Origin of the sequence: Niallia sp. XMNu-256 (assembly GCF_036670015.1) — a bacterium.
Taxonomy (GTDB): domain Bacteria; phylum Bacillota; class Bacilli; order Bacillales; family Cytobacillaceae; genus Bacillus_BD.
The window spans coordinates 2,172,506-2,230,176 of the sequence record NZ_CP137636.1; the positions used below are offsets into that span (position 1 = coordinate 2,172,506).

59 protein-coding genes, 1 tRNA gene, 1 pseudogene and 1 riboswitch (2 of these 62 running past the window's edge) are annotated in these 57,671 nt (G+C 35.5%); of the genes and pseudogenes, 29 read left to right on the plus strand and 32 right to left on the minus strand.

Annotated elements, in window-relative coordinates; translation table 11 throughout:
* The 4 genes from R4Z10_RS10965 to R4Z10_RS10980 all read left to right on the plus strand — a co-directional run.
* Positions 1-847: the 3' portion of a multidrug effflux MFS transporter gene (locus R4Z10_RS10965; RefSeq protein WP_338469348.1), read on the plus strand. It extends 368 nt beyond the left edge of the window; 847 of the gene's 1,215 nt are visible here — the last part of the coding sequence; its start codon lies beyond the left edge, outside the window; its stop codon occupies positions 845-847.
* A gap of 883 nt (positions 848-1,730) precedes the next feature.
* Positions 1,731-2,141 carry a hypothetical protein gene (locus tag R4Z10_RS10970; RefSeq protein ID WP_338469349.1) on the plus strand — a complete coding sequence of 137 codons (411 nt, stop codon included), beginning with the start codon at positions 1,731-1,733 and terminating at the stop codon, positions 2,139-2,141.
* A 985-nt stretch (positions 2,142-3,126) separates the two neighbouring features.
* Entirely contained in the window at positions 3,127-4,893 is a 1,767-nt protein-coding gene (locus R4Z10_RS10975) for an ABC transporter transmembrane domain-containing protein (RefSeq protein WP_338469350.1), read from the plus strand.
* Complete coding sequence (locus tag R4Z10_RS10980; RefSeq protein ID WP_338469351.1) at positions 4,877-6,652, plus strand: ABC transporter ATP-binding protein; 1,776 nt, start codon at positions 4,877-4,879, stop codon at positions 6,650-6,652. Before R4Z10_RS10975 ends, R4Z10_RS10980 begins: the two co-directional genes overlap by 17 nt.
* 467 nt (positions 6,653-7,119) lie before the next feature.
* Here R4Z10_RS10980 and R4Z10_RS10985 read toward each other — a convergent pair whose 3' ends face one another.
* The 5 genes from R4Z10_RS10985 to R4Z10_RS11005 all read right to left on the minus strand — a co-directional run bounded on the left by R4Z10_RS10985 (position 7,120) and on the right by R4Z10_RS11005 (position 11,125).
* On the minus strand, positions 7,120-7,629 hold the full coding sequence (locus R4Z10_RS10985) for a ferritin (RefSeq protein ID WP_338469352.1): 510 nt from the start codon (positions 7,627-7,629) through the stop codon (positions 7,120-7,122).
* 1,068 nt (positions 7,630-8,697) lie between these two features.
* Positions 8,698-8,771 (minus strand) — tRNA-Arg (locus tag R4Z10_RS10990).
* A gap of 94 nt (positions 8,772-8,865) precedes the next feature.
* Positions 8,866-9,924, minus strand: coding sequence for a selenide, water dikinase SelD (selD, locus tag R4Z10_RS10995; RefSeq protein WP_338469353.1), 1,059 nt, complete (start codon positions 9,922-9,924; stop codon positions 8,866-8,868).
* Positions 9,925-10,006: 82 nt separating this feature from the next.
* Positions 10,007-10,390, minus strand: a complete 384-nt coding sequence (locus tag R4Z10_RS11000; protein ID WP_338469354.1) for an Hsp20/alpha crystallin family protein — start codon at positions 10,388-10,390, stop codon at positions 10,007-10,009.
* A 594-nt stretch (positions 10,391-10,984) separates the two neighbouring features.
* Positions 10,985-11,125, minus strand: coding sequence for a small acid-soluble spore protein P (locus tag R4Z10_RS11005; protein ID WP_338469355.1), 141 nt, complete (start codon positions 11,123-11,125; stop codon positions 10,985-10,987).
* A 109-nt stretch (positions 11,126-11,234) separates the two neighbouring features.
* Between R4Z10_RS11005 and R4Z10_RS11010 the strand changes: the two genes are divergently transcribed.
* Positions 11,235-11,495 carry a hypothetical protein gene (locus tag R4Z10_RS11010; protein ID WP_338473222.1) on the plus strand — a complete coding sequence of 87 codons (261 nt, stop codon included), beginning with the start codon at positions 11,235-11,237 and terminating at the stop codon, positions 11,493-11,495.
* A gap of 36 nt (positions 11,496-11,531) precedes the next feature.
* On the opposite strand, the gene sspO is transcribed toward R4Z10_RS11010, so the two are convergent.
* Complete coding sequence (sspO, locus tag R4Z10_RS11015) at positions 11,532-11,681, minus strand: small acid-soluble spore protein O (protein ID WP_338469356.1); 150 nt, start codon at positions 11,679-11,681, stop codon at positions 11,532-11,534.
* A 267-nt stretch (positions 11,682-11,948) separates the two neighbouring features.
* On the opposite strand from sspO, the gene acnA reads away from it, so the two are divergent.
* From acnA to R4Z10_RS11060, 9 genes are all read left to right on the plus strand, one after another.
* On the plus strand, positions 11,949-14,654 hold the full coding sequence (gene acnA / locus R4Z10_RS11020) for an aconitate hydratase AcnA (RefSeq protein WP_338469357.1): 2,706 nt from the start codon (positions 11,949-11,951) through the stop codon (positions 14,652-14,654).
* A gap of 181 nt (positions 14,655-14,835) precedes the next feature.
* On the plus strand, positions 14,836-15,345 hold the full coding sequence (locus R4Z10_RS11025) for a TlpA disulfide reductase family protein (RefSeq protein WP_338469358.1): 510 nt from the start codon (positions 14,836-14,838) through the stop codon (positions 15,343-15,345).
* Positions 15,346-15,581: 236 nt separating this feature from the next.
* Positions 15,582-15,713 carry an FbpB family small basic protein gene (locus R4Z10_RS11030; RefSeq protein ID WP_338469359.1) on the plus strand — a complete coding sequence of 44 codons (132 nt, stop codon included), beginning with the start codon at positions 15,582-15,584 and terminating at the stop codon, positions 15,711-15,713.
* A 157-nt stretch (positions 15,714-15,870) separates the two neighbouring features.
* On the plus strand, positions 15,871-16,014 hold the full coding sequence (locus tag R4Z10_RS11035; protein ID WP_338469360.1) for an acid-soluble spore protein N: 144 nt from the start codon (positions 15,871-15,873) through the stop codon (positions 16,012-16,014).
* A 123-nt stretch (positions 16,015-16,137) separates the two neighbouring features.
* On the plus strand, positions 16,138-16,380 hold the full coding sequence (locus R4Z10_RS11040) for a YkuS family protein (RefSeq protein WP_338469361.1): 243 nt from the start codon (positions 16,138-16,140) through the stop codon (positions 16,378-16,380).
* 118 nt (positions 16,381-16,498) lie between these two features.
* Positions 16,499-16,720, plus strand: a complete 222-nt coding sequence (gene tlp / locus R4Z10_RS11045; RefSeq protein WP_338469362.1) for a small acid-soluble spore protein Tlp — start codon at positions 16,499-16,501, stop codon at positions 16,718-16,720.
* Positions 16,721-16,885: 165 nt separating this feature from the next.
* A complete protein-coding gene (locus R4Z10_RS11050) occupies positions 16,886-19,231 on the plus strand; it encodes an AAA family ATPase (protein WP_338469363.1) in 2,346 nt (781 codons plus the stop codon).
* Positions 19,232-19,263: 32 nt separating this feature from the next.
* On the plus strand, positions 19,264-19,680 hold the full coding sequence (locus R4Z10_RS11055; RefSeq protein ID WP_338469364.1) for a thioesterase family protein: 417 nt from the start codon (positions 19,264-19,266) through the stop codon (positions 19,678-19,680).
* A 63-nt stretch (positions 19,681-19,743) separates the two neighbouring features.
* The gene (locus tag R4Z10_RS11060; protein ID WP_338469365.1) at positions 19,744-20,037 is read left to right on the plus strand and encodes a hypothetical protein; all 294 of its coding nucleotides are present in this window, start codon (positions 19,744-19,746) and stop codon (positions 20,035-20,037) included.
* Between the two features lie 10 nt (positions 20,038-20,047).
* On the opposite strand, the gene R4Z10_RS11065 is transcribed toward R4Z10_RS11060, so the two are convergent.
* From R4Z10_RS11065 to plsY, 3 genes are all read right to left on the minus strand, one after another.
* A complete protein-coding gene (locus R4Z10_RS11065) occupies positions 20,048-20,275 on the minus strand; it encodes a hypothetical protein (protein ID WP_338469366.1) in 228 nt (75 codons plus the stop codon).
* Between the two features lie 156 nt (positions 20,276-20,431).
* Positions 20,432-21,154 carry a HAMP domain-containing sensor histidine kinase gene (locus R4Z10_RS11070; protein WP_338469367.1) on the minus strand — a complete coding sequence of 241 codons (723 nt, stop codon included), beginning with the start codon at positions 21,152-21,154 and terminating at the stop codon, positions 20,432-20,434.
* 197 nt (positions 21,155-21,351) lie between these two features.
* Positions 21,352-21,939: a glycerol-3-phosphate 1-O-acyltransferase PlsY gene (gene plsY, locus R4Z10_RS11075; protein ID WP_338469368.1), complete on the minus strand. Its 588-nt coding sequence runs from the start codon at positions 21,937-21,939 to the stop codon at positions 21,352-21,354.
* A 245-nt stretch (positions 21,940-22,184) separates the two neighbouring features.
* Here plsY and R4Z10_RS11080 point away from each other — a divergent pair, with 245 nt between their 5' ends.
* From R4Z10_RS11080 to R4Z10_RS11095, 4 genes are all read left to right on the plus strand, one after another.
* Positions 22,185-22,598 carry a CoA-binding protein gene (locus R4Z10_RS11080; RefSeq protein ID WP_338469369.1) on the plus strand — a complete coding sequence of 138 codons (414 nt, stop codon included), beginning with the start codon at positions 22,185-22,187 and terminating at the stop codon, positions 22,596-22,598.
* Between the two features lie 416 nt (positions 22,599-23,014).
* Complete coding sequence (gene parE, locus R4Z10_RS11085) at positions 23,015-24,991, plus strand: DNA topoisomerase IV subunit B (protein ID WP_338469370.1); 1,977 nt, start codon at positions 23,015-23,017, stop codon at positions 24,989-24,991.
* Positions 24,988-27,426, plus strand: a complete 2,439-nt coding sequence (gene parC / locus R4Z10_RS11090) for a DNA topoisomerase IV subunit A (protein ID WP_338469371.1) — start codon at positions 24,988-24,990, stop codon at positions 27,424-27,426. The genes parE and parC overlap by 4 nt, the downstream gene beginning before the upstream one ends.
* A gap of 130 nt (positions 27,427-27,556) precedes the next feature.
* Positions 27,557-28,369 (plus strand): hypothetical protein, encoded by an 813-nt coding sequence (locus tag R4Z10_RS11095; RefSeq protein ID WP_338469372.1) that lies wholly within the window; start codon positions 27,557-27,559, stop codon positions 28,367-28,369.
* A 147-nt stretch (positions 28,370-28,516) separates the two neighbouring features.
* Here R4Z10_RS11095 and xerS read toward each other — a convergent pair whose 3' ends face one another.
* Both xerS and R4Z10_RS11105 read right to left on the minus strand, forming a co-directional pair.
* On the minus strand, positions 28,517-29,611 hold the full coding sequence (gene xerS, locus R4Z10_RS11100) for a tyrosine recombinase XerS (protein WP_338473223.1): 1,095 nt from the start codon (positions 29,609-29,611) through the stop codon (positions 28,517-28,519).
* A gap of 162 nt (positions 29,612-29,773) precedes the next feature.
* A complete protein-coding gene (locus tag R4Z10_RS11105; RefSeq protein WP_338469373.1) occupies positions 29,774-30,580 on the minus strand; it encodes an enoyl-CoA hydratase-related protein in 807 nt (268 codons plus the stop codon).
* A gap of 218 nt (positions 30,581-30,798) precedes the next feature.
* Between R4Z10_RS11105 and R4Z10_RS11110 the strand changes: the two genes are divergently transcribed.
* Positions 30,799-31,014, plus strand: a complete 216-nt coding sequence (locus tag R4Z10_RS11110) for a hypothetical protein (RefSeq protein ID WP_338469374.1) — start codon at positions 30,799-30,801, stop codon at positions 31,012-31,014.
* A 40-nt stretch (positions 31,015-31,054) separates the two neighbouring features.
* Here R4Z10_RS11110 and R4Z10_RS11115 read toward each other — a convergent pair whose 3' ends face one another.
* Together R4Z10_RS11115 and R4Z10_RS11120 are read right to left on the minus strand one after the other, a co-directional pair.
* A complete protein-coding gene (locus R4Z10_RS11115; protein ID WP_338469375.1) occupies positions 31,055-31,231 on the minus strand; it encodes a hypothetical protein in 177 nt (58 codons plus the stop codon).
* 218 nt (positions 31,232-31,449) lie between these two features.
* A complete protein-coding gene (locus tag R4Z10_RS11120) occupies positions 31,450-31,704 on the minus strand; it encodes a DUF1292 domain-containing protein (protein WP_338469376.1) in 255 nt (84 codons plus the stop codon).
* A gap of 370 nt (positions 31,705-32,074) precedes the next feature.
* On the opposite strand from R4Z10_RS11120, the gene R4Z10_RS11125 reads away from it, so the two are divergent.
* Positions 32,075-32,197: a hypothetical protein gene (locus R4Z10_RS11125; RefSeq protein WP_338469377.1), complete on the plus strand. Its 123-nt coding sequence runs from the start codon at positions 32,075-32,077 to the stop codon at positions 32,195-32,197.
* Positions 32,198-32,244: 47 nt separating this feature from the next.
* On the opposite strand, the gene R4Z10_RS11130 is transcribed toward R4Z10_RS11125, so the two are convergent.
* From R4Z10_RS11130 to R4Z10_RS11145, 4 genes are all read right to left on the minus strand, one after another.
* Positions 32,245-32,481, minus strand: a complete 237-nt coding sequence (locus R4Z10_RS11130) for a hypothetical protein (RefSeq protein ID WP_338469378.1) — start codon at positions 32,479-32,481, stop codon at positions 32,245-32,247.
* 111 nt (positions 32,482-32,592) lie between these two features.
* Entirely contained in the window at positions 32,593-33,549 is a 957-nt protein-coding gene (locus tag R4Z10_RS11135) for a DMT family transporter (protein WP_338469379.1), read from the minus strand.
* Between the two features lie 130 nt (positions 33,550-33,679).
* Positions 33,680-34,855 carry a phosphoglycerate dehydrogenase gene (locus tag R4Z10_RS11140; RefSeq protein WP_338469380.1) on the minus strand — a complete coding sequence of 392 codons (1,176 nt, stop codon included), beginning with the start codon at positions 34,853-34,855 and terminating at the stop codon, positions 33,680-33,682.
* Positions 34,856-35,162: 307 nt separating this feature from the next.
* A complete protein-coding gene (locus R4Z10_RS11145; protein WP_338469381.1) occupies positions 35,163-35,312 on the minus strand; it encodes a hypothetical protein in 150 nt (49 codons plus the stop codon).
* A gap of 376 nt (positions 35,313-35,688) precedes the next feature.
* On the opposite strand from R4Z10_RS11145, the pseudogene R4Z10_RS11150 reads away from it, so the two are divergent.
* Positions 35,689-36,063, plus strand: a pseudogene (locus R4Z10_RS11150) (C40 family peptidase); the annotation flags it as partial.
* 36 nt (positions 36,064-36,099) lie between these two features.
* Here R4Z10_RS11150 and R4Z10_RS11155 read toward each other — a convergent pair.
* Positions 36,100-36,603 carry a flavin reductase family protein gene (locus R4Z10_RS11155; protein WP_338469382.1) on the minus strand — a complete coding sequence of 168 codons (504 nt, stop codon included), beginning with the start codon at positions 36,601-36,603 and terminating at the stop codon, positions 36,100-36,102.
* Positions 36,604-36,839: 236 nt separating this feature from the next.
* The gene (gene thiW, locus R4Z10_RS11160; protein ID WP_338469383.1) at positions 36,840-37,352 is read right to left on the minus strand and encodes an energy coupling factor transporter S component ThiW; all 513 of its coding nucleotides are present in this window, start codon (positions 37,350-37,352) and stop codon (positions 36,840-36,842) included.
* Between the two features lie 91 nt (positions 37,353-37,443).
* Positions 37,444-37,549: riboswitch (TPP riboswitch) on the minus strand.
* A 168-nt stretch (positions 37,550-37,717) separates the two neighbouring features.
* Between thiW and R4Z10_RS11165 the strand changes: the two genes are divergently transcribed.
* Positions 37,718-38,056, plus strand: coding sequence for a hypothetical protein (locus R4Z10_RS11165; RefSeq protein WP_338469384.1), 339 nt, complete (start codon positions 37,718-37,720; stop codon positions 38,054-38,056).
* A gap of 119 nt (positions 38,057-38,175) precedes the next feature.
* A complete protein-coding gene (locus tag R4Z10_RS11170) occupies positions 38,176-39,324 on the plus strand; it encodes an AbrB family transcriptional regulator (protein ID WP_338469385.1) in 1,149 nt (382 codons plus the stop codon).
* 89 nt (positions 39,325-39,413) lie between these two features.
* Here the strand turns inward: R4Z10_RS11170 and R4Z10_RS11175 are convergent, their stop codons facing one another.
* Positions 39,414-40,172 carry an NRDE family protein gene (locus tag R4Z10_RS11175; protein WP_338469386.1) on the minus strand — a complete coding sequence of 253 codons (759 nt, stop codon included), beginning with the start codon at positions 40,170-40,172 and terminating at the stop codon, positions 39,414-39,416.
* Between the two features lie 206 nt (positions 40,173-40,378).
* Here R4Z10_RS11175 and R4Z10_RS11180 point away from each other — a divergent pair, with 206 nt between their 5' ends.
* Positions 40,379-40,567, plus strand: a complete 189-nt coding sequence (locus R4Z10_RS11180; RefSeq protein WP_338469387.1) for a YozQ family protein — start codon at positions 40,379-40,381, stop codon at positions 40,565-40,567.
* A 45-nt stretch (positions 40,568-40,612) separates the two neighbouring features.
* Here the strand turns inward: R4Z10_RS11180 and R4Z10_RS11185 are convergent, their stop codons facing one another.
* The 4 genes from R4Z10_RS11185 to R4Z10_RS11200 form a co-directional block, all read right to left on the minus strand.
* Positions 40,613-40,984: a Replication termination protein gene (locus R4Z10_RS11185; protein WP_338469388.1), complete on the minus strand. Its 372-nt coding sequence runs from the start codon at positions 40,982-40,984 to the stop codon at positions 40,613-40,615.
* A 173-nt stretch (positions 40,985-41,157) separates the two neighbouring features.
* Positions 41,158-41,874: a YebC/PmpR family DNA-binding transcriptional regulator gene (locus tag R4Z10_RS11190; RefSeq protein WP_338469389.1), complete on the minus strand. Its 717-nt coding sequence runs from the start codon at positions 41,872-41,874 to the stop codon at positions 41,158-41,160.
* A gap of 198 nt (positions 41,875-42,072) precedes the next feature.
* Positions 42,073-42,552: an aromatic-ring-hydroxylating dioxygenase subunit beta gene (locus R4Z10_RS11195; RefSeq protein ID WP_338469390.1), complete on the minus strand. Its 480-nt coding sequence runs from the start codon at positions 42,550-42,552 to the stop codon at positions 42,073-42,075.
* 2 nt (positions 42,553-42,554) lie between these two features.
* On the minus strand, positions 42,555-43,853 hold the full coding sequence (locus R4Z10_RS11200) for an aromatic ring-hydroxylating dioxygenase subunit alpha (RefSeq protein ID WP_338469391.1): 1,299 nt from the start codon (positions 43,851-43,853) through the stop codon (positions 42,555-42,557).
* A 662-nt stretch (positions 43,854-44,515) separates the two neighbouring features.
* Between R4Z10_RS11200 and R4Z10_RS11205 the strand changes: the two genes are divergently transcribed.
* Positions 44,516-45,394, plus strand: a complete 879-nt coding sequence (locus tag R4Z10_RS11205) for a LysR family transcriptional regulator (protein ID WP_338469392.1) — start codon at positions 44,516-44,518, stop codon at positions 45,392-45,394.
* A 63-nt stretch (positions 45,395-45,457) separates the two neighbouring features.
* Here R4Z10_RS11205 and pepF read toward each other — a convergent pair whose 3' ends face one another.
* The gene (gene pepF / locus R4Z10_RS11210; RefSeq protein WP_338469393.1) at positions 45,458-47,248 is read right to left on the minus strand and encodes an oligoendopeptidase F; all 1,791 of its coding nucleotides are present in this window, start codon (positions 47,246-47,248) and stop codon (positions 45,458-45,460) included.
* A gap of 161 nt (positions 47,249-47,409) precedes the next feature.
* On the opposite strand from pepF, the gene R4Z10_RS11215 reads away from it, so the two are divergent.
* A complete protein-coding gene (locus R4Z10_RS11215) occupies positions 47,410-47,976 on the plus strand; it encodes a VTT domain-containing protein (RefSeq protein WP_338469394.1) in 567 nt (188 codons plus the stop codon).
* Positions 47,977-48,008: 32 nt separating this feature from the next.
* Positions 48,009-49,145 (plus strand): CAP domain-containing protein, encoded by a 1,137-nt coding sequence (locus tag R4Z10_RS11220; RefSeq protein WP_338469395.1) that lies wholly within the window; start codon positions 48,009-48,011, stop codon positions 49,143-49,145.
* Positions 49,146-49,187: 42 nt separating this feature from the next.
* Here R4Z10_RS11220 and R4Z10_RS11225 read toward each other — a convergent pair whose 3' ends face one another.
* Positions 49,188-49,859, minus strand: a complete 672-nt coding sequence (locus R4Z10_RS11225; protein WP_338469396.1) for a VTT domain-containing protein — start codon at positions 49,857-49,859, stop codon at positions 49,188-49,190.
* Positions 49,860-50,072: 213 nt separating this feature from the next.
* Between R4Z10_RS11225 and R4Z10_RS11230 the strand changes: the two genes are divergently transcribed.
* A complete protein-coding gene (locus R4Z10_RS11230; RefSeq protein WP_338469397.1) occupies positions 50,073-50,489 on the plus strand; it encodes a hypothetical protein in 417 nt (138 codons plus the stop codon).
* A 60-nt stretch (positions 50,490-50,549) separates the two neighbouring features.
* Here R4Z10_RS11230 and R4Z10_RS11235 read toward each other — a convergent pair whose 3' ends face one another.
* From R4Z10_RS11235 to R4Z10_RS11255, 5 genes are all read right to left on the minus strand, one after another.
* On the minus strand, positions 50,550-51,464 hold the full coding sequence (locus tag R4Z10_RS11235; RefSeq protein ID WP_338469398.1) for a ketopantoate reductase family protein: 915 nt from the start codon (positions 51,462-51,464) through the stop codon (positions 50,550-50,552).
* A 301-nt stretch (positions 51,465-51,765) separates the two neighbouring features.
* Positions 51,766-52,635 carry a dimethylarginine dimethylaminohydrolase family protein gene (locus tag R4Z10_RS11240; RefSeq protein ID WP_338469399.1) on the minus strand — a complete coding sequence of 290 codons (870 nt, stop codon included), beginning with the start codon at positions 52,633-52,635 and terminating at the stop codon, positions 51,766-51,768.
* A gap of 91 nt (positions 52,636-52,726) precedes the next feature.
* Positions 52,727-54,796, minus strand: a complete 2,070-nt coding sequence (locus R4Z10_RS11245) for a (Fe-S)-binding protein (RefSeq protein ID WP_338469400.1) — start codon at positions 54,794-54,796, stop codon at positions 52,727-52,729.
* Between the two features lie 38 nt (positions 54,797-54,834).
* Positions 54,835-55,806, minus strand: coding sequence for an electron transfer flavoprotein subunit alpha/FixB family protein (locus R4Z10_RS11250; protein ID WP_338469401.1), 972 nt, complete (start codon positions 55,804-55,806; stop codon positions 54,835-54,837).
* Positions 55,807-55,828: 22 nt separating this feature from the next.
* Positions 55,829-56,602 (minus strand): electron transfer flavoprotein subunit beta/FixA family protein, encoded by a 774-nt coding sequence (locus R4Z10_RS11255; RefSeq protein ID WP_338469402.1) that lies wholly within the window; start codon positions 56,600-56,602, stop codon positions 55,829-55,831.
* Positions 56,603-56,843: 241 nt separating this feature from the next.
* Here R4Z10_RS11255 and R4Z10_RS11260 point away from each other — a divergent pair, with 241 nt between their 5' ends.
* Complete coding sequence (locus R4Z10_RS11260; protein WP_338469403.1) at positions 56,844-57,140, plus strand: phasin family protein; 297 nt, start codon at positions 56,844-56,846, stop codon at positions 57,138-57,140.
* A 70-nt stretch (positions 57,141-57,210) separates the two neighbouring features.
* On the opposite strand, the gene R4Z10_RS11265 is transcribed toward R4Z10_RS11260, so the two are convergent.
* Positions 57,211-57,671 carry the 3' portion of an SIR2 family protein gene (locus R4Z10_RS11265; RefSeq protein ID WP_338469404.1) on the minus strand. It continues 352 nt past the right edge of the window, so 461 of the gene's 813 nt are visible here — the last part of the coding sequence; its start codon lies off the right edge, out of view; the stop codon is at positions 57,211-57,213.

The window sequence follows — 57,671 nt, forward strand, 5'->3', positions numbered from 1 at the left end:
TGGTGGAATGGTTATATCCCGTGCCATCGTTCGGGATTTATACAGTGGAACTGAGTTAACAAAGTTTTTCGCCTTGTTAATGTTGATCAATGGGGCAGCCCCTATTTTAGCTCCGGTCGTTGGGGGACAGCTTCTGCAGTATACCTCTTGGCGTGGGATTTTTGTTGTATTAGGGATTTTAGGGATGTTGATGGTAACAGCTGCTGTCTTTAGCATTCAGGAAACACTTTTACCAGAAAACCGTATTGCGAGCGGATTAAAGAATACACTTCTGACTTTAAGAGGCCTTCTTAGAGACCGGGTATTTGTGGGATACATGTTCACACAAGGTTTTGTCACTGCAGCAATGTTTGCCTATATTTCCGGATCGCCATTTGTGATTCAAAATATTTACGGCGCTTCCCCGCAGATGTTCAGTTTTATTTTTGCGATAAATGGCTTGGGCATTATTCTTGCCAGTCAAACTACAGGCAGGTTAGCTGGAAAGGTCAAAGAAACAACTCTTCTAAAGGTAGGGTTATGCATTGCATCATTTGGCGGATTGTTACTTGTTGCTATGCTCACATTAGGAATCGGGCTTATTGGAGTGTTGATCTCTTTATTCTTTGTTGTATCAAGTGTGGGGATTGTTGGGACTTCAGTCTTTTCATTAGCGATGGAAAGTCAAGGGAAATCAGCTGGTAGTGCTGCAGCCTTCCTAGGATTAATGCCTTTCTTTTTAGGGTCGATTATGGCTCCATTAGTAGGGATCGGTAACGGACAAACAGCCTGGCCAATGGCTATTGTAATCCTAATGTGTGAAATGATTGCTGTGATGTCATATTTATTTCTTGTCAATAAAAAATGAATAAACAGTGTAAATGGGACCTAGTTTCTGGGTCCTATTTACACTGTTTTTATAGATTAGAAGTTATTAAAATTGAATCGCCATATATTTCGATGCTGACACAGACTTGGATAAAAGCCAATAAAAAAACGGGGGGAGAGTTAACCATTTTTTCCTTGGCTTGCCTCTTGGGGTTGTAGGAAACTCAGCATGGAGTTACAGAGGAACTGGAGCAAAAATCATTAAGACGAACGTGTTTTTTTATGACGGATCTTTCGGAGAAAATGATTCTAAAAAACAAAGAAAAGCGAAAAAGATTATAAATTCATAGAAAGGAGCACCATTAAGTTACCTATTGTTTTTACTAATCTGGTTGCTCGTACTTTACAAAACCAATTGGGATCAAGTGCAACCCATCCGACTGTACGATGGTTATTTGTATATTACAGAATCCTCAAAGATGGGGTGTGGCGAATTAAGGTCGAGAAGAAAGGTTTAACTCTGTACGGGTTGCAATAATTTGTTAACATAATAAATGTTATGTAAATCGCTGTAAGTGGTGTCCTTAATAATGGATATCTCTTGTTTTTATATGAATAAAAATATTGATAAATACTCTTCTAAATACATTATGTGCTAAGTACACAGTTATAAATTATATCCCCTTGTACATAATTCAATGGAAACCGTTATCAACCCTCGTTAATGAACTAAAATATAAGAATTCTATATTTGGTGTCCGTCTTTCAGCTTAAAAGTTGGTTGAATTATACCGTGCTGTTTTCAGGAAGAAATTATTCTAAATAACTGCAAACTAATCTATTCATTTATCATTGTAATTTCAACACAAAAAACTGCAACATACATAATATAAAGCATAATTATGGTTCTGGGGTTGGTATTAATGGAACAACGACAAACTAAAGGGAATCAAAAACAAAATGAAAGTAAATTTAAAAATCAACAGTTTTTACAATATGAAAAAGTGGTAGAACTTGGACTATGGACCCAAGTTATCGGTCAGTTTATTGAAATTAAAGGCTTATCAGGGTTGTTATCCTTGGAGAAAGATGAGAGCGTAGCGGGTGAACAACAAATCCTTACTGGGGTTTGGATAAAAACTATTGGCCAAATTTTAGAGGCGATCTCTGTATCTAAACAAATACGAGAAACAGATATTATAAAACGTTTAGAGGAGCAGAAAGTTGCAATTACAGGAGATCTACTCGTAGCAATTGGAGCTGCTTTAGAAGTGGACGGAGGAATTCGTGTTCTTCGAGAGGAGAAGGCTGAGACACAACGCATTGTTCCATAAACCTAGTAAATTATCAAATTAATTTATCATTATAGTAGTTTCTTCAATTATTCTGCCCTCATATAATGTTAAATTTAAATTAAATAAAAAAATTTCTTGTAAAAAAGTTTATAGTCATTCTGCATTTAAAGTTACTGGATTATAATTAATAAAAGGGCAGAATGGAGAACTAAAAATGAAAAATATTTCACTACTCATTATTGTATTAATTGTTTTAGTTATAGCGGGATGTGGAAGGGACGTTTCAACATTTGAAAATGCAATTAAAGGACATTGACATCGACAGATAAAAACAATAACCAAACAGTCTTATACATTAGTTCAAACGAATTTATTTTAGTTAATATCGGAATTAAAGAAATATTTAATTATAAAGTGCTGAGAACTGTTGAGAAAGCGGGTATACTCAAATATATAGAAATCGACCAGGGATAGATGAAGTCAGTAAAGTGGATTTATAGTTTTTTAAAGATGATGCAAAAAGGATTGAAGTAGCAAAATCTCTGTCGACATTAAATGAACCTGATGTAGCATTAGGCGAAGAAGATGGAAACGAACAAATTTTTAAATATGTTGATAATAAGGAACAACCTTATAAATATTGGAATCGCATTAAAAAAATAATCACTTTTTCTGTTGGTCGCCAAGCAGAATGAGTGGTTTTTATATTTTGAAGGTGATTATAAAGCTCTTGTTTTATCCTGCTTTGAAGATATAAGAGTTGAATCTCTTGCTTAAACTAGACAATTAATAGACTATTATTAATAGAAGAGATATTTCTTTCTGTTTGAAAACTGCCTAGTTTTTCTGTAAACTTGTATCCGCTGATAGTTTTAGTTTTTAAGTGAATTGGGTTGATACGACAATTCACATCATTTAGTAGTTAAAATGTTAGATGACAAGCGCTCGCAAATGAGTGCTTTTTAGTTAGCAAAGAGAAGCTGAAAAAGTTTCATCTTCTTATGATTTTACAGGAGGTGGTTGAATGAAGGTTTTTATGGATTTGAAGTGGTTTTTTAAACAAGAAAAAAGACCATATATTGTAGGAATCCTTTTATTAATTGTGGTAGCGATGCTTGAGTTGCTTCCGCCAAAAATCATTGGGATTATTGTAGATGCGATCAAAGATAGGACTTTAACCGGAAGAGAGCTTCTGACATGGATGATCGTTTTAACGGTCACAGGCATTTCCATGTATGTCTTTCGCTATTTTTGGAGGGCCATGATTTTTGGCTCCGCTTATAAGCTTTCTAGACAGTTGCGGGATATGCTGTATACTCATTTTACGAAGATGTCGCAAACCTTCTATCAAAAGAAAAGAGTAGGGGACTTAATGGCTCATGCGACGAATGATTTACAGGCGATTCAGCAGACCGCAGGAGCCGGCGTATTAACAATGGTCGATTCATTGACGATTGGGATTGCCGTCGTTGTGGTCATGGCAACGACGATCAGCTGGGAATTAACGCTGATTTGCTTAATCCCAATGCCACTAATGGCAATTATGACGAACTGGTATGGGCGTTTGCTTCATAAACGATTTTACAAGGCGCAACAAGCCTTTTCGTCTTTGAACGACAAAACGCAGGAGAGTATTACAGGAATTAAAGTCATTAAAACATTTGGTCAAGAAAAGGAAGATATTGAAGATTTTTATAACCAATCAGCAGATGTTGTGAAAAAGAACTTAGCCGTTGCACGAGTGGATGCCTTATACGATCCAACCATTGCTAGTATTGTAGGAGTCTCTTTTTTCTTATCCATTGCTTTTGGCGCGAAGTTTGTCATCGACGGAATGATTACTATAGGAGAACTCGTCTCATTTAATGCCTATTTAGGGCTTTTAGTCTGGCCGATGCTAGCATTTGGCTGGCTGTTTAATATTTTGGAAAGAGGCAGAGCCTCTTATGACAGGATAAGATCGATCTTGGAGGAGCCAGTGGATGTAAAAGATACGCCAAATGCGCTCGATCAAGTTCCGACAGGGGACATTGAGTTTCATCTGGATGATTTTACTTACCCAGGAGAACAGAAGCCTGTATTAAAACAAATCCACTTTAGGTTAAGAAGGGGAGAAACCCTTGGCATTGTTGGAAAAACAGGGGCTGGAAAAACAACTTTATTAAAACTTCTCATTCGGGAGAGTGAAGGTTTTAATGGAGATATTTTGATAGGTGAAAGGCGTATCGATGAATATAAACTTGAGCGGCTTCGTGAAGCAATTGGTTATGTGCCGCAGGAGCATTTTCTATTTTCTGCGACTGTTGCAGAAAATATTTCATTTGCGAGGCCGGATGCTTCAATTGAAGAGGTTCATCTTGCTGCGAAATTAGCGAAAGTAGATCAAGACATACTTCAATTTACGGATGGATATGATACGATTGTTGGTGAGAGAGGCGTCTCACTTTCCGGTGGACAAAAGCAGAGGATTTCTATTGCAAGAGCATTATTAATGCAACCAGAAGTCTTAATTCTCGATGATTCCTTATCTGCCGTTGATGCAAAAACGGAAGAGGGGATACTCGCATCATTAAGGGAAACTCGTGCTGGAAAAACAACGATTATTACAGCGCATCGCTTAAGTGCGATTCAGCATGCAGATATAATTCTCGTTCTTGATGAAGGAGAGATTGCCCAAATGGGTACACATGATGAGCTAATGGAACAGGATGGTTGGTACAAGGAAATGTATCTCCATCAGCAGTTAGAAGCACTTGTAGAGAAAGGGGGATCACATGGGAAAACGAACTGAATTTACGAAACAGGAGCAGCGTACGATCCTTCTTCGACTGCTTTCCTATACGACCCCTCATTATAAAAAAATTATCCTTGCCTTTATCCTGCTTACGCTGGCTACATTGGGAGAAATTGTCGGACCGCTAATGATTGGATATTTTATTGATCAATATTTAGCACCGAGACATCTTCCACTTCAGCCATTGCTCGTTTTAGGAGGAGGCTACCTTGCGATTCAAGTGGCAAGGTCGTTTATTACGTATTTTCAACAATATAAATTTCAGGAGATCGCTTTAAAAATCATTCAAAAAATCCGTGTGGATGTTTTTACAAAGGTACAAGGGTTAGGTTTAAGATATTTTGATAAAACTCCAGCTGGCAGTACGGTTTCTAGAGTTACGAATGATACAGAGGCAATAAAGGAACTGTTTGTAACGGTTCTCGCTAGCTTTATCCAAAGTGGATTTATGCTTATCGGTATTTTTATTGCGATGTTCATTTTAAATGTTAAATTGGCAGCATTTTGTTTAATCATTCTTCCGCTTGTCTTTTTGATCATAAAGCTATATCGGAAATACAGTTCACGTTATTATGCGGAAATGCGTGAACGATTAGGTGAGCTGAATGCAAAACTGAATGAATCATTGCAGGGAATGGCCATGATCCAAATGTTCAGACAGCAGAAAAGACTAGAAAGAGAGTTTTCTGAAATCAACGAAAAGCATTTTCTTGCCGGTCGCAGAAATATTAAACTAGACAGCTTGCTCTTAAGACCTGCAGTCGAGCTCGTGTATATTGGTTCTTTAATTATGGCACTAAGCTATTTCGGGATTACCTCTTTGAATAGTCCTGTCGAAATTGGTGTGGTATATGCCTTTACAACGTATTTGCATCGTTTCTTTAGGCCAGTGAATGACGTGATGAGGCAGCTATCGTTGTATCAACAAGCCATTATTGCTGCTGGCAGGGTATTTCATCTGCTTGATGAATCAGAAATGGCACCGAAACAAAAGAATACGGTTGGAACAAAAATCAAAGACGGGGAAATTGAGTTTCGTGATGTCAGTTTCTCCTATGATGGGAAAAAGGATGTGCTCAATCAGATTTCCTTCACTGCAAAACCCGGTGAGACGGTCGCTTTGGTCGGTCATACGGGTAGCGGCAAAAGTTCAATCATTAATTTGCTAATGAGATTTTATGAATTTGAGCGAGGGGATATCTTCATCGATGGGATTTCAATTAAGGAATATTCACGTGAGGAGTTACGGGTAAAAATGGGACTTGTCCTTCAAGACCCTTTCCTATTTTATGGGACGGTAAAGGATAATATTCGTTTGCATAACGATTCAATGACAGGTGAAAAAGTAAAAGAGGCAGCGGAGTTTGTTCAGGCACATCGCTTTATCGAAAAGTTAGCGAATGGTTATGAGCATCGAGTCGTTGAGCGTGGCTCTGCTTTCTCTAGCGGACAGCGGCAGCTTATTGCATTCGCCAGAACCATTGCTACGAATCCAAAGATTCTCGTTCTCGATGAGGCGACGGCTAATATTGATACGGAAACAGAAGAAGAAATTCAAGCTGCTCTAGCAAAAATGCGTAAAGGAAGAACGACGATTGCCATCGCGCACAGGTTATCAACGATTCAAGATGCTGATTTAATTCTCGTCTTGCACCAAGGAAATATTGTTGAAAGAGGAACACACCAAGAACTATTAGCACAAAAAGGACTCTATTATCAGATGTTCCAGTTGCAAAATGGACTTGTCGTGTCGTAATGCTAGTCACAAATTATTTTCGTAACAGTAGCTCTTCGTTATATTTTCAACTAGTCGTCAAGAGGGGGTCCGAGATGAATTTCATCTCAGACCCCCTTTTTGATTTTCTCGCTTTGTATCGATTTTATCATAAGTATCCATTTCTAAAAACCAGCAACAAACCGTGTTCGTATTCACATCTTCGATTGTTTGGTGCATTGAAGGAATAGCGAATGTAATTGATAATTATAAGCTATACAATTAGGTTAACTAGGTTATACTTCGGCGATCTACTTCTTGAGTACAGAGCTATTACCAGTTCATAAATGAAAGAAAAATCAGGAACTGCCACTACTTTTCTAACTTAATGCTTTGCAAGTTGCCGATTGATCTAAAGCAGCCAATTCATTTGAGCTCGTTAGATAGAATTATTTATTTTATTTAAGCTTATTCTTATCAGGTGTACAGTGTGTTAGTCAATGGCAAAGTTATCCTGCTGCTGGAGCGGTTGTTGTAGCTTTTCTGGCTCCTAATTCCTGATCTAATAATAAAAGGGCAGAAGGGTTTCCTTCAGCAAGTTTAAGCCGATCAATAATGGTTTTTACTTGTGCTTCCTCGTCGATCTGTTCTCTTAAAAAGTCTTGTATAATGACAGCAGCTTGCGGGTCTGTTTGATTGGCGTAGTTATAGGCTTGACGATAAGAATTTGTAACAAATTGTTCATGAGTTAATACTTTTTGAAAAGTTTCTAGCGGTGTACCAAAATCGCTTGGTTGAGCGGGGAGACTGCTTAGTAGGACAGTACCATCCCGATTTACAACAAAATCAATTAAGGTGAGCATATGTGTTCTTTCCTCTTCTGATTGCAATCTTAACCAGTGAGCTATACCTGTTAAGTTTAATTTCCCGATATATGCAGACATAGCAAGATATAAAGTCGTTGATACATGTTCAGTTTGAATCAAATTATTAAATAACCTTTGAAGTTCCTCATTCATGTTCTTCACTCCCACTCCATGAAGTTTATTCCCATAGTATATAAACATCCAGGAAAATGGTTCCCATTAATATATCGGGTCCTCTATAGGATAATAAATAACATAATAAATAATCGGTCTTAGAGTATTCATTCATAATCATTAACATAGGACTTGTCATCCTTATGATAAAAAAAACATCTTAGATCATGTAAGGATGAAATTGGTAAGGTAAATATATACATACATTTATTTGCTATAATATACTAAAAACACAATGTGCTAAATACACAGTAATAAAGTATAATAGTCGCCCCACAAAAGTACAATAATCCAAAGTTACATCAACGTTGTTCAATTAATCTAACAGGTGAATAGGGAAAAATTATACGCAGGTTTTTATACAAACTAGCATATTTTGGCTTTTTACATGATTGACATTATAGATGAAAGGTTATTGTAATTAGCAATTTGCAACAAAGCTTTGAAGTCGTTAAATAAAGATGTAGTGGAGCAATTTTTTATTGAAAAAAATGTTTTAAAAATGATGAGGCGTAAACTATTTTCATTGGAATCCGCTCTAAAGGACTTTTAAGACACAAACCACACTATGTGCTAAATACACAGTAAAAAGAATAATCTTCGCACCATAATAACCTACAACTCCATATATTATAATCCCGTTACACACAACTAAAAAAATAAAAATTGGAAAGGGTGCTACCCATGCTAACAAAGTAGTTAAACATACAAAAAGAACTAAACTTAATAATAATTGTTTATACATTTTAATCACTTATCTAAAAGAATGTATTTATATACGATACAACGTATAAAACTATCAAAATAATCGAGAGAACACTCTTAAGTATGCATAATTATTCAATAACTCTTCTGACATTCAGTAAAATTCAGTTACGGTCGATCTAATCCTACGGTTGATTGCCTAACATACACAATTTCATGAGTCTTACAGTGTTGTTAAAAAATAATAAAAAAAACGTCAATTTAACGAAATGTCCTTAGCCACTTAAAATAGTGGATAAACATTATTAAATCAACGTTTTTCTAATCACAAGATTTCTTCTACGTCCCAGAGAGGATTCGAACCTCCGACCTACAGCTTAGGAGGCTGTTGCTCTATCCTACTGAGCTACTGGGACCTATGACAACTATATATTATAAACTTCAGGTATTTATTCGTCAATGGATTTTGGAAAAGAGGGAGTGGGTCCCCGTGGCTCCGGGGTCCGCTCCTTATCGATTTACATAAATCAGCTTTTCTTGTTTTTCAATCACTTTTCCAATAATCCAGGCGTCTTGCCCAGCTTCTTTCATCGCATTTACATAGCTATCTGCTTCTATTGGATCAAGAGCAGCTAATAAACCACCAGATGTAATCGCATCACACAAAACTAGTTGTTCTTCAGGGGCGATATCCTCATAATGAACATCTTTTTCTAACCAATTATGGTTCGCTTTTGAGCCACCTGGCACGATGCCATCTCTTGCTAATGAAAGGGCTCCGTCCAAGATTGGAACTTTAAGGAAATCAAACACTAGACTTACTTGGCTTCCACTAGCCATTTCACTGCCATGGCCTAAAAGTCCGAATCCAGTTACGTCTGTTACAGCACCCGGAGAGTAATTACTCAATACTTCTGCAGCAATTTTATTTAACGAGGCCATTGTTTCCGTAACCACTTTCTCTTGTTCAGGTGATACAGCACCACGTTTGATACCTGTAGTAAGGATGCCAACTCCAATTGGTTTTGTTATAACAAGAACTTGTCCAGGTTTTGCCCCGACATTACGCCAGAATTTTTCCGGATGAACGATTCCCGTAACAGATAAACCGTATTTTGGTTCTTGATCGTCAATCGAGTGGCCACCAATTAGGATAGCACCGGCTTCTTTTACTTTATCAGAGCCGCCACGAAGGATTTCTGCCAGCATTTCTCCCCCTAGCTTTTTAATTGGATAACCGACCATATTTAAAGCTGTTTTTGGGGAGCCACCCATAGCATACACATCACTTAAAGCATTTGCCGCAGCAATTTGTCCAAACATATATGGATCATCTACGACTGGAGTAAAATAATCGATTGTTTGAATTAATGCAATTGTATCTGTAAGCTGATATACACCCGCATCATCTGAAGTTTCACGTCCAACGAGCAGTTCAGGTGCATCATCTTGTTCGGGTAGTAAACGCAAAACTTGCGCTAAGTCCTCAGGACCAATTTTACACCCTCAACCAGCTTTTGTTGAAAAAGAAGTAAGGCGAATTTTTTCATTTTCGCTCACTTTCATCACCTCCAAATTTCAGTATACCGCTTTTTAAAAGGGGATGCATTTAAATTTCGTGACAAACTTGGTAAATATAAAAGTGGGGTTTTTATGAAATGGGGACAAACCGACTTTTCCCAGTATAAATTTGGGATTTAGATATAAAAACTTCTAAGATTCCACTATTAAAAGAAGCTTTTACTTCATGATGAGTAACATTAAAGGGAAAAGTAATCGTTCTTTGTTTCTTTTGTTGACGATCAGAGTTAGTTCCAGAACTAATAATGATATTTTCACCATCAATTTTAATACTGATATTACATTTATCCATTTTAGGCAATAGAGCCTCGATTATATATTCGTCAGCCGTTTCAAAAAGATCAATTCGAAAAATGGTTTCATCCAAATAGGAAGTTAATGGATCTAAAAAAAAGCTTTCAAGCCATTTTTCAACAACTTTGATGTCTAGTGGCTTATCCTGTTGATTCATCATCTCTAATCCTCCTTACTATGATTTACAATATGCAAGAGGTTATGAAAGGTGAAAAATGTTATAACCGTAAAGCAATATTTCATTTTGAGGATATCTTATTTGTATGCTTTTTTACTGATACTCCTCACTTATACACAAGGCAGTGCGGAAAATTTAGTAGGAGTCGAAATCACAATCTAATGGATGAAAAGGGGATCTTTATAAAAGTATCAAGTATTTTAAGGTAGTGAGCTTTACAGTTTTTGTGTAGGTTAAAAAACTCGCCCAACGCTATAGCTCGATCAAGTTAACTTATACGAGGATTCTGCTAGTAGTTTGGTTATACATTACTGAAGATTGGTAATGAATTAGTAGTGAAGGTAAGTAATGCTAAAAAGGGGAGTAGATCTTTCTTTAAAGTGGGTAGGTGACAGTAGGGAGTATAACTGGTAAAAAGTAATATCCTCAATCAGCAAAGTTTTTGTACAAAAGCTTGCGACAGGTGCAGATATCCTCCACTTACCGGTTATTAATGAGTAGAATATAGAATCTCTATAATAAATGTATTTAGAGAAGGTAAAGTTTATTACCTTCTCTAAATACTAATATTTTTACTTACATATCGTGATGGGATTTTCCTTTTTGTCTTGAATGGTTACGATTTTTTACTTTATGGGATCCACTTAAAGGTTCTTGTTGTCCCGATTGTTTAGGTTGATTTCTTCTCATATCTTTTCCATCGTTTTTATTGACCATGTTCATCCCTCCTCCTTTATAACATGTGAAATTCAACCGATTTTATGCTGAATATTTTCAATTCTGATTGGACAATTTAACGTTACAATTTGATAAAGGAGGTAGTGGGATGCCATATCATAAAAATAAACAGCAAGCATTCCAAGCAGCACAGCAAGGAGTAGAAGACGTTGAAGAACTATATCACGAAATTGTTCAGGACTCTGCAAGTTATGGCCATCAATTAAAACATTTAAAAAATGAGGTCAATGAAGCATACCAACAAATTGAAAACGCATTGGAAGTTGCATCTGAAAAACAACGTGCACAACTAAAACAATTTCAGTCAGATTTACGAACTATTGTCAATGATGTAAATAATACTTTATAATAAGAAGACCCCAATTTCTGGGGTCTTTTGTTATGGTTATTGGTTTTTCTTACGTTTTTTATTATTTAATTTTTGTGCTTCTGTTAAGGGCTCATTTGAAAATTCTTCGTTAAAGCCTGCCCCTTTTCCTTGTGCACTTGCTGCGTTAGCACCTGGAATTACGTGGTTAGCTCGTCTTTTTGCCATGGATGTCACCTCCGTTTAATAGTATTTCAATCGGTAGAAACATTATTCGATTACTTGATAACGGTTATTCATATATAATAAAATTGCATCATACATATATGACTGCAAGTTATTTTGTTTTCAAAAACAGTCTTTCTCTATATTTACTTATTTTTGACCTTATATTAAAATAAAATTGTTCAGAAAAGTTTGTCACAATTCAAACTTTTCGACAAATAGGGAAAAATTGTTTATGATATTAATAGAATAGAAATGGGGGTAATACATATGTCAACGAGTGATGTTTTTCAAGCCCGTAAATCATTTGATTTAAACGGCAAACGTTACAATTATTATCAGCTTGCTGCATTAGAAAAAGCTGGAGTAGGAAAGGTTTCAAAACTGCCTTATTCGATTAAAGTATTATTAGAGTCAGTTTTACGTCAGCTTGATGGACGGGTTATTACGAAAGAACATGTTGAAAACCTTGCTAAATGGGGAACAAATGAAGTTAAAGAAATTGATGTACCATTCAAACCTTCCCGTGTAATCTTGCAAGACTTTACAGGTGTACCAGCAGTTGTTGATCTTGCGTCATTAAGAAAAGCAATGGCTGATTTAGGTGGAGATCCAGACAAAATCAACCCATTAAAACCTGTTGATCTAGTTATCGACCACTCTGTTCAAGTAGATAAATACGGAAACCAAGAAGCTTTAGGTTTGAATATGAAGTTAGAATTTGAGCGTAATGCTGAACGTTACCAATTTTTAAGCTGGGCTCAAAAGGCATTTGATAATTATCGTGCTGTACCGCCTGCAACAGGAATCGTTCACCAAGTAAACTTAGAATACTTGGCAAACGTTGTGCATGCTGTACAAAATGAAGACGGTGAATTTGAAGCATTCCCTGATACATTAGTTGGTACTGACTCACATACTACTATGATCAATGGTATTGGTGTTCTAGGATGGGGTGTTGGAGGGATTGAGGCTGAAGCTGGAATGCTTGGACAACCATCTTACTTCCCAGTTCCAGAAGTAGTGGGGGTTAAGTTAACTGGTGAACTTCCAGATGGAGCTACGGCGACAGACCTTGCCCTTAAAGTTACACAAGTTCTTCGTAAACATGGTGTGGTAGGAAAATTTGTAGAGTTCTTTGGACCAGGAGTTCCTGCATTACCACTTGCTGACCGTGCGACTATTGCAAATATGGCGCCTGAATATGGGGCAACATGTGGATTCTTCCCAGTAGATGGTGAATCACTAGAGTATCTGCGTCTATCAGGACGTTCTGAAGAGCAAATCCAAATTGTTGAAACTTATTGTAAAGAAAATGGATTATTCTTTGATCCTTCCTTTGAGCCGGTATACACAGATGTAGTTGAAATTAATCTTGCTGAAATTGAAGCAAATCTATCAGGACCAAAACGTCCACAAGATTTAATTCCACTTTCAGCGATGAAAGAAGAATTTAACAAATCGATTACAGCTCCACAAGGAAATCAAGGATTTGGATTAAATGCTGACGAAATTAGCAAGAAAGTAACTGTACAATTTGAAGATGGTTCAAATACCGAAATGAAAACAGGTGCAATTGCAATTGCTGCAATTACAAGCTGTACAAATACATCAAACCCATACGTCTTAGTTGGGGCTGGGTTAGTGGCTAAGAAAGCTGTAGAATTAGGATTGGAAGTACCAAGCTTTGTGAAAACTTCATTAGCACCTGGTTCTAAAGTGGTGACAGGATACCTTCGTGATTCTGGCCTGTTACCATATTTAGAGCAATTAGGATTTAACCTTGTTGGTTATGGTTGTACAACTTGTATTGGTAACTCAGGACCATTAAGAGATGAAGTTGAAAAAGCGATCTCAGAAAATGACCTTCTTGTTACTTCTGTTTTATCAGGTAACCGTAACTTTGAAGGACGTATCCACCCACTTGTAAAAGCAAACTACTTAGCTTCACCACCATTAGTAGTTGCTTATGCTCTAGCTGGAACAGTTGATATCGATCTTCAAAATGAAGCAATCGGTAAAGATAAAGATGGTAAAGATGTATACTTTAAAGATATTTGGCCATCTACTGCAGAGATTAATAAAGTTGTTAAACAAACTGTAACACCAGAACTATTCCGTAAAGAATACGAGAATGTATTTGGGGATAATGAATTATGGAATCAAATCGAAACAAGTGATGAGCCATTGTATACATTTGACGAAAAGTCAACTTATATTCAAAATCCACCGTTCTTTGAAGGCTTAAATCCTGATCCAGATGAAGTTAAACCACTAACTGGATTGCGTGTTGTAGGTAGATTTGGTGACTCTGTTACAACTGACCATATTTCACCAGCAGGGGCGATTGGGATCAATACACCGGCGGGTAAATATTTACGTGCAAATGGCGTAGAGCCTCGTGATTTTAACTCATATGGTTCACGTCGTGGAAACCATGAGGTTATGATGCGTGGTACATTTGCAAATATTCGTATCCGTAACCAAATTGCACCTGGAACAGAAGGTGGTTTCACAACATACTGGCCAACAGGGGAAGTAACATCAATCTATGATGCTTGTATGAAGTATAAAGAAAACGGCACAGGTCTTGTGATTTTAGCAGGTAAAGACTATGGGATGGGATCCTCCCGTGACTGGGCTGCTAAAGGTACAAACCTTTTAGGAATTAAAACAGTAATTGCTGAAAGTTACGAGCGTATTCACCGTTCAAACCTTGTACTAATGGGCGTTCTTCCGCTACAGTTTAAAGAAGGAGAAAGCGCTGATACACTTGGTTTAACTGGCGAGGAAGTAATCAACGTTCAAATTGATGAAAAGGTTCGTCCACGTGACCTCGTTAAAGTAACAGCTACTGATAAAGATGGGAACATGAAAGAATTTGAAGCATTAGTTCGTTTCGATTCTGAAGTAGAAATTGATTACTATCGTCATGGCGGTATTTTACAAATGGTTCTTCGCGAAAAATTAAAATAAAATCTCTATTATCAAGGCACCGTACGGTCATTCGTAGGGTGCCTTTATCAGGCTAATGTGCTGCTGACAAACATGAAGCAGGATGAAGAAAAGTCTCATATATAATCGCAGGTAAATTTTTACATAGATTGATGACTTTAGGCTAAAATATACATAACAACTGATGGAACGGAGGTATTTTATGGTTAAAAAAGTGATCGCAACTTTTTTGTTTCTCGTTTTAATTGCGGTCGTTGTCGTACAAGCGATGGAACCAGGGAAACAAAAGGATACCCTTCCTGGTTTAGCCATAGGTGAAAAAGCTCCTGATTTTGAATTAAAGACGTTATCTGGTGAAACCGTAAAGCTCTCTGATTATCGAGGAAAAAAAGTTTTGATTAATTTTTGGGCAACATGGTGTCCACCATGTAAAGAAGAAATGCCAGACATGGAGAAGTTTTATCAAGAAAACCGAGAAGATGTAGTGATCTTAGCTGTTAATATTGATCCACAGTTTAATGTAAAACAATTTGTCTCTGATATGGGAGTTACTTTCCCAATCTTGCTGGATGAGAAAGATGAAGTCAATTTCCAATATCAAGTGTTAACCATTCCCACTACTTACTTTATAGATCAAGAGGGAATCATCCGATATAAATACTTAACAGCCATGACACAAGATCTTATGAAAGAATATACGGATAATATGTAGAGAAAAAACACTGATAAATCTAATCGGTGTTTTTTTATTTATAAAATAATAAAAATAAACTTAAAAAAGTGATTTTTCTCACAATCAAAATGATAAAACCTTGATATAATGTCAATGTAAGATGAAATATGTCGAATGAGGTCGCAAAGAAATTAATTTTCAAAAATTTATAATAATTAAATCAGATTTTGGTCATAATAACCATTATAATAGTATGTAAGGTAGGTGAAGTTATAATGAGAAAACCTAGAAAACGTTCTTTCACAGAATTAGTTAATGAGAATAAGCTTCAATTAATGCGTGATGAAAAAGCGATTGAAAAAATTGAAGAACGCTTAGAAAAGAAGCATTTAAGCAAAGCTGAATAACAATTATTGCGGTCTCACCGATGGGTGTCCCGTGTCATACATTACCATTAATGAAAGCCCTCTCAAGAGGTAATACTTTTATTTGAGGAGTAACGACAGCATCATTACGGCTGGTAATAACAGACTCGAGAGTATTTCATCTAGAGGAGGAATCATAATGGGAAACCCAAAAAAAGATAGCAAACACTTTGTGCCAAGTCATATTGGGACAAAGTCAAGAAGTTTTGGCGGGAATAAAGGAAAACAAATGCAAGATAATTCTGGACAACATGCCCAAGTTATGCAAACAAAGGGCGAATAACACATATCAAGAGAAATGTCTTTTATTTAGACATTTCTCTTTTTTTATTAAAGCCATTCAAACGTTAAATGGATACATATAAAACTTAATTAAGGAAAAATTAATGATTGAGGAGGTGTTATTATGCAAAAAATTGCTGTAGAAGGTTCTTTAACAAATGTTCAACAAGCTTTACGTGAAAAAGGATATGATGTGGTTGAACTTAATAGTGGAGCAAATCTTCAAAACTTTGATTGTTGTGTAGTTTCCGGCTTAGATACAGATGTTATGGGTATGCAAGATGCCTTAACGAACGGTTCGGTTATCGAGGCTAGTGGACTTTCAGCTGATGAAATCGTACAGCGAATTGAAAGTAAAAAGAAGTAGGATAACTTTAGATTAAAGTGTTTTCTGGTACACCAGACCTAAAATCAAATCCTACATGTGTAATAAAAATTTTTAGACAAACTAGACTCGTACCTTCAACATGATAAGGAGGATATGCATGGCTTATAATAACAGACCTAACCCAGATGATCGAAGTGATAATGTAGAGAAATTACAAGAGATGATTGTGAATACGGACGATAATATCCGTAAGGCTGAACAAACAATGCAAAATTTAAGTGGTGAAGATCGAGCTCGAGTGGAAGCAAAAAATGAGCGCCGTCGTGAAAGTATCGAAGCGATGCGTGCTGAAATTAAAGACGAAAATCGTGCACACTAATTAAGGTAAAGGTTATCATTATTTTTGCCCGCTGAATGAATATTCAGTGGGTTATTTCTTTCTTATATCTCTGCTATACAAACCCCAAAGAATATTCCCTATAAAAAATATGATAGAATAAGATTTGTTATATAAATAAATGTCGTAAAGAAGTGGTGTTAGTTAATGGGAAACAGACTTAAAAAGCACGTGAATCAAAATGATCTCATTAAAGAATGGGAACAACAACTGAAAGAATTAGGATATATCGATAATGAGGGTGAAATGATTAAATTACTCCAAAAAATAGATTTAAATGAAGAAGAAGGTAAAATGAACGCATCAAGGTTATTGACGCTTATAGCCTTATCTTCTTCTTCAAAAGGAAAAAAGGAATCATTGGTACTTTCTTGGTTAGAAAAAGCGATCGAACTTGATCCAAGTAATTTCAAGGCAAAAGAGTATGTGGCAACACATGAATGGAAAAGCAGCAGACACTTATTTGAAGATCTGCATTTTCCCCCGCTACGTGAAACGGATAACCGACAAGCTAAGAAACAAACTGCTCAGCTTTATATCACCATTTGTCAGCAATTTTTGAAAGATGCTGAAGAACAGTTGGATGCTATAAAGAATTCTAGAAAAAAATTACAAGATTCGCTTCATGATTCCCATGATTTCTCTGGTAAAATGATCGATTTGTTAGAAACAGTCATTGAAGTGACTGCCTTGTTGTTAAAAGCAGCGAATGATTATGAAGGATCTATGGTTGGTACGTTTTATACATCCGCTCATTATGATGAATTAAAACAACATTTATCCCATCTAGAAGAGTTAAAGGGTCAATGGCTATTACTATTTGAAGATGAAACGCAGGAAGAAGAACAATCAACGGAGCAGGCCCTTCAAGAGTTAAATGATATGATTGGACTTCATTCTGTGAAATCGAGAGTAAATGACTTTTATCAATTTTTCAAATACCAAAAAATTAGAAAAGAAAAAGGATTTCAAACAAAAGATGAAGTGAGTTTAAATATGATCCTTACCGGAAATCCCGGGACCGGAAAAACAACCATTGCCAGGTTATTCTCACAAATGTATTACGAACTTGGCGTTCTACCGAGAAAAGAAGTCGTTGAGGTCGACCGTTCTCAATTAGTAGGAGCGTTTGTTGGTCAAACCGAAGAAAATGTTCGCATGGCTGTTGAGAAGGCATTAGGTGGCGTGTTATTTATCGATGAAGCTTATAATTTAAAAAGAGAAGGTCAGTCAGGAAATGATTATGGACAAGTTGCGATTGATACTCTTGTTTCATTAATGACGAGCAGTGAATATGGTGGGAAGTTTGCAGTTATTCTTGCGGGCTATCCTGAGGAAATGAGACAATTTCTAGATTCAAATCCTGGACTGAGAAGCCGCTTCCCAATGTCAAATCACCTCACTCTTCCTGATTATACAAATGAAGAACTGATTATGATTGGTGAGAAGTTTGCTGCTGAAAATGATTACATCTTAACGGATGAAGGAAAATTGGCGCTTGAGGACCAAATTGAAAAGGAAAGAGTCGATAATTCATTTGGGAATGCGCGAACCGTGCAGAATTTGATACTAGAGGCTATTTTTAATAAAGGGGCCAATCATCAATCGTATGATGATTTATTGGTCTTTTCGGTACTAGATAAAGTCGATTTCAGTAAGGATGATCCTAAGGTTAAGAATGAGCCAGAACAGGAACTCCATCAATTAGTGGGCTTAGAAAATGTTAAAGAAGAGGTAAAGTCAATTATCTCATTTGTTAAAATGCAAACTTTTAGAAGGGATCATGGTTTGCCAATTGTCCCCATTCAACTCCATTCTGTCTTTACAGGAAATCCTGGAACGGGTAAAACAACCGTTGCTAAAATCTATGCTGAACTTCTAAAAGACTGTGGGTTATTAAAAAGAGGCCATCTAGTTATCACAAGTCGTGCAGACTTTGTCGCGGGTTATGTTGGACAAACCGCTTTAAAGACAAAGCGAAAAATTCGGGATGCGCTCGGTGGAGTTCTCTTTATTGATGAAGCTTATTCTTTATTGGGACAAACGGCTGGGGATTTTGGAAAAGAAGTAATTGATACACTCGTAGATGAAATGACTAAACATAATGAAAATCTAGTGGTGATTCTAGCTGGCTATTCAAATGAAATGAAAGGTCTACTAGAAAGTAATCCTGGATTAAAATCAAGGTTTAAAAAGTTTATTGAGTTTAAAGATTATAGCAGCATTGAACTTGTTCAGATTATTAAATTATACGGAGAGAAATTTAACTTTCATTTAACGGATGAGGCTGAAGAATGGTTGTTGACCTATCTAGAGGAAAATCCAGTTACTGGGAATGGACGGTTTGCTACTAACCTTATTAATGAAGCCATTCAGATTCAAGCTCAGAGACTTATGATGGAAAATAAGCCATTTTCTCCAAAGGATGCAACCATTATTGAAAAAGATGATATTGAGACTGCTGTTAATAAAGTAGGCAGCACCCTTGATTGATAGGATATGAAAAAGGATTGGAGAGGGAAAAAATGTTCATTTCTAAAACAGAAATACAATTATTGTATGCGGATACTGACATGATGGGGGTTATGTATCATGCTAATTATTTAAAATGGTTTGAACTAGGTCGAACACAATTAATCGAGGATCTTGGTTTCAGTTATATTGAAATGGAAGAAAGAGGATATTTTGCTCCAGTTTATGATGTTTATTGTGTTTATAAAAGACCTGTTCGGTATGGTGACAAAGCGTTTGTTAAGGCATGGGTTGACTCAAATGATGGTTTAAAAACCGTCTATGGCTATCAAATTGTAAATGATGAAGACGAGGTATACGCAGAGGGAACAACAACCCACATTGTCGTCAAAAAAGATAACTTCAGACCTGTACAATTTAAAAAGAGTTTTCCTGAATGGTTTCAAAAATATGAAGAAGTTAAAAAATAGAAGAAAGGGGCCCCTCATTATAGGAGCCCTTTCTTACCATTTATTTTAAAGGAGAGAGGGATCTTGGCATTTGGGATTTCAAGGAAACAGCTTTTAGAATGGAAATCAAAAATAGATCAGGGCGAGATTGCTTTTCTAACCCATTACTGGATAGATGATCGATTTCCAGATTGTAAGACGGTGACAAAGGTAGGGTGTAGAGATTTACAAAAGCTATTACTCTGGGGGAAACAGTATGGTCTAAAACCTGAATGGATCGATTATAGGAAAAATGGTTATTCTCATTTTGATCTATTAGGCAAGAAGCAAATAGAGATATTGAAAAAAGAGGGCTTAACAGACCATATTTGGACTTAGGTCATGATCGTTAGCCAAAAATAGATTCTAGTACTTTTTCTGTCTCGTTAAAGTCTGTATCATCTAATTCCTCAAAAAATGAAATGAGTTCATCAAAATTATGAATCACGATCTCTGGTGCGGATGGCTCATCACTATCTTCTGACAAGGAAAAAATTTCAATGTTAAATTCATTTTTATCTTCACTTTCGGTTAAGGATGCTACGAATTGGTAAGTTTTTTCCGCATTGTTAGACATTAGAGTTCCCCCTTGTTATTTTGTTACTTTTATTTTATATCAATAAGGTGCAGCTTTTTCATTTTGTTTATGGCCGTTTTATTACATCCTCATGTCAATATATTGAACAAGAAAAAACGCAAGTTAGTTGTTGCTTAACTTGCGTGCTTTAAGATCTTATTTAGATGATGGCCATTCAATGGTAAATTTAGTGCCTTTATTCGGTTCTGTTGAAACTCGTATCTGGCCATTACTGTCATGAATAATTTCTTGACAAATAGATAATCCAACTCCAGTACCGAATTTCTTCGTTGTAAAGAAAGGATTAAACAGATTATCCCTTACTTTTATTGGCATTCCAATCCCATTATCACAAATATGGATGAAGACAGACTGTCCACTTATCTCAGTTATCATGTCAATCGTTCCATCCTCTTTGCCGCTTTCTTCAATCGCCTCGATGGCATTTTTAAGTAGGTTGATCATTACTTGCTTAAGTTGCTGTTGATTAATCGAAATGAGTACATTATGATCCGTTAACGAGCATGTTAAATTAATCTTCTTCTCTTTTGTCTCAATTTCAAATAACTCAATAAGATTAATCACTAACTCATTAAGAGAAACGACTTCTTTTTGTTGAATGAATGTTGAGTTTTTATCGCTTAAGAATTGATTAAGAAGGATACTAACTCGATCGATTTCATCAACAGCAATATCAACATAATCATTTTTCTCTTGATCCGTTAAATCGGTTTTTAATAGCTGTAGAAACCCCTTTATCGTTGTTAAAGGGTTTCGAACTTCATGTGCTAAATGAATGGCAAATAGATTCTGATTGGATTGAGGATTAATAGACTGGTTTGAAGGTGAGCTTTCATTGGAAGTATTCGATGTTCTCATGATTATCGCATCCTTATAACAGTTTTAACCGTATGAAACGATTAATAAAATACTATGATGAAAATTGACAATTATGAGCAAATGCTGTAAAAATTAGTCAAAATAGGTCTAATTTACTAACATGTACTAAAAGTTGGTTAAGTTAGCAACGGCTATTTTTATTAAAAGGAAAAACAAGCCCACTCACGGGCTTGTTTTTAGCCTAACCATTTCACTTTTGGTTCTGTTTTATTTATAATTCGTTTAATATTTTCCCGATGACGATAAACCACAAATGAGAGTAATAAAAATACGACAATGATCAGAGGGACATCTCGCACAGCAATTGAATAAATAAGTGCTACCAGTCCAGCAACCATGGATGATAATGAAACATATTTTGTTAAATAAAGAGAAACAAAAAAACCGATAATCATGATGAGAAACATAATTGGTGCATAGAATAGCAATACTCCACCTGATGTAGCGACGGCTTTGCCCCCTCTAAAACCTGCGAAAATCGGATATGTATGGCCAACAACTGCAAAAATTCCGGCAAGTAACGGATGCATTTCAGATTGAAAGAAAAAAGGCAGCGAAGCAGCTAGAGTTCCTTTTAAGATATCAGCGACAGTGACTGTTAGTCCAGCTTTTACGCCTAAAACGCGAAATGTATTGGTCCCTCCCAGGTTACCACTGCCGTGTTGACGAATATCTATTCCATAGAATCTCTTTCCGATGATAAGTCCTGAAGGGATCGATCCAATTAGATAAGCTAGTAAAATAATAATTCCAATTTCAAGCATTCAAACTCTCCTTCTTCATTTACAAGTCTAATCATTCAATAGAATAAAATCTAATTTAAAGTTACCATCGATTAGCCTTGTTTTCAATCCTATTTTCTATTGTCAAATCAATAAAAACCTTTACGTTGTTTACTTTTAAAAAATAGACTTATAAAAGCAAAAGGTTACTTATCATTTCCACAATATGTTAGACTTAAGAAAGTATGGTAACAATAATTCTATATTAAACTAATGGAGGAATTGTAATGGCTATAGAAAATCCATCAAGAGATGAAATTCGTGATATTTTAAAAAAATCAAAAAGGGTTGCGGTAGTTGGATTAAGTGATAATCCTGAAAGAACCTCTCATATGGTTTCAAAAGCAATGCAAGATGCAGGGTATGAAATCATCCCAGTAAATCCAAAAGCAGACGAAATCCTTGGTGTAAAGGCTGTAGCTAGTCTAAAAGAAATTGAGGGACATGTGGACATCGTAAATGTGTTTCGCAGGTCAGAACATTTATTAGATGTGGCTAAAGAGTTTCTTGAAATCGATGCAGATATTTATTGGGCACAATCAGGACTTGAAAATGAAGAGGCATATAATTTGTTAAAAGAAAAAGGATATACCGTAATCATGGATCGTTGCATTAAAGTTGAGCATGCATTAACTCGGTAAACACTTTGAAGCATGTACCTTATTATAGATACATGCTTTTCATTTTCCTCTCAAAAATAATAAATCTTATCCACAAAACACTTTAGTTAAGAATTGTTTTTTTCTCCATTTCTTTAAAAACTCGTTTGCCAAATGAAAATAAATCGATACAATAAAACATGAACTCTTTTTATATGGTATGATAGTATTACAAGGAACGTTCGTTCTGTTATTAAAATTAAAGATAAGAAATCAAGGATCGGTTTAGTTTGTTTAGTTGGTTTTTAAATATTTTAATGTAATTTTTGTCATAAAAAAGGATTATTCATTTTAATGAAGAATAACATGAAAATTAATAGAGATGATTAACAGACCTACTAAGGGAACAATTCTCAACACATACTTGGTCTTTGTATTGAACTGAAAGGGGTATGTACGTGGCAAAAAATCAAACTGCATTTGATTATAACGATGATGCCATACAGGTACTAGAAGGTCTTGAGGCAGTCCGTAAACGACCTGGGATGTATATCGGGAGTACAGATTCAAGAGGATTACATCACTTAGTATATGAAATTGTAGATAATTCGGTGGACGAAGTATTAGCGGGTTATGGTGATCACATTATTGTACGATTACATAAAGATGATTCCGTTAGCGTTCAAGATAAAGGACGAGGAATGCCTACTGGAATGCATAAAATCGGAAAGCCTACACCAGAAGTCATTCTCACGATCCTCCATGCTGGTGGTAAGTTCGGACAAGGAGGCTATAAAACAAGTGGCGGACTACATGGTGTAGGTGCGTCTGTTGTAAATGCATTGTCAGAGTGGCTTGTCGTAACAATTAAACGGGATGGATTTATTTATGAGCAGCGTTTTGAAAATGGTGGAATACCTGTCACCACTTTAGAAAAAATCGCTAAAACGAAACAAACAGGTACCACCATTCATTTTAAGCCAGATCCAACCATTTTTTCGACAACTACATTTAACTATGAAACCCTTTGTGAGCGACTTCGTGAGTCTGCCTTTCTATTAAAGGGAATTAAAATTGAAATTATTGATGAACGCAATGCCCTTCAAGAAGTGTATCATTATGAAAATGGTCTAGAGGCTTTTGTCGAGTATTTAAACGAGGAAAAAGATTCTCTTCACCCAGTCATCGGTTTTACGGGGGAGCAAAATGGAATTGAAGTAGATTTTGCTTTTCAATTTAATGATGGGTATTCAGAAAATGTGCTTTCCTTTGTTAATAATGTTCGAACAAAAGACGGCGGTACACATGAAGTTGGACTTAAATCTGCCGTGACTAGAGCTTTTAATGAGTACGCAAGAAAAGTATCCTTACTTAAAGAAAAAGACAAAAACCTTGATGGATCAGATATTCGTGAAGGGTTTTCTGCGATTATTTCAATTCGGGTTCCGGAAGAAATCCTTCAATTTGAGGGTCAAACAAAAGGAAAGCTTGGAACGAGTGAGGCACGTTCTGCTGTGGATTCCGTTGTTTCAGAGAACTTAGCTTATTTTCTAGAAGAAAATCCAGATATCAGTACTTTGTTAGTCAAGAAATCAATTAAGGCCTTTCAAGCACGTGAAGCAGCCCGTAAAGCCCGTGAAGATGCTCGTACTGGGAAAAAACGCAGACGGGAAACATTGCTCTCAGGGAAACTAACTCCAGCTCAATCTCGTAATCCCAAAAAGAATGAGCTTTATTTAGTTGAGGGTGATTCAGCAGGTGGTTCTGCGAAGCAAGGACGAGATCGCCGCTTCCAAGCCGTTTTGCCATTACGAGGTAAAGTCATTAATACAGAAAAAGCTAAATTAAATGATATTTTTAAGAATGAAGAAATTAATACAATGATTTACACAATTGGTGCAGGCGTTGGGCCTGACTTTCAAATTGAAGATGTCAACTATGATAAAGTCATCATTATGACTGACGCAGATACGGATGGTGCTCATATTCAAGTATTGTTATTGACGTTCTTCTTCCGGTATATGAAGCCTCTTATAGAGGCAGGAAAAGTCTATCTTGCGTTACCACCACTTTATAAGGTAAGTAAAGGTGCAGGCAAAAAAGAGATTATTGAATATGCCTGGAGCGAGGATGATTTACAGGATGCGATAAAAAAAGTCGGCAAAGGCTATATTATTCAGCGTTACAAAGGTCTCGGTGAAATGAATGCCGACCAATTGTGGGATACGACAATGAATCCTGAAACTAGAACGTTAATTCGTGTTCGGATTGATGATATTGCACGTGCAGAACGTAGAGTAACAACATTAATGGGAGATAAAGTAGAACCACGACGTAAATGGATTGAAGCGAATGTGGCATTTGGTTTAGAGGAAGATGGAAGTATACTAGAAAATGAGAATATTTCAATGCAAGAGGAGGTTGATGGTGAATGAGTTCAGAAATCTTTCGAGACCTCCCTTTAGAAGAAGTCATTGGCGACCGTTTCGGTCGTTATAGTAAATATATTATTCAAGATCGTGCGATACCAGATGCACGTGATGGATTGAAGCCGGTTCAACGCAGGATTTTATATGCAATGCATGTGGAAGGGAACACCCATGAGAAAGGGTTTCGAAAATCAGCAAAAACGGTTGGGAATGTAATCGGTAATTACCATCCACACGGGGACACTTCTGTCTATGATGCAATGGTCCGAATGAGTCAAGATTGGAAAGTTCGATATGTTCTTATAGAAATGCACGGAAACAACGGAAGTATGGACGGAGACCCACCTGCTGCAATGCGTTATACGGAAGCAAGATTATCAGCTGTTGCTTCCGAACTTTTGCTTGATATTGATAAGCGCACGGTAGATTTTATACCTAACTTCGATGATACAGCCAATGAGCCAACAGTGTTACCTGCTACGTTTCCTAATTTATTAGTTAATGGTTCAACAGGAATATCAGCAGGTTACGCAACTGAAATACCTTCTCATAATTTAGGAGAAGTCATCGATGCTGCAGTTTATCGAATTGATCATCCAAATAGCTCTGTTGATGATTTAATGGAGTTCGTTAAAGGACCCGATTTTCCAACAGGCGGAATTATTCAAGGAATTGACGGCATTCGCAAAGCCTATGAAACAGGTAAAGGAAAAATCATCGTTCGCGGAAAAGCAGAGATTGAAACCGTTCGGGGTGGAAAGCAGCAAATCGTCATTACAGAGATTCCATATGATGTAAATAAAGCGAATATGGTTAAAAGGATTGACGAACTGCGCCTTGACCGTAAAGTAGAAGGGATTGCAGAGGTAAGGGATGAAACAGACCGTACCGGTTTACGAGTGGTTATAGAGCTAAGAAAAGAAGCAGATGCTGAAGGTGTATTAAATTATTTATACAAAAATAGTGACTTACAAATTACGTATCACTTTAATATGGTTGCTATTCATAATCGTAGACCACAATTAATGGGGCTTCGTGAATTGCTCGATGCCTATGTAGACCATCGGAAAGACGTGATCACGAAAAGATCCCAATTTGAGTTACAAAAGGCAAAGGATCGCGCACATATTATTGATGGTTTAATGAAAGCATTATCGATTTTAGACGAAGTGATTGCGACGATTCGTTCTTCAAAAGACAAACGAGATGCAAAAAATAATTTAATGGCCAAATACGAGTTTACAGAACCACAAGCAGAGGCAATTGTTTCCTTGCAATTGTACCGGTTAACAAACACCGATATTACTGCTTTAAAATTGGAAGCAGAAGAATTAGCGAAAAAAATTGAGGAATTAACCGCCATTTTAAGCAGTGAGAAAAAGCTATTATCGGTAATTAAAAAAGAGCTAAGAAATATCCAAAAAAGCATTGCCGATCCGAGAAGAACAAAAATTGAGGCAGAAATTGAGGAAATTAAGATTAACCTGGAAGTCTTAATTGCCAGTGAAGATGTAATTGTCACGGTAACAAAGGAAGGTTATGTTAAACGGACGAGCCTCAGGTCCTATGCGGCTTCAAACGGGCAAGATTTTGGGATGAAAGATTCAGACCGAATGCTCGTTAAGCTTGAAATGAATACAAAGGATGTCTTATTGCTCTTTACGAATAAAGGGAACTATTTATATTGCCCAATTCATGAATTACCAGACATTCGCTGGAAAGATATTGGCCAACATATCGCCAACATTATCCCGATTGATCGAGATGAGCATATCGTGTCAGCTATATCTGTCGAGGATTTTGAAAAAGAACACTACTTGTTATTTGTGACAAAGAATGGCATGGTCAAGAAAACGGAGTTAAAGCAGTATAAAGCTCAAAGACATTCTAAACCGCTAGTTGCGATCAATTTGAAGGAAAATGATGAGGTCATAGATGTACATGAAACAGATGGTCATAAAGAAATTTTCTTAACAACGTATAATGGCTATTCTCTTTGGTTTCATGAAGAGGAGGTTGGCCCAATTGGCACTCGTGCTGCTGGTGTTAAGGGGATTAATCTTAAAGATGGAGACTTTGTTACTGGTGGCAAAATCAAAGATGTGAATGAGTCTCCTTCGATTGTGATTGTTACACAAAGAGGATCGATCAAGAAAATGAAAATGACCGAGTTTGAACTAAGTACGAGAGCCAAACGAGGGCTCGTTATTTTAAGAGAATTAAAAGCAAATCCACATCAAGTAGTTGGATTCGTTTTTGCAGAGGATCACGATACCATTTTTATTGCCACAGAAAAAGGTTTAATCCATTCTGTTAACAGTGAAGATATCCGATTCAATGATCGCTATTCAAATGGTTCCTTCTTATTTGATGAAACAGAGAGTGGTAAAGCAACCACCATTTGGATTAATAAAAAAGAAGATATAACCGAGGAAGAGTAAGATTCCATGAACTCCTTTTGTCTTGTATTAAATACAGACAGAAGGAGTTTTTTGTTCCTACGGGTTACATGTTTTTTCCAATCTTGGACAAAATAGAGAGTAAGGTTCAAGAAGGAGGACTGTAATATAGATGAGAAAGGAATTCGGATTAGCCTTTATTGCACTTTTTTTCCTGTCATTGAATGCGATCACAGGAGCCTATGCAGTCGAAGATAAAGAATACAAAAATAAATTTAATCATGAAAAGGAAATACAAACCCTTATTAAAGAGGAAGAAGATATATCTGGAGATGGGAAACTAGATCAAATCGAAATAAAAGGGATTCCTTATGATGATGGAAGTGCGTATTTGAGAGAAATTTACCTAGTCATTACCGGTTCAAATGGTAAGAAAGTTAAAAAGGAATTAGACGGTGGATATGAGCCTACTTTGAAACGGGTGGATTTAAATCATGATGGTATTGATGATCTGCTAATCAGCATTCCAACTGGTGGGAGTGGTGGATTATCTAACTTTTTCATATTTTCGTTTAAAGACTTCCAACTAACTGATTTAGGAGGAGGTCCAGAACCATTAAATATTACAAGTCAGTTTTTGAATAATTATAAGGCTGTCATGACGATTGATAATACCGGAGAAACTTTCACTTTTGATTTAAAAAACAGAAAAAAGGACTATAACCGTTTAGGCCTGTACACAAGAGGGATGCTTAATGAACCTCGAGAATTAATGGTTGATCCATATAGTACATTAAAACCGATCGTGGTAAAAGAGAAAGGGGAGACGTTAGGGTTAAAAGCCATTCAGCAAGTCAGCGGTGCTTATCATGCCGATGGAATCGCTTTTGTTGAGTCCACCTGGTACTATGAAAATGGAAAATGGAATTTAATCCATACGAAGGTAATGAATCGAGATGAAATAAATAAAAAGAGAAAAAAATAACATTGTAGAAGTTATGGCGATACAAATAAAGGCAGTATCGCCACTTATTTTTATTTATTTACCATAAATATATTATGTAAACTAAATAAAAATTCGAGTACGGGAACAGGGAACTGCTCACTGACTACTCGATTTTTTGCTATTCACTCATAGCTCATCATCATCTGGATCGGGAATGTCCATTTGATCAACAGCTATTTTGAGGTCATCATTTTTAATATGAGTATAAATCATCGTTGTTTGAATGGATGAATGACCTAATTGTCTTCTTAACTTAGGAACATCATTAATTTCCGTATGGTATCTAGTAGCAAATGAATGACGTAATTTATGGACGGATAATGATGGTTTTCCAAATGCAGTTGCATATTTATTAACTAAATTTTCAATGGAACGTGCGGTTAAGCGTCTAGTTTTTCCTTTTGGTCCCATAGCTGCAGCTACAAAGAGAGCTTTATTTTGTTTATGGATATCATACCGGGATTCTCGTATCTTTAAGTATTCCTGGAGATCATCCATGGCAACAGCACTAAAATATACATATTGTTCTTTATTTCCTTTACGAATAACTCGGGCTGAGTTTTTATTATGATCAATATCATCAATATCCAGATTGACAACCTCAGATAAACGTAGGCCAGAACCTAAAATTAATGAGATAATCGCCGTATCCCGTTCACGGTTTAGCTGATAAAAATTCCACAGTTTTTTATTATCTTTGACGGTTTCCCCGTATTCTTCAGCAACAAACCTTCGGAAATTTTCGTATTCATCACCTAATAGGATTTTACCTTCCATTTTATTGGCAATTGTTTCTAGATTTAAATTTAACTCATTAAATTCGATTTTTGCCATCACATTTCGGTGAATATAAGGTTCCAGATCACTTGTTTCCGCAATATTTTGCAAGTAATTAAACAGGGACTTTAATGCCGATAATTTACGATTAACTGTAATATCCTTATTTTTCAGTTCATACTTAAGAGAGTGGAGGAAACCTTCAATTTCTTGAGCTTTTAATGTTTCCAGATGTGATAAAGGAATATCCTTAATGGCACCTGTATAAAGCTGCTCAGAAATGATCCAGTTAAAAAAGATCTTAAAGTCATGACAATAATTTAATAATGAAGCCGCAGAAAGTTTTCGGCGTTTGTGATCAATATATTCTTCGACATACCAAGGTAATTCCTTGAGAATAGTTTGCAATTTTTTATAATGTTGTTGTTGAGCTTCAGTAGCGATAGAAAACACCCCAAACATGATTTTTTCATACTTCCATTATAATCCTTTGACATTACTTCGTCAAATTATTATTTTACGCAGTAATCTAATAATCATTTAAAGAGGAGATTAACCTCTCCTCTCAAGTTGTGAATTATGATCATTCAAAAAATACCTTAAAATTTATTTGCCTGTAAACGCTGCTGGGTTTCTACCTTCAACAAATGCAGTCATGGCTTCTTTACGATCTTGTGTAGCAAATGCACCGTCATAGCTAGTAGCTTCAATGGTAAGAGCAGATTCCAGATCGACATTAGCGCCAGTATTTACAGCAATTTTCATCATTCTTAATGCTACTGGAGCTTTTTGAGCTAGTTTATCAGCCCAATTTTTTGCTGTTGTTAAAATTTCTTTATGTGGAACAACTTTGTTCACAATTTGCAATTCATAAGCTCTATTGGCATCAATAAATTCTCCAAAATACAATAATTCCTTTGCGATGCCTTGTCCAACTACTTTTTGAATTCGTTGAGTACCACCGCCACCAGGAATAACAGCTAAATTGATTTCAGGAAAAGCAAATTGAGCTTGTGCGGATGCAATTCGCAAATCACATGATAGGGCTAATTCTAAGCCGCCTCCTCTTGCTACTCCATTGATTGCAGCAATTACTGGTTTGTTAAGGTTCTCAATTTTTGAAAACGCTTCTCGGGTGATCTTGGTTAAATCCATCATTCCAACTGTGTCTAAGTCCACCATTTCATTAATATCGGCACCAGCGACAAAGGACTCGTCCCCTGCTCCAGTTAAAACGATAGCATGAACATCTCTATTCTGTTCCAATTCACTAAATAATTGATTTAATTCCAAGTAAACATCTGTATTTAATTTATTTCCAGGCTCATGATCAATGGTTACAACGGCTACTTTGTTCTCAATCTCACAAAGTAAGTATTGATAATTTGTTGTTTTTGTTAAATGATTTGACATGATAATCCCTCTCCCTTTTGTGAATATAATAATTATTTAGAAATTACATACTTATCATAACAATGTTGAATCCATTTCGTAAATAAATTAGTATTTCCCTTTCCTATTTTCATTGGTCTAAAACGTTGGGTCACTCAATATCTTATAAAAAGTTCATTATTATCTTCAAATATGACTTTGCTTTGCCATTTAACAATGGAATAAAGGAGTGACCAATCGTGGTTTTTGTACATTTTTTAGAAAACAATACAAAAGTATTAACCCAATTATTACAAACCGTTCCCTCCGTTGATGAGAGTATTAAAATAAAGGGTCGAAAGGGCAAAGTAACTAAAGTGGAACCTATCACGGAAAGTGTTATTCATGTCCATGTGCTTTATGATCCAATCATTAAAAAGCAGCCATTGGCAGATACTAAAAAGAAAAAAAGATAAAAAAAGAAACTCTCCTTTGAGTTTCTTTTTTTAAGTTATACTATTGCTTTTTTGATTTTAATTGTTTTTTAATAAACTGGTCCCGTTCTCCCCCATCTGATAACTCTTCAGAAAAAGCATGCTCCTCTCCTTCTTTGTTTCCTATCAAATTTGAGGTTTTGATCGTCTCTGCAGAAAGATTATTATTTGGTGCAGCTTGTTTATTCCAATCACCCATTCCTAATTTTCAACTCCCTATTAATAATAATTATCAGGCTTAACTGCCGGGTAGGACCCCGCTCCTAGACTCTAAGAAGTAGGTCGGGGATCTGCTCATAAAGATCCGAAAGTTGAACACAGACTAAGTACACTACGGAATCGTCGGCATGACTAGCATGTTATAGCCTAAGGCTTTCCATTAAGATAAAAGAAGCCACTACTAATGGTAGCTTCACTTTATTCCGCTGGTGATGCTTCTACCGCAATTTGATAAGCATCTAAAATGGATTCCTTCTCTATTTGTTCAGAAATTTGAACGAGTTGCTGACCTGTCTCATCCTCAATTACCATCATTAAGGTCGTTTGATCACCAGATCTTAATAAAGCATAAGATTTTCCTTCCATTTCAAACAGGGCCTCCACCTCAAAAGAAAGTTGCTCCCCGTTTTCATCTTCAATTGTTATCAGATCACGAAGCGAATCACTTTGCATCAAACTCTCCCTTTCGAAATTAAAATGATTTTTATGACATTAGATTTCCCAGTATGGTCTCTTACCATTCTTTTAGTTAGTCTTTATACTGTTTCTATATATGATGTCTTTTTTTCGGATTTGTCTTATAAAGAGATTGTTCAACTATAGAACATGAATTTAAAACACATTTATGGAAATTGTTCATGTTGTTTTATTCGTTAATTTTGCGGTTGAAGGTTCTGATCTATATAGATTCCAATTTAACAATTTTTCACTGTCGGACTTATGCAAACATGGGCAAGTGTTGAGCATGGAATGTGGTACGCCCGTTCCGCAGAATTCTTGAAAAAAGACACGATTCAAACGTTTGTTTGCTTAAGGACGATTGGTGATACCATTTTTCGGAATTGGTGCGCTTGCGCTAGGTTGGTTCATGTTAGGGTTAAAAACAGGCTGGTCTATTGAGGATAACTCCAACAAAATTGAGAAAACAATTGGAAAGAATTCATAAAAACAACAAAAACATCTGTGAACAGAACAGATGTTTTTGTTGTTAAATTAAGCGTATTTAATTCCTGCTTTTTTAATATTATTAATATCGCTTGAGCTGCATGGGGTAACAGCATAAGTCATTTCACAGTTAGGACAATTCATAATAACGGTCTCTAAAGTGAAAACTTCTCCGCAACCACAGTTAATCATGTGAGCAACAGATGGTGCAAAGTCTTCCTTCCCTTTGCTTTTTACATGATCAACAACCGCTTTACCATCTTTTAAATTTGAACAACCACACATTTGAAAACCTCCATGTCATTTTACAAAAATACTTTTTCATAGTTTTAAATTAACATAGAAGTAAGGAGATTGAAGTAACATTAATCACATGTATAAAGTAACTTTCTCTCTTTAACCAGCCTTTGTTTTAGATAAAAGTTCGGAAGAGTTTTTTACTTTTTTATTATAATTCATAATAATAATTCCGAAAGCTACTAGAGCAATTGCAACGACAATTGACAGGTTAAGTCTTTCTCCAGGAACGAGCAAGGCAGATAATAATGCGCCAAAAACAGGTGTTAAGAAGTTATAAATACTCACTTTTCCTGCTTTATTATATTTTAGGATCGTTGTCCATAAAGCAAAGGCAACTGCGGAAAGAAACGCTGCATAAATCAGTAATCCCCAGCCAAAGGGAGTGAATGTAATCGCATCTTCATTTAACTGAGGAACGCCTATAAGCAAAAGCAATAAGGCTCCAATAGTTAGCTGCCACCCCGTCAAAGTTACTGGATGAATGTCAGTCGCAAGTTCTTTAGCCATGATGGTTGTGATTGCAGTCGTTAGTCCAGCTAAAATCATAAAACCTTCACCAGTAAAATGAAACTGAAATTGGAAGGTTTGTCCCCAATTGGCCAAAATAATTCCAGCAAATCCGGTCAATATCCCTATTCCCTTCTTCCAATCCAAATGATCATTCTTATAGTAATAATGGGCTAAAATAACAGCGAGAAATGTGCCACTTGAAGTTAAAAGAGCACCTTGCATTCCGGATACTTTGGCTAATCCAATATAAAAGAAGTAATATTGCAAAGAGGTTTGGATCAACCCGAACAAAATAATGATCATAATTTGAGAACGTTTTATGACTAATTTCTTTCTATTCGTAAGGAATAAAAAAATCAATAGGATAAGTCCTGCCAATAGGAAACGAATTCCCGCAAATACGATTTGGGCGATTGAGTCATCAGCAGCTATCCTTAACTCAAGATTGCTAATCTTTAATACTGGAAATGCACTGCCCCATAAGAAGGCACAAATAGCGGCAAAGCCAATAACTGCCCATTTATTTTGAAAAATGCTTTTCAATTTTGACATCTCCCAATCTATAACAATTTAAATGTAACAACAAATAATCTTAACATATTAATAGATCGGGTTGAAGTCTATCTTTAAGACAAAAAAGACTGATTAACAACGATCAGTCTTTTTTGAATGGTTATATAATTCGAACTGAAACCATCCCAGTAATTTGTTTGATTTTTTCTTCTAAGATTGGGGCTAGATCTCCATTAAACTGGTTATCAATATCAATTATTGTATAAGCATATTCGCCCCTGCTTCGATTAATCATATCTGCAATATTTAAGTGATATTTAGAAAGAACGGAAGTGATTTGTCCAACCATATTAGGTACATTTTTATGATAAGCTGTGACGCGACGCTTTCCAGTATATGGCAAGGAAGCGTTTGGGAAATTAACGGAATTTATAATATTCCCTGTTTCTAGGTACTCTTTAATTTGTCTAGATGCCATAATTGCGCAATTTTCTTCTGATTCCCTCGTAGAAGCACCAAGATGGGGTATCGCAATTGCATTTTTCATTTTTAAAATTTTTTCATTCGGAAAATCAGTAATATACTTGCCAACTTTGCCAATCTCAAGCGCAACGGCCATATCTAATTCATTCACTAATTCACCACGAGAGAAATTGAAAATATGAACTCCATCCTTCATGATTCTAAAAGACTGATCGTTAAACATTCCTTTTGTATCATCTGTTAATGGTACATGTACAGTAATATAATCACTATTTACATAAAGCTGCTCTAAATTAAATGCTCTTTGCACATTCCGAGATAAATTCCATGCGGTATCGACTGAAATGAATGGATCGAATCCAATGACATCCATATCCAAGTTCAAAGCATCATTTGCAACTCGAGCGCCAATAGCTCCTAAGCCGATAACCCCAAGTGTTTTTCCTTTTATTTCATTCCCAACAAATTGCTTCTTTCCAGCTTCCACTAATTTGGGGATTTCGTTCCCTTTATTTGCAAGTGATTTTGTCCAAGCAACTCCAGCAAATAAGTTTCGTGAAGAGGCCATAAGTGTAGTTAGAACAAGTTCTTTTACAGCATTGGCATTGGCACCAGGAGTGTTAAACACAACAATTCCACGTTCTGTACAAGCATGAACAGGAATGTTATTTACACCAGCACCCGCTCTTGCAATCGCCTTAATGGTTGGTGCAATTTCCATATCATGCATATTAAAACTACGAAGAACAATGGCATCTACTTTTTCACTGACATTATCAATTTTGTAATGATTAGTATTAAATACATCTAAGCCGCATTTTGCAATGTTATTTAAGGTTTTTATGATAAACACATGTCTCTCCCCTTTTAAAAACTAGATTGCTATTGCTATGGAACAAACAAGCTGGGTTCGTTAAAAAATAAATACTTTATCACTTATAATCGATTAGTCAAGACAATAGTACACAAAAAGTTGACTTATTTCAAAAAATACGATCTATTCAATCAATCACTAGGATGAAAATTTTATGTATGAATTTTTAAGGATTTATTATAATAAACAAATGTGTTCGCTAATTCGTGGAAATTGACATTTGATCGGCTTTATTAAATAGCAAAAAGGCAAACCACTAACTAATTGTGTTTGCCTAATCATCCATCTAGTCTTTATTTTCTATAATGATTTTTAGCGCTTCAATTAGTCCGGGAAGTTTATCAAAGTTTGCATGATCACAAGTATTAATGATTTCATTGATTCTATTTTGGATTTTCGTTTCTGCTTTCTCTATCGTGTACAGAACAAATTCCATAGCGCACCTCAAGTTGTTTTATTATTTAGTGTATGCTCATAAACAAATTATGTTTGTCTTAATTTTTGATGGAAATTGTAAAGTACATATAACAAGACATGAAATATAATTTGGTGTTATTCATTACTGTTAAAAATTACAAAAATCAAAAGAGAGCGGGTGCAGGATCATTTATAAAACATTTATTGTCATGTTGTTGGCTCTTTTAATAAATGGATTTAGTCATTTTACTATATCGATAGTGACTGCGGAATCGGCTGTGGCTATCTCTGAGGATACAAATAAACATATAGAGCCAGATAAAATAGCTCCTATTCAACCAGCGTCAAGCGAAAGAGATATTCCTGCTTCAAAAACAATCGATCCAATTAAAACAATTATTACCGCTGGATCAAAATATATTGGAAATTCTGTATACGTATTTGGCGGTGGTAGAAATGAAGTTGATATAGCAAAAGGAAGGTTTGATTGTTCTAGTTTTGTTCATTGGGCGTTTAGGCAAGCAGGTATTGAAATCGGAACAACCACTGATACCATTAAAAACAATGGCCGCCAAGTTTCATCAAGTGAATTGCGACCAGGAGATTTAGTCTTCTTTGATACATATAAAAAAGATGGACATGTCGGAATCTACCTAGGAAACCATAAGTTTCTCGGCTCGCAAAGTTCAACTGGTGTAGCAATTGCAGACATGGCTAGTGGTTACTGGAAAGAGCGATTTAATGGACGAGTCGTCCGTATCATTGAGTAGCAATAATAAAAACCCACATGTAAGAGTGGGTTTTTATTATTTATAGAAATCTTCAGGGATTTTGCCAAATTTTCTCTTATGATAAAGTAGCGGTTCTTTATCTTCGTGTTGAATATCAATAACTTCACCAATTAAAATGGTATGATCCCCAGCCTCTACTTGTTTATGGGTGTTACATTGAAGTACACCGTAAGCCCCCGAAATAATTGGCAACCCTTGTTCGGATAATTCCCATTTACAGTTAGCAAAACGGTCGACTCCTTTTGAAGCAAATATAGAACAAATATCCCCTTGATCACTTGCCAAAGTATGAACGGCAAATTTTCCTGCGTTTTTAAATATATCTAATGTTGAGACTCTATGATCAATTGACCATAAAATTAAAGTCGGATCTAAGGACACTGAAGCAAATGAATTTACAGTTAATCCAACTGGAGTTCCGTCTTTATCTACGGTCGTTATAACCGTGACACCTGTTGGATAATTCCCCATAACGGTTTTAAATGCTGTTTCTCGACTATTTTTATCCAATAAAATCATCCTCCCATCTTCTATTTCTAATCTAATAGCCGTATTAATTATTCGCAAATTAATGACAGATTTATTACTATAAAGATATTAGAAATTATCTTCAATATAACATGGATACTAAGATAATTGCTAGGAGGATGCTTTTTGATTCCTTTTTTTCAATTAAATAGGTAAACTCAATGTTTCAACCGATATTTATAAACATAGAAAGAACAGTCATTATTTGATTCTGTTCATTTTGTATATTAAAGGTTTTTAAATTGTTTTTGTTGTAAGGTTTTAAATGCATTGTTTTTCAGTAAAACACTTAATATCATGAAACCGAACATAGACCCTGCTAATGAACTTATAATAAAGGCTGGAACAAAACCAAAGATGGCTGCTTCTTGTCCTAATAATAGTTTTGCGATTGGGTAACAAGCAAGTCCCCCTAATATCCCCGTTCCCACAACCTCACCGAAAAAGGCAAAACCAATTTTTTTTGATTTTTGATAAAAGTAAGCAGCCAAAAAAGCGCCGATGATACTTCCCGGAAAGGCAAAAATAGACCCCGTACCCATTAGGTTTCTAAATAAAGAAATAGAAAATGCTTGTAATACTGCATATCCAGGCCCAAGAATAACGGCTGAAAGGACATTTATAAAATGTTGGATGGGAAATACTTTTGTAAAGCCGATCGGTATGTAGATAAGGTGACTAGTTAGTGTGCCAATCGCTACAAACATAGCTGTTAGGGTTAGTTTATATGTCTTTTTCATTTACATATCCCTCCTTTCTTCTATAAATATTTTTAAAATAAAAAATCAGATCCTCAACGAGAACCTGACTATCATGCCCAAAGAAAGTTTTAAAAGTTGTCGTCTACTTTCCTACGCCGGTATGATCCGGATCAGGTCCAAAGGGTTAAAAAACGATCGTTTTTTTCTCAGCCAAAAAGGCACCCCTAGTAGTGAGTATTAGATTATATACTATTATAATAAATGGAATATACGAAGTAAACAGGTTATCGGAATTTTATTGCAATTTTCACCATTTTTCTTATGAGAGTTTTAAGTTATGGAATAAAAATGGCTAATATGAAGAAATTAAATACTATGTAATAAAAGAATTTGGAGGTACAACAATGACAGTTGTAGTTTATCAAACATTTCAAGTTAAACAAGATAATTTTAAAGAAGGAATTGAAAATATTAAAAAAATCAAGGAATATCGAAATGAACACTTTAATCATACCGTCGAAATTCTAACTCCGATTACGGGCCATGATCATAATTTTTGTTTACTTGCAACCTATGAGGGATTAGCTGAAATGGAATTACAAAATAAGAAAATGTTTAATGACGAGGAATACCTAGAATTAATAGGCGAATTTTTTATCGAGAACATTGTGCAAGGAAGTATGAACACACAAATATTTAGAACCATGAATGATAAAAAAGATAAAAAAGAGGATTCAAAATAACAACAAAAAGCTTCTATTCTTCTTACTTTAATTGAATAGAAGCTTTTTTGTTTATTTATTATCAGTTTAAATGTATAATAATTCGAAATTGTTACCAAATAGTAAAGAAGGGTTTCGTCATGAAATTAAACAAAAGGCTTCTGCAAAATATAGCTTTTATTCTTCTAAGTAGTTTTGGAGGATTCATACTCGTATGGGCAGGGCTTGATATTGGTTGGATCATTGGTACATTAATTATGGCAGCGTTTCTATCTTTTAGACCACTAAGGTGGTTAAAAGACCCCGATCACCCAGAAAAAGGTATGCCTACCTATTGGTTGAGAATAGGTCAAACGATATTGGCTGTTGAATTAGGTCAAAAAATTAACCTTTCCGTTATTTCAACCTTTCAGAAGCATTGGCTGACAATTACAATTATGCTTCTGCTTTCGGTTGTCTTTTCGCTATTATCGGGATTGTTGATCTGGAAGTTCAGTCAAACAGACATGATCACTAGTTTTTTTGCAACTGCTCCTGGTGGAATTGTGGTTATGCCGGGACTTGCTCAAGATATCGGTGCCAATACAGGTGTTGTGAGTATTGTCCAAACGATGCGAGTTTTTCTTGTTGTAATACTTATTCCAATAATCGCTTCAACATGGTTCGTTACGGGTGAGACATCCCTTATGTCAACAAATCAAGCTGTTACAACGATCACTAACACTTTTGGGCTAAGTCAATTAGGTGGTACAGTTCTATTATTTTTGGCCGCATGGGGTGGTAAATTTATTGGAAAACTATTAAGATTTCCGTCCCCTGTCTTAATTGGCGGATTGGTTGGAGTAGCAGTTGTTCAAGGTCTTTATTATTTGATTTTAGACTCTGAATTAATTGTATGGTGGCCTGCTTTAATTATGATTATCGCTCAAGTATTAATGGCATCAAGTATAGGGGCTCGCTTTCAAAGGAGTATGTTTCAAAATATTGGAAAGTTGTTGTTCGTCGCTTTTATAAGTACAGTGGGATTAATTTTGGCTATGTTAATATGCGCTTATTTTGTCTCAGTAATAACGGGTATCTCCCTTATTACATCTGTATTAGCGTTTGCACCTGGAGGAGTGGCTGAAATGGCTGCAACTGCCATTATTCTTGAGGCAGATTCAACTTTTGTGGTTGCAGTGCAAGTACTGCGAATTGTCGTTGTTATATTAGTTTTACCCCCATTATTTAAACTGATGAGCCGTAGGCAAATTCATAAAAAATATGATGATTCAAAAGTATCCGTATAATCTTAAGTCCCATAGTAATAAAAAAATAACGAACAGAAATAATACCTGCTCGTTATTTTTTATTTGTATTTTGGTTTCTGGCAAGGGAGTTACAATTCAATTGAGTAGCTTTGCTCATTAAAAAACTCCCCTTTTGAAAATACCCTTTCGACATATTGAATCTGTTGGTTGGACATTAATAGAACTGTCGAGCTTCTTGTTCCGTAGTCTTTACTACGAATAAACAAGGATGAAAGGAGTCTTTCCCACTCTAAAGGTACCCCTGTATTAGGTAACTGTTCATCAGGAAAGGGGTCCGAATTTTGTAAAATGTGAAAGATATTCCCAACTAATTGATCTCTGTCCAGCTTAAGACAATGGGCTAACCCCTCTTTGCCTTTTTGTACCTTGGGCCATCCCGTATTCAGCAAATGATTACTAACCCCATATATTCCAGGTTGTAATTTTTTAAACTCATTACTTACATTAGAATAATAATATAATTCATTTTGATCCCCTGCTAATAAATTATAACCTGGATATTTTTTTTTACTTCTTGATAATGATTCAATATATAATTGGATGTCACCCTTGTATGTTAATGCATTAGCGACTAGTTCTCCTCGTGAACGCTTCTCTTTAAGATCCTCTGAAGGATCTCTATAATTGGTTAAGGCTGAAAAGCGACCTGTTTTTGTTACACCCATCCATGTCCCGTGTTTTTCTAAGTCTCGACCGGCAAGAATGGTGGAGATATCTTCCCAAAAATGAGCAGGAGCAGTAGCCCGGTTGTAAAATTCATCTCTGTTAGCCCCAACAATCAGCTTATAAGTTGGATGTACTTTATAAGCAAATAAAATTAAACACATGATAACGCCACAACCTTTATTTCGATTTTCTTACATCTCTTTATAAATTATACCATTCAACCTTCGCGCTTATAAATTGAACCTTCTATAAGTTGGAATTTTACTCTCCGGTAAGCCGAATAAAAATCATCCTTACTTAATATTTAAAACCATGAATGTTCACTCCTTTTTTGAAGAAACTAAATATAGAAAAGGAGGTCTAATAAATGAGCCAAAATAGAAAAAAGGATTTTAATCCGGTTACAAAAATTTATGACTCTTCAGACTACAATAAGCAAGATGAGGTATCTAAAGGATTAGCGACAACACACGAGCAATTTAGTGATTCTTATATGGTTGGAGATATTTTGACACATGACCCTGAAAACCAAGATAGAGAAGGCAATAAAAAATAAGTATATGATTATAGAAGGGTTGGCTCTAAGGAAGAATCAACCCTTTTACGAATAATTATCTTCAAGAGCCTTCCTTAATAAATGAGAAGATCTTTCGATATCAACTTTGACCATTTTTTTGTATGTTTTAGCTTTTTCTTTATCTTTAATAGAGTAAACAGCTACCTCTTGATATTTAGAACCGTCTTTCTTAATTTTTCCTCTTGTTAATACACCATCTTCCAGTAGATCATGTAAGGCTCTGTATATTTCGGAATGCTGTGGTTCAAAACCAAATGGTTGAAATTCTTTTCTCATTTCGTCCAATAATTGCAATCCATACCACCTTCCATTTTCAATATTTGTAATAATATACAGTTTTAGGAAGGCTCGTTGTTTGATAAGGAAACCAGTACTTTCTCTTTTTCTCTTTTTCATACTAACCACCTTAATATTGACTTTTCTGTATATTATAACATATTGTGTTAAAAACACATATAAACTAGTAAGCTATTATGTATGAAAAGTCATAAGGATGACACAACTCCCTCTACAATCGATTAAATTAAAAAGCAGACCTTATAAGATCTGCTTTTTAACTATTTAACCAATTAACTTAAATCAACGTTATGATAAACTTGTTTAACATCCTCTAAATCTTCAAGGACGTCAATTAATTTTTCAAACTGAACTGCAGCGTCTTCTGAAAGGGTAACATCATTTTTCGCCAACATTGTGAGTTCGGCGACTGAGAATTCAGTGATACCTGCATTTTTGAATGCTTCTTGAACAGCATGAAATTGATCAGGTTCAGCATAGACAATCACAGACTCTTCATCATCAAGGATATCACGCACATCAACATCAGCTTCCATAAGTAGTTCCAAAACTTCTTCGGAGGTTTTTCCTTCAATTCCAATAACTGCAGTTGGTTCAAACATATAGGCAACAGAGCCGCTGACCCCCATGTTTCCCCCGTTCTTACCGAACGCTGCACGAACCTCAGAAGCAGTTCTGTTTACATTATTCGTTAAGGCATCGACTATGATCATTGAACCACTAGGGCCAAATCCTTCGTAACGAAGCTCATCATAGTTTTCATCTGATCCGCCTTTTGCTTTTTCGATGGCACGATCGATAATATGCTTTGGTACATTATAAGTTTTTGCACGTTCAAGAACAAATTTTAAAGCTTGGTTTGCCTCAGGATCGGGTTCACCTTGTTTTGCAACAACATAAATCTCTTTCCCGAACTTAGCATAAATACGACTAGTATTAGCATCTTTAGAAGCTTTCTTTTCTTTAATATTGTTCCATTTACGACCCATAGTCCCACTCTCTTTCAACATTAAGATCTAAACAAATATTCTTTTAAGTTGCCTTCCTTAATCGATAGGAGTGCAAAAAGTTAGAAGAAGAACATTTTTTTCACAAACTCTATTATACATAATAAAATTATATGTTAAAAGTACCACCAAGAAAAAAACGTTTGGAAACCCAAACGTTTTTTTCTTGGTGCCTATTTATTATAAAATGATACTTACTTTTCCTTGTGGACGTAATGCTTCTAATTTAAGAATGACTTTCTTAGATAGAATTTTTAATTCGCCATTTTCTTTTATAAGTTTATACTCATTAACTCCAACATAGTTATCTAGGAAATCACGCTTTGCACGGAAAGTGACAAAGTTAGCTTTCACAGATAATACATCATCTTCATTACTTACGATTCTAACATTACTTATGTTGTGAACCGTTTGTGAATGTGGATACTCAACATGTGCTTCCTTTTTTAATAAACGCAAAGCTCTTTGTTCTAAACGATGGCGATCATCATGTACGATATATAAAGAATTTTTAAAATCCGCATCAGGATGGCCAATCGGTGGAATTTCATAAGTTCCGTTCTCAGCGAATAATGCTGCCCATTCTTTCATTTGCCAAGTATCTAATAGCTCAGCTTCATGGTATAAAAAGTCTTCAACTTCTTGACGAGTAATATTCATATTTAGACCCTCCCAACTTCTGCTTGTTTATCTTCTTTTTTTGCTTCTTCTGTTGTAATTAATTTATTCCATTGACGCCAGAATGCACGCATTTGTGCTTCGTCAGTTGCTTGTGGTACATCACGGTTCATACCTTTAGAAATATCGTTCCAGCCAGCACCTTCCGAGTTTGCAAAGCCTTCTTGAGCAAGTTCAAGAGCTTCGTTATCGTCAGGAGTTGCAAAACCGCCTGGGCCTAAGAATTCTAAGAAGCTGTCATTACGAACTTCTCTGAAGTTAGCTGGCTCGCCTTTTGGTGCTAATGCATAGGCATCAACTTCAATATAACCTGGTTCAATAGGATAGAATGTTCTGATTGTAATTGCCATAATGTCATTGATAACCAAGTTAGGGAAAATCCAGATGTTACGATTCTTTTTCGCAATACGGTGAGCACGGTCTGGACCGAATTTTTCTTCCAATGTTTTAATGTTATTGTCGATGATTTCTTTTGCTTCTTCCCCATAACCTTCAATCCATTTTCCTACTGGTCTTGGCCAAGCAGAATAATATTCCATAACCGCATGACCGCCGCCTAAATCACGGCCTTCACCTACAAGGCTATCTTTTTCCATTACTCCACCACGAGTAGCAACAATATCAAAGTATGTTTTATGGGTAGGAACTCCATGATATAGGTCAACACTGTTTTCACCAAGGAGTTTCCAGTTTGCACGTACACTATAATGTTGTGGAGCAGCTAAAACTTCCATTCCTTCTGACTCTTTAGAAGCTTCTGCTTGATCAGCTACTAGATCAAGATATTCTTTTGCATTTCCTAAATAATCTTCTAAAGAAATTGCATCTTTATCGAAGTTTACAAATATAAATCCACGGTAGCTATCAAGGCGTTCAACTGTTACGAGGTTTTTAGAGCCATCACAGTTATGATCATTATGGTATCCAGCTTTATCTGGCATTCCCACTAGCTCACCTTTGTTATTGAAGCTCCAAGCATGGTAAAAACAACGGAAAACTTTCGTATTACCACATTCCTCACGAGTAACTAGTGCTCCACGGTGTGGACAAGAATTGTAGAATGCTCTAATTTCGCCATCTTGGCTACGTGTTAATAAAAGGTTACGTCCACCTACTTTTCTTCTATGGAAATCACCTTTGTTTTCTAATTCAGATTCATGCCCGATAAATAACCAGCACTTACTGAAGATCGCATCTCTTTCTAATTCTAAAATATCTTTGTCAATAAATGCTTTACGGTTTACTTGGAATGTCAAATCTGATTCACGAATGTATTTACTCATGTAGGTCCCTCCTAAAATATTATTAAAATAATTTCAATTATCATATACAAATTTTTGAATGTACTTTCAGTAAGCACAATTCTCTAATCTGGCAGGTATTTGCAACGATCGCCTTAGTTACCAATAACCTGATTGCAATCGCTTACTAATTCGCTTAAACCTTAAAAACTTCTACAAAAAACTAACAGTAATTTTACCTCCTTTTAACCTTACAATCTTGCCTTAAATTACATTTTCTTGTAGACGCTTTCATTAGGTGTACTGATCTATCCCAAGATTTAGGTGATATAACAATACAATTTTTAAACAATTTAAATTTTCTCTTAATTAAGGCTTAACTAAATTATAAGTCGAATCGATGTCACAATCTAATTGAAATTTATTTAGAATAATTCAGATATCTTAATATTTTTTTTATTAGGTAAACTTATTCCCTTATTTGACGCGATTTTAATGATTTGTACTATTATTTTTAAATAATAAATTATTCATAATTGTAGACAAATATAAAAAAATTCGATAACATCTATGTAAATAACAATAAAATTTGTTAGTGATATCCCTTTTTTTATTGAAAGGGGTTTCATTAGAGTAAATTTAATTTGTTAGCTAGCAACAATAGAATCACAACAGATCTATTGGATAAACGAGGGGTGTTGTAGATGGATACAAGCCAATTAGAAACATTTCTAGCAATTATTGAATATAAGAATTATTCGAGAGCAGCAGAATCATTAAATGTTACTCAACCAACTGTGACTGCTAGAATTAAAAATTTAGAAAACGAATTAAACTGTAAGCTTTTTAATCGTGAGGGCAAATATGTAACTTTAACAAATGAAGGAAAAGTATTTGTAGAATATGCTACAAGTATTCTTACTTATATGAATCATTCAAAGGAAGCGGCAACTGCGACGCAAAAACCAAATCTAAAAATAGGGATTTCTCCCGGTTTTTCTTACTCTTTTATTTCAGACCTTATCCAATCTGTAAAAACAATTGATAATTTAAATCTAGTTATAATTGAAGGAAAAGATTCAGTAAGCTTAAATGAACAAATATTAAATGGGGATTTAGATTTGGTGTTTACTAGAAATATTGTTTCACATAAGCCGGATCTTGTTTCAGAGTTTCTCTTTACTGATAAGTTCGTTTTAATTGTTGGGAAAAATCATCCTTTAGCAAATGTAGAAAATATTACACTTAATGATCTACAAGATGAGACATTGATCTGGTACCGAAGAAAAACCCCGCTTTTAACAAATGTAGACAAAGCATTAATTGGGGTTCCAAATATAAAACACATTGAAGTTGATAATAACGAAATGTTAAAAAAGGTTGTCAGTAGTGGTTTAGGTGTGGGAATTACTCTTTTACTCGGAATTGATGAGCTGGATAACGATCGATTAGTTGTAAAGCAAATTAAGGAACTAGAACAATTACCTAATAAGGTCTATGTACAATATCGCAATAAGATATTAATTAATCGACCAATTAAACAAATCATTTATTCTATTATTAATCATGAGTTAAGTAGTTAAATAAATGAAGGCAGTCATTTACATATATGACTGCCTTCGTTGTTTTTGATGTTTATTCAGTCCCTAATCTAACTTTGAAAACTGATCAACAAGTTCGTTAAATTTTCTAAGCGCATTTTCAATTGGAGCGGGTGTAGTTAGATCCACGCCTGTTTTTTTCAGTAACTCTAATGGGTAATCTGAGCTTCCGCTTTTCAAAAACTCTAAGTAAGAAATAACCGTTTGTTGATCCCCTTCAAAGATCTTCGTGGCAAGATGGATAGCTGAAGCATAACCGGTCGCATATTTATACACATAAAAAGGACGATAAAAGTGCGGGATTCTAGACCACCCATATTTTACTTCATCATCAAATTCAATTTCATCTCCATTATACTCTCTAAAAAGGGCTTCATAAGTTTGATTAAATACTTCAACATTTAATGGTAATCCTTTTTCCGCCATTTCATGGGTCTTTTTCTCAAATTCAGCGAACATGACTTGAGTAAAGAAGGTCCCTTTAAATTGGTCAATAAAGTGATTAAGTAAATGTTTTTGCATGTCTTGATCTTTTTCGTGTTCTAATAAATAGAAAATTAATAAGACTTCGTTTACAGTTGAAGCCACCTCTGCTACAAAAATACTATAGCGAGCAGTAATTTGAGGTTGATATTGTGCGCTTAATTTACTGTGTACCCCATGGCCACATTCATGAACAAGGGTAAAGAGACTGTCTAAATCGTCTTGATGATTTAAAAGAATATATGGATGAACTCCATAAACACCAAGATTATAGGCACCAGATCGTTTCCCAGGGGTTTCTCTAACATCAATGTAGCGTGAATCCTTGAATTCCTTCAAAATTTCAAGATAATCGTCACCTAGTGGTGTCAGCGCTTTAAGCATGGTTTCATAAGCTTCATCATACGAAATCTCCGGTTTGACTCCACTAACAAGTGGAACACTCATATCATATTGTCTTAATTGGTCTAACCCAAGCTTTTCTTTTCTAATCTTTGTATATTTGTGAAGCGGTGTAATATTTTCTTTTGTTGTTGTGATAAGGTTTTCATAAACTTCTCTTGGAACTTTATCACCGAATAATCCCTTTTCTAAGGCAGATGGATAGTTACGAACTTTTGCAAGGGTAACATTATTTTTGATCGCGCCAGAAAGAGTAGATGCAATTGAATTCTTTAATTGCAAGTAAGGTTGATAATAAGCTTTATAAGCCTCTCTCCGCTTGTCACGATTCTCATCTTCAATTAATTTACTATACATCCCTCTTGTTAATTCAATCTGATTGCCCTCATCATCTGTGACATCCCCAAATTTAATATCTGCATTATTCATCATTCCAAACGTTTGACTCGGAACAGATAGTGCTTCTCCTAATTGAGAAATTAATTCTTCTTGCTCCTTACTGAGAACATGTGCTTTATATCGGAATGACTCCCATAAATCTTTTTCAAAATAATCCAGCCCCTTCTCCTCAGATAGAAACCCTTTCAGTGTTTCCTCAGACAGACTTAATAAAAAAGGCATAAAGAAAGAGGTTGCAGCGCTGACTTTAACGCTTAATTGTTTGGCGCGATCCAAGAAGGATTGGGAGGAAGTTTCCCTCGTATCTTCATCGACTATTAGCATGGCGTACGCATAAAGCTTATTAAATAAAAAGGACAGTTCTTCACTTTGCTTCAAATATTGGTACAAAGATTGTCCGTCATGAATGTGACCATCAAACCCTTTTAGCTTTTCTGACATCTTTTCAATGGTTTGATAATCTTCATCCCATTCTTGTTCATTAGTATATAGATCAGTTAAACTCCATTTTTCCTGAAGAGGTACTTCTTCCCTTGTTTTATATGTATTCAAATCTATTGCCCTCCTTATGATTAATAGTGAATGCTTCCTCTTCCATATCATACTAAATATATGAAGGTTAATGCTTCTGATAACTCTTTTTAAGGTGAAAAAACATCACATGTTGTAAAATAGAATTAAGATTGTACTTAACTTAGAGAAAGGATTTATTTATGTTACTTGATTGGTTCCCGTCCTCCTCAATATGGGCGGCTCTTATTAGTATTTTACTCAATGTTGTTATTGCTATAACAGGGATTTTTCCAAGCACCTTTATTACGGTGGCTACTGTGAGTATTTTCAGTTTTGAATACGCCTTAACCTTGTTAATTATAGGTGAAGCAATCGGTGCAATTGTTAGCTTTATTCTTTATCGAAAAGGTGCTAAAAAGCTTTTATCAAAGCCTAAAATGTCAACGATCGCCAATCATAAATATTTACAAAAATTGGGAAAAACAGGTGGGATGACAGCAGTATTTATCATCCTTTTATTAAGAGTGATGCCTTTCGTACCTTCAGGTGCTGTTACACTTACAGCTGCTTTAAGTCCTATCCATGTAATCCCTTTTAGCATAGCCAGTACGTTAGGAAAGATCCCTGCTTTATTTATTGAAGCATATTCCGTATCTCATGTTCTTACACTTAGTGTTCAGTATCAAATTACCATCATGATCGTAGTACTTTTGTTATTTCTAGTGTATTTAGGTTTTAAAAAAAAAAGAAAAGAAATAAATGAATAATAATAAGCTTTGTTAGAAAGGAGTAACATCGTATGAGAGGTTTGCGCAGACTCCTCCTACTACTTCTCACGTTGGGGATTGTTTGGATCATTTTTGATGATGACATCAAAAGCTCCCCTTATTATTTGACCTATCAAAGTCTCACTGCTGATTTAAAAGCGTGGAAAGAAGAAAATCCAGATGTTCAAGCAGCCATTAACCATTTAGAATTAGGTTTGGACGAAATTTTGAGCAGTGTTTTAGGTGCTTTTCAAAAAGAAGAAACAGATCAGATTAAGCTTGTTGATCGGCCTGAATTGAATGTTCCAGATTCTCACTCGTTTTCTGTTCATAATATTGAGCTAGGAGATTCTCGTGAAAAGGTGGAAAACCTTGTTGGAACACCTAAACGTTCAAACTTAAATGAATATGGAGTTGATTGGCATGCTTATCATGACCAGTACCAAAACTTCTTTATGATTGCTTATGACGAAGAAAGTAAAGTAGCGGGGTTATATACAAATCAAGACTTACTTACTTCTAAGCAAGAAATTACTTTAGGTTCCTCAAAAGATCAAGTTGTTGCTGCCCTTGGAGAGCCATTAACATCGATACAAAAAGATTGGGTTTCTTATCAAATTCAAAATAATGGAGAGTTTCATCTTTATAAACTTGACAATAGCTATGTCACTATTTTTTTTGATAAACATGAAGGAAACATGGTTACAGCCATTCAAATTATAAGTGAAGAATTAGAGAATCAGAAAAAGGAATATTACGCAGAAGGAAATCATGCGTTAAAAGAAGGCTTTGAGTTTCAATTGTTTGATTTAACAAATGCAGCACGGGTTGTACATGGGCTACAGCCACTAACATGGGATGACCATGTTAAAATTACAGCACGTGAGCATAGTACAGATATGGCAGTGAACCAATATTTTTCCCATACAAATCTTGATGGTCAATCTCCTTTCGACCGTATGGCAGAAGATAATATCACCTTTCGGGTTGCAGGGGAAAATCTTGCTGCAGGTCAATTAAGTAGTATTTTTGCACATGAGGGATTAATGAATTCTCTTGGACATCGTGAAAATATCCTTCAAACTGAATTCCAATCGTTGGGAATCGGAGTAGCGTTTGATATAGAAAAGAAACCCTATTACACGCAAAAATTCCTTGCTAGAAACTGAAAGTAAACCGTCTATTGAGCATAAATAGACGGTTTATTTAAATTATTCATGATGAATTGACTCTTCATCATGAACATGCACTGGTTTTGTGTTGTTTATTTCCACTTTCTTATTCTCTATATTTAGTTTTTTACGTCTTTTAATAATAAATAGCAATAGAATGAATAATAAGACAATTCCTTCTAGTAAATATTTATTCAATTGTATGTTTAGCAGCCCAGCTGGAATTAAAATCAAGATAAAAAAGTATATAAAGTTTCCCAAAGCAGTAGCCAACATAAAGGAATTAAATTTTATCGAGCTGATTCCCCCAATTATGTTGATTAAGCTTGTTGGTACAAATGGAATAATTCTCGCTTGAAATACAAACATAAACTCCTTCTGTTCAATTTTATCAAGTAGCTTTTGATCCACTTTCCGTATAACCCAATCTTGAAAAAGGGTACGGGTACCAACAAAAATAACGGCTGATCCTACGAGACTAGTAAACCAGCTCCAAAGGAATCCATTTATAAAGCCAAGCAATATATAATTTACCGTTATAACTAAAATTAAAGGAATAATAGTAAAGGTGTTTTGAATAACCATCATGATTAAAGTGAAAGCTGCAATAGACCATACATTATTTCTGACGATGGAATCAAAATTACCTGCCTTCAACATTTCATACCAATCACTCTGATATACGAAAATGATTAGTAATAAAATAATCAATATAAATGATACGAACTTCGCCCTATATCTAATAACAACCACCTGTTTCAAGTTTATTAATTTCTATTATATTATATATGTTTGTGTACTCATATTGGCTTGAAATTCCAGAAAAAACAGGTAAATAACCATTATAATATAGATGACACCAAATCGAAAGTAAATATGTTATAATAATGATATATGTAGATATTGAGAAAGGATGTCTTATTTTTGAAATACGAAATTGAAACAATTTATTTTCTAGAAAATCCAGAAACATCGAAAACGGCATTTGCTACTGGTTCACAGTTACAATATGAGGATACAATTAAGGATGTTTTTGGTGTGGCATGTTTACATGATCTATCGATGATGATTCAATATAATAAAGGCTTCCAAACGAGTATTTGCGAGAGCTACGGCGTTACAGAAAACGAGGTAAAATTAGATTTGGTTCTTCGAGTGGCAACAAAAACAGACTTGCTCAAACTAAGAAGTCAGCTCTTAGAAACGAACAATGATCAATCTGCATCTCTGAATGTTAAAGATTCAGTACCTAGACCATTTGATACGATGATCCGTTTACAAGAAGGTATTTTCAAATGGGATGATCATGCTTCTTCCTACCAAATGATTAAAACAGCATAATACCTAAATTAGGTACAAGAAACCGTTCATTTTTTGAGCCGTCTCTTGTACCTTTATTTTTTAGCCCATTTCCTCCATGATTCGAATAACTTTATAAAGTTGCTCATTAATTGGAGTTGGCACTCCATATTTTTTGCCTAATTCACAAACTTTGCCGGCGAAATATTCGACTTCTGTTTTTCTGCCAGCTTCCATATCTTGAAGCATGGATGTTTTTCCATTCGGAGATAACTTATTAATGATGGGCCAAAACTTTTTCACATCTTCTTCAGTTAAACCTGTTCCTGCTTTTTCCGACAGCGCCACAACTTCTCTCATGGCAGACTCCATCCATTCATAAGCCATAGGTAGTGTTTGAAAGACACCATAAGGAGCTTTTAGGACAGCAGAGGTTTGATTTACTCCTACATTAATCATGAATTTCCACCACATTGTATGGGTAATATTATCAGAGATTTTATAATCAATTCCTACTCGATCGAATAGCTCTTTTACTGCTAATACGTCATTTGACAATTGATTATTTTTTTCTCCGTATTCGATTCGACCCCTAGTTGAAAAACGAACATCAAGCCCCGTACGAAGTGCATCAATTTCTACGCTCATGCTATATAATACATGTTCATTTTCGTAAGCTTCATAAATTGTTTCCTCACTTGATATGCCATTTAACAATGAGAGAATAATCGTATCTGGGCCTACGTGATATTTTGCATCTTCAATTGCTTGTCGTAATTCAGCGTTTTTTACAGCAAAAATGACAAGATCAACCGGTTCGACTTTTGTTTCAGGAGATATGTAATTAAAATGATATCCTTCATCATTGATTTTAATTCCATTCTTTTGATACTTGTTAATCCGTTGTTCACTTGCAACTAGTTGAAAAGAGTCTTGTAATGAATCATGTAAAAGGCTACCATACGCAGCACCGATAGCTCCTAAACCAACTAAAGTTACCTTCTCTATTTTTTTCATTTTTGCACCCCACTTTTTTGTATACTATAAGAATATCAAATTAAAGGAAGAATCCAAATACAAAAATAATAGATAAAGTGAAACTTCCCCCACTGATAGAAAGCTTTAAGCTACTGCTTGCTGCTCAAGCAGACGTTGCCGCAGGCGTATTTAGTCTGTGTTCATGATTTCGGATCTTTACGGGCAGTTGATCCCCCACCTAGCTTGTAATAGTACTTAGAATCTTGAGGTGGGTTCTTATTGCCCGTTAAGCCTGATAATAATGAAAAAACAGGAACCTATTACGGTCCCTGTTCTGGAATTATTTGTTCATAGGTTCTCTATGAATAGGTAGTGTACAACAACGGAAAGAGCCGCCTGATTTGATAATCTCTGTTATATCAACTTCAATCACTTCAAAACCGCGTTTTCTTAGTTGTTCATTAACGTTTTTATTAACAGGTAAACTAATCACTTTTTTATACCCAATTGACAAAACGTTTGTTCCTAGAGTAAATTGCTCATCCTCAGATACCTCAATCAACTCATAGCGTTTCTTAAATCGCTCGATATCTTCTTTCTTCAGGGCATCAGGATAAATTAAGGCAAGGTCGGGTGAAACAATGTTGAATACACAATCTAGATGTAAGTATTTCGATTTAAAGTCAATGGCTATGATGTCAAATCGTTTATTTAATAAAGCCTGCATATGCTCAATCGCTTCTCGGTTTGTTCGTTCACTTAAACCGATATAGATGGTGTCTTGATCGATAATCACATCTCCACCTTCGATTTGATGGCCAATAATATTATAATAGGATATCTCTTCATCCTCTAACCATTGTTTTAATACATTTTCTTCGCCATCTCGAATGTCACTAGCCATATCTGCAACAAAGATCGTTTCGCCGAGTGTAAATCCGATATCTCTTGTGAATACTTGTTCAGGATACTTCTTATGATACGGCAGTAGTATCACTTCAACTTCATGTTTTTGAAGATTTTTGACAAAGTTGTCATGCTGTTCTAGAGCTTTTTCAATATGTATGCCTTCGTTTTTAAAATGCCTTTGAGTCTCATTAATGACATCCCGAATGGTCATATATTGGGGTTGACATAAGATTACCTTTTTTAACACATTATATTCTGTAAAACATTGAATTTTATGTGGTTCCGTATGTACTTGTACCATATTCTTCCCTCCTATTTAACCTTAGTATCTACTTCTCGTTATGATTTATGTTAAAAAAACAAATAAAAAAACCACCTATTTCAGTGGTTTTTTAAGAGTGTTTTTGAAATATTGCCTGTTCCAACACTTCAGCAATATCTAATGTTTGAACTCTATCTTCTACTTCTTTGGTTTTCGTTCCATCACTTAACATGGTAAGACAATACGGACAAGCACTTGAAATAATGGATGGATTCATTTCAAGGGCTTGTTCTGTTCGAGCCACATTGATACGTGTTCCCTCATTTTCTTCCATCCACATTAACCCGCCGCCAGCCCCGCAGCACATCCCATTTTCATAATTTCTTTTCATTTCAACTATGTTTACCCCTGGGATGGATGCTAAGATTTCTCGTGGTTGGTTAAAGACCTCGTTATAACGACCCAAGTAGCAGGAATCATGGAAAGTAATTGTCTCGTTTAACGAGTATTCTGGTTTTAAACGACCCTCTTTTATTAATTGAGCTAACACTTCGGTATGATGATAAACTTTAAGATTTAAACCAAAATCGGTATATTCATTTTTCAACGTATTATAAGCATGTGGATCAATGGTGACAATTTTTTTTGCACCACTTTTATTAATTTCATCAACATTATGGCTAACTAATTCCTGAAAGAGGAATTCATTTCCAAGTCGTCTTGGTGTATCTCCAGAGTTCTTTTCTTTATTTCCTAAAATTGCGAATGTAATTCCAGCCACGTTCAATAATTTTGCAAAGGCTAAAGCGATTTTTTGGCTCCGTTTGTCATAGGAACCCATGGATCCCACCCAAAATAAATATTCAAATTCTTCCCCTGCTTTTTTCCTTTCTTGAACGGTTTTAACGATGACATCATTACGAAGACTTCGCCAATTAACACGTTCTTTTCTACTGATCCCCCATGGATTTCCCTGCCGCTCAATATTTTGCATAGCTCTTTGTGCATCAGGACTTATCTTACCTTCAGTTAAAACAAGATAGCGACGCAAATCGATGATTTTATCGATATGTTCATTCATAACAGGACATTGATCTTCGCAATTACGGCAAGTAGTACAAGCCCAAATTTCCTCTTCTGTGATGACATCACCAATTAAGTTTTGAGTGTATTTTTGAGAGGAGTTCATAGCCAGTTGATTTCCCGTTGTATTTGTAAAAGCAAACTGAGGAACCCATGGTGCACGTGATGTAATTGCGGCCCCTTTTTCCGTTAAATGATCACGCATTTTGACAATCAAATCCATTGGTGAAAGAAGTTTACCAGTCCCGGTCGCAGGACACATACTCGTACAACGTCCACACTCTACACATGCATAGAAATCAATCATTTGAAGTCTTGTAAAATCTTCTATTTTTCCAACACCAAAGGTTTCTTGGGTTTCATCTTCAAAGTCAATCGCTTTTAGTTTACCAGGTTGATCTAGACGGTTTAAAAAAACATTTAATGGAGCAGCTATTAGATGAGCATGTTTGGATTGAGGAATATATACAAGGAAGGATAATAAGGCGATTAAATGGATCCACCAGGCAAGAAAAAAGATAATGATTGAAGCGGTTGTACCAATCCCACCAAATAATATAGCAATGATAGAAGCAATTGGTTCAGTAATGGAAGGATCATGACCATGCCAAATCAAATTCATGCCATTTCCCATTAATACTGTGATCATTAAGGTTCCAATAAAAATTAACACAAGTCCTGCTTTTAAGTTACGTTTTAAACGACTGAGTTTTTCAATATACCTACGATGAAAGGCCCAAAAAACAGCCACTAAAATCATAAGAGTAATGATTTCTTGAAAAAAGGTAAAAACAGGATAGAACGCTCCTAATGATAAGTGAGAACCTGGAACTATTCCTTTCCAAATAAAATCAATGGCTCCAAATTGAACAAGGATAAACCCATAAAACATCATGATATGGATCATCCCACTTTTTTTATCCTTTAATAATTTTTTCTGACCAAATACCATTACCCAAATATTATGAAACCGTTCCTTGAATCTATTTTCGAATTCTGTTTTTTTTCCTAACTTAATATATTCATAACGGGTTTTGAGTAAATACGAAAATAAATAAACCCCATAGCTCGTCACCAATATAAATAGGATCAGATTTAACATAAGTAAATTAGTCATTTGAAACCCCCTTACTCGATTTATTTAGGAGTATCAAGTTAACCTTTAGTGGAAGCCTTTAACTCATCAATAAACGCAGGTACGACTTCAAATAAATCCCCAACAATTCCGTAATCAGCCACTTCAAAAATAGGTGCATCAGGATCTTTATTAATTGCTACAATTGTTTTTGAATTCGACATCCCTGCTAAATGTTGAATGGCTCCGGAGATTCCGATTGCAATATATAAATCAGGTGTCACCACTTTCCCAGTTTGCCCGATTTGTAGGGAGTAATCACAATAATTCGCATCACAGGCGCCTCGTGATGCACCAACAGCACCACCAAGCAGTCCCGCTAATTCCTCTAATAGTTTGAAACCTTCTTTTCCCTTCACACCACGACCACCTGACACAATAATTTTTGCCTCAGAAAGGTCTACTCCTTTGGAGACTTTTTTTACGACCTCTTTGATTACGGTACGACCTTCTCTTATGTCTAGGGATAAACTTTCGACATGACCAGAACGTGATTCATCTTTAGTGAGACGATTAATATTATTAGGACGTATCGTTACTAACGCCAGTCCGTTCACCGATTTCTTTTCAAATGCTTTCCCAGAATAGATGGGTCTTGTATAGATTTCCCCTTGATCAATCTTTTCTATTTTTATGACGTCAGACAGAAGTCCGGCCTGTAAATGTGCGGAAATTCTAGGAGTTAAATCTTTACCAAGTGCTGTGTGCCCCATAATAAAAGCATCTGGCTTTTCTTTTTCGAATACTTTAAGGAGTGCCTGTTGATACGTATCTGTTGAGTATTCTTTAAGACATGGATTTTCAGCTTTTAGGACCCGATTTGCTCCATAGAATATCATTTCATTTGCCAATTCACCAATTTTATTTGAAAATAGCGCAGCAACAACCTCTCCCCCATCAGCAATAACTTTGGCCGCTGCAATTGATTCAAATGAAACGTGACGGATTTCTCCATGACGAATTTCACCTAGTACTAGAACCTTCTTAGTCATTCTCGTCCCTCCCCTAATGAAGTTAAATTACTTTAGCATCTGTTTTTAATAGAGAAATGAGTTCACTCACTTGCTCTTTAACCGTTCCATCTATCAATCTGCCTGCTTGTTTTTTCGGTGGTAACGTAATTTCAATTGTTTTTGTTTTGGCTATGATCTCTTCCTCTTCTAAATTTAGATCCTCTAAATCTAACCTTTCAAGAGGCTTCTTCTTAGCCTTCATAATTCCTGGAAGTGATGGGTACCGTGGCTCATTTAATCCTTGTTGTGCGGTAACTAATACTGGAAGTGATACTTCGATAATCTCCTGATCTCCTTCCACATCTCGAACAATTGTGGCCAATTTTCCGTTCACATCTAATTTTGTAATGGTAGTTACTTGAGGAAATCCTAGATGTTCGGCAACTTGAGGCCCCACTTGCCCAGATCCCCCATCTACAGCCACATTTCCGCAAAGGATAAGATCAGGTGCTTGATCTTTTAAATAGACTGCAAGAATAACTGCTGTTGAATACGCATCGATCTCTTCCTCTAAATCCTCCGTTTCAATCATAACCGCTTTATCTGCCCCCATCGCAAGAGCGGTTCGTAATTGTTTTTCAGCTTCTGCTTCTCCAACTGTGATGACAGTAACTTCTCCGCCATGATCATCACGAAGTTGAATGGCCTCTTCTATTGCATATTCATCGTAAGGGTTAATGATATATTCAGCGGAATCCTCGTTAATCTTTCCATTTTCAATGACGATTTTTTCTTCAGTATCAAACGTTCTTTTCAACAGGACATATATTTTCATACATCATCGCTCCCCGAGTATTTTAGGATGGAAAATAATAAAAATTTAACTGTCAACCTATCTTTTTAAAATAAAAGATTTCACAAATATTTCACGATTCTCCTTGAAACTAATCGAGTGTGATTACACAATTTAATGGTAAATAGTGTATGATAGAAGTATAAAATGACATGTGGTTAATAGAAGTTACTCTCCACACTAATTTAAAAGTTTAACAAATGAATATGATGGAGGAATGAACATGGACTTATTTAAACAATTTTTCACACTGGGATTGGGTGCGGCTGTTATTACAAAAGAACAGGTTGAAAAAACCGTTGATTCTCTTGTTAAAAAAGGTGAAGTTAGTGCAAATGAATCAAAAGAACTTGTAAATCAGTGGTTGGAAAAGGGAGAACAAGCAAAACAAGAAATAGACGATATCGTTAAAACAAGAGTCAATCAAGTATTAGCGAACTTAGATATTGTCACAAAAGAAGAATATCAAGAATTAGAGCGTAGAATTGAAGCGCTTGAAACGCAATTAAATAAACAATAATCTGTTGGGTGTTTTAAAAGGTATACCTTTTAAAACACCCTTTTTATTAAACTTAGTATTGAAATGTGCCCTAGTTACTCATATGATTTTTAATACTTCTGAGAAAATCAGTTAACGCCTTACCCGGGTGTTCATTGTGACTAACGATGGGGATAATCCCTCTCTCTTTAAGTAAACGCTCTTTAATGGGGTTAGGTTCCACGAGAAAAATATAAGATTTGGGGCGTATATGTTCAAAGTTAGAATCCTTCCATTGGCGATGTAATTTATATAACATATACCTAATATTTATATCTGATAAACTATAACCGATGAAAATAATTGATTTTTCCAATGAGTCTGACCTTAATTTAATGTCTAAAGGTGATTCAAAATCAAGTCGTTGAAAAAAACTGGATTCGGTTAAAACGAGTGATGAATCATCATGAAAATCACCATGAAATTTGATAATTTGTGTTTTATTCATTTTTATTCTCGCGATATCCGCCACATTGGTAATTTTAGTATATTCTTTTTTATAATAATCAAAGG

Coding starts and splice junctions, on each gene's coding strand:
- R4Z10_RS11035 (WP_338469360.1), top strand. CDS start 15,871: ATGGGAAACCCAAAAAAAGATAGCAAACACTTTGTGCCAAGTCATATT.
- R4Z10_RS11195 (WP_338469390.1), bottom strand. CDS start 42,552: ATGAATATTACTCGTCAAGAAGTTGAAGACTTTTTATACCATGAAGCT.
- R4Z10_RS11145 (WP_338469381.1), bottom strand. CDS start 35,312: ATGGAATTTGTTCTGTACACGATAGAGAAAGCAGAAACGAAAATCCAA.
- R4Z10_RS11000 (WP_338469354.1), bottom strand. CDS start 10,390: ATGATGAATCAACAGGATAAGCCACTAGACATCAAAGTTGTTGAAAAA.
- R4Z10_RS11260 (WP_338469403.1), top strand. CDS start 56,844: ATGGACTTATTTAAACAATTTTTCACACTGGGATTGGGTGCGGCTGTT.
- sspO (WP_338469356.1), bottom strand. CDS start 11,681: ATGGCAAAAAGACGAGCTAACCACGTAATTCCAGGTGCTAACGCAGCA.
- R4Z10_RS11025 (WP_338469358.1), top strand. CDS start 14,836: ATGGTTAAAAAAGTGATCGCAACTTTTTTGTTTCTCGTTTTAATTGCG.
- R4Z10_RS11040 (WP_338469361.1), top strand. CDS start 16,138: ATGCAAAAAATTGCTGTAGAAGGTTCTTTAACAAATGTTCAACAAGCT.
- parC (WP_338469371.1), top strand. CDS start 24,988: ATGAGTTCAGAAATCTTTCGAGACCTCCCTTTAGAAGAAGTCATTGGC.
- R4Z10_RS11115 (WP_338469375.1), bottom strand. CDS start 31,231: ATGGGTGATTGGAATAAACAAGCTGCACCAAATAATAATCTTTCTGCA.
- R4Z10_RS11220 (WP_338469395.1), top strand. CDS start 48,009: ATGAGAGGTTTGCGCAGACTCCTCCTACTACTTCTCACGTTGGGGATT.
- R4Z10_RS11130 (WP_338469378.1), bottom strand. CDS start 32,481: ATGTGTGGTTGTTCAAATTTAAAAGATGGTAAAGCGGTTGTTGATCAT.
- thiW (WP_338469383.1), bottom strand. CDS start 37,352: ATGAAAAAGACATATAAACTAACCCTAACAGCTATGTTTGTAGCGATT.
- R4Z10_RS11095 (WP_338469372.1), top strand. CDS start 27,557: ATGAGAAAGGAATTCGGATTAGCCTTTATTGCACTTTTTTTCCTGTCA.
- R4Z10_RS11175 (WP_338469386.1), bottom strand. CDS start 40,172: ATGTGTTTAATTTTATTTGCTTATAAAGTACATCCAACTTATAAGCTG.
- R4Z10_RS11190 (WP_338469389.1), bottom strand. CDS start 41,874: ATGGGTCGTAAATGGAACAATATTAAAGAAAAGAAAGCTTCTAAAGAT.
- R4Z10_RS11235 (WP_338469398.1), bottom strand. CDS start 51,464: ATGAAAAAAATAGAGAAGGTAACTTTAGTTGGTTTAGGAGCTATCGGT.
- R4Z10_RS11215 (WP_338469394.1), top strand. CDS start 47,410: ATGTTACTTGATTGGTTCCCGTCCTCCTCAATATGGGCGGCTCTTATT.
- R4Z10_RS11065 (WP_338469366.1), bottom strand. CDS start 20,275: ATGTCTAACAATGCGGAAAAAACTTACCAATTCGTAGCATCCTTAACC.
- R4Z10_RS11245 (WP_338469400.1), bottom strand. CDS start 54,796: ATGACTAATTTACTTATGTTAAATCTGATCCTATTTATATTGGTGACG.
- R4Z10_RS11030 (WP_338469359.1), top strand. CDS start 15,582: ATGAGAAAACCTAGAAAACGTTCTTTCACAGAATTAGTTAATGAGAAT.
- R4Z10_RS11200 (WP_338469391.1), bottom strand. CDS start 43,853: ATGAGTAAATACATTCGTGAATCAGATTTGACATTCCAAGTAAACCGT.
- R4Z10_RS11080 (WP_338469369.1), top strand. CDS start 22,185: ATGGCTATAGAAAATCCATCAAGAGATGAAATTCGTGATATTTTAAAA.
- acnA (WP_338469357.1), top strand. CDS start 11,949: ATGTCAACGAGTGATGTTTTTCAAGCCCGTAAATCATTTGATTTAAAC.
- R4Z10_RS11070 (WP_338469367.1), bottom strand. CDS start 21,154: ATGAGAACATCGAATACTTCCAATGAAAGCTCACCTTCAAACCAGTCT.
- R4Z10_RS10985 (WP_338469352.1), bottom strand. CDS start 7,629: ATGAATGAGGAACTTCAAAGGTTATTTAATAATTTGATTCAAACTGAA.
- R4Z10_RS11180 (WP_338469387.1), top strand. CDS start 40,379: ATGAGCCAAAATAGAAAAAAGGATTTTAATCCGGTTACAAAAATTTAT.
- plsY (WP_338469368.1), bottom strand. CDS start 21,939: ATGCTTGAAATTGGAATTATTATTTTACTAGCTTATCTAATTGGATCG.
- R4Z10_RS11170 (WP_338469385.1), top strand. CDS start 38,176: ATGAAATTAAACAAAAGGCTTCTGCAAAATATAGCTTTTATTCTTCTA.
- R4Z10_RS11050 (WP_338469363.1), top strand. CDS start 16,886: ATGGGAAACAGACTTAAAAAGCACGTGAATCAAAATGATCTCATTAAA.
- R4Z10_RS10975 (WP_338469350.1), top strand. CDS start 3,127: ATGAAGGTTTTTATGGATTTGAAGTGGTTTTTTAAACAAGAAAAAAGA.
- R4Z10_RS11155 (WP_338469382.1), bottom strand. CDS start 36,603: ATGATTTTATTGGATAAAAATAGTCGAGAAACAGCATTTAAAACCGTT.
- R4Z10_RS11165 (WP_338469384.1), top strand. CDS start 37,718: ATGACAGTTGTAGTTTATCAAACATTTCAAGTTAAACAAGATAATTTT.
- R4Z10_RS11010 (WP_338473222.1), top strand. CDS start 11,235: ATGCCATATCATAAAAATAAACAGCAAGCATTCCAAGCAGCACAGCAA.
- R4Z10_RS11055 (WP_338469364.1), top strand. CDS start 19,264: ATGTTCATTTCTAAAACAGAAATACAATTATTGTATGCGGATACTGAC.
- R4Z10_RS10970 (WP_338469349.1), top strand. CDS start 1,731: ATGGAACAACGACAAACTAAAGGGAATCAAAAACAAAATGAAAGTAAA.
- R4Z10_RS10980 (WP_338469351.1), top strand. CDS start 4,877: ATGGGAAAACGAACTGAATTTACGAAACAGGAGCAGCGTACGATCCTT.
- R4Z10_RS11255 (WP_338469402.1), bottom strand. CDS start 56,602: ATGAAAATATATGTCCTGTTGAAAAGAACGTTTGATACTGAAGAAAAA.
- R4Z10_RS11120 (WP_338469376.1), bottom strand. CDS start 31,704: ATGCAAAGTGATTCGCTTCGTGATCTGATAACAATTGAAGATGAAAAC.
- tlp (WP_338469362.1), top strand. CDS start 16,499: ATGGCTTATAATAACAGACCTAACCCAGATGATCGAAGTGATAATGTA.
- R4Z10_RS11105 (WP_338469373.1), bottom strand. CDS start 30,580: ATGTCAAATCATTTAACAAAAACAACAAATTATCAATACTTACTTTGT.
- R4Z10_RS11185 (WP_338469388.1), bottom strand. CDS start 40,984: ATGAAAAAGAGAAAAAGAGAAAGTACTGGTTTCCTTATCAAACAACGA.
- R4Z10_RS11005 (WP_338469355.1), bottom strand. CDS start 11,125: ATGGTCAATAAAAACGATGGAAAAGATATGAGAAGAAATCAACCTAAA.
- R4Z10_RS11240 (WP_338469399.1), bottom strand. CDS start 52,635: ATGGTACAAGTACATACGGAACCACATAAAATTCAATGTTTTACAGAA.
- R4Z10_RS11250 (WP_338469401.1), bottom strand. CDS start 55,806: ATGACTAAGAAGGTTCTAGTACTAGGTGAAATTCGTCATGGAGAAATC.
- R4Z10_RS11205 (WP_338469392.1), top strand. CDS start 44,516: ATGGATACAAGCCAATTAGAAACATTTCTAGCAATTATTGAATATAAG.